Source organism: Vibrio sp. FF266, assembly GCF_041439695.1.
In the GTDB taxonomy this organism is placed as follows: domain Bacteria; phylum Pseudomonadota; class Gammaproteobacteria; order Enterobacterales; family Vibrionaceae; genus Vibrio; species Vibrio tasmaniensis_A.
Map to the genome: position 1 here is coordinate 1 of NZ_JBGOOO010000017.1, position 57671 is coordinate 57671.

Annotated in this window: 41 protein-coding genes, 1 tRNA gene and 1 riboswitch (1 of these 43 running past the window's edge); of the genes, 32 read left to right on the forward strand and 10 right to left on the reverse strand. The window is 43.9% G+C overall.

Annotated elements, in window-relative coordinates; translation table 11 throughout:
- Positions 1 to 83: 83 nt before the first annotated feature.
- Positions 84 to 160, forward strand: a tRNA-Trp gene (locus ACED59_RS13860).
- A gap of 768 nt (positions 161 to 928) precedes the next feature.
- Here ACED59_RS13860 and ACED59_RS13865 read toward each other — a convergent pair.
- On the reverse strand, positions 929 to 2209 hold the full coding sequence (locus tag ACED59_RS13865) for a sodium:proton antiporter (RefSeq protein WP_017098874.1): 1281 nt from the start codon (positions 2207 to 2209) through the stop codon (positions 929 to 931).
- Positions 2210 to 2378: 169 nt separating this feature from the next.
- Between ACED59_RS13865 and metH the strand changes: the two genes are divergently transcribed.
- The gene (metH, locus tag ACED59_RS13870) at positions 2379 to 6056 is read left to right on the forward strand and encodes a methionine synthase (RefSeq protein WP_017098875.1); all 3678 of its coding nucleotides are present in this window, start codon (positions 2379 to 2381) and stop codon (positions 6054 to 6056) included.
- 115 nt (positions 6057 to 6171) lie between these two features.
- Here metH and lysC read toward each other — a convergent pair whose 3' ends face one another.
- Positions 6172 to 7539, reverse strand: a complete 1368-nt coding sequence (lysC, locus tag ACED59_RS13875; protein WP_017098876.1) for a lysine-sensitive aspartokinase 3 — start codon at positions 7537 to 7539, stop codon at positions 6172 to 6174.
- Between the two features lie 109 nt (positions 7540 to 7648).
- A riboswitch (Lysine riboswitch) is annotated at positions 7649 to 7826 on the reverse strand.
- A 176-nt stretch (positions 7827 to 8002) separates the two neighbouring features.
- On the opposite strand from lysC, the gene ACED59_RS13880 reads away from it, so the two are divergent.
- Positions 8003 to 9142 carry an alanine--glyoxylate aminotransferase family protein gene (locus ACED59_RS13880; RefSeq protein WP_017098877.1) on the forward strand — a complete coding sequence of 380 codons (1140 nt, stop codon included), beginning with the start codon at positions 8003 to 8005 and terminating at the stop codon, positions 9140 to 9142.
- A gap of 104 nt (positions 9143 to 9246) precedes the next feature.
- Here the strand turns inward: ACED59_RS13880 and ACED59_RS13885 are convergent, their stop codons facing one another.
- From ACED59_RS13885 to ACED59_RS13900, 4 genes are all read right to left on the reverse strand, one after another.
- Positions 9247 to 11010 (reverse strand): PglL family O-oligosaccharyltransferase, encoded by a 1764-nt coding sequence (locus ACED59_RS13885; RefSeq protein WP_017098878.1) that lies wholly within the window; start codon positions 11008 to 11010, stop codon positions 9247 to 9249.
- 96 nt (positions 11011 to 11106) lie between these two features.
- The gene (uvrA, locus tag ACED59_RS13890) at positions 11107 to 13938 is read right to left on the reverse strand and encodes an excinuclease ABC subunit UvrA (RefSeq protein WP_017098879.1); all 2832 of its coding nucleotides are present in this window, start codon (positions 13936 to 13938) and stop codon (positions 11107 to 11109) included.
- A 180-nt stretch (positions 13939 to 14118) separates the two neighbouring features.
- The gene (gene galU / locus ACED59_RS13895; RefSeq protein ID WP_009847870.1) at positions 14119 to 14991 is read right to left on the reverse strand and encodes a UTP--glucose-1-phosphate uridylyltransferase GalU; all 873 of its coding nucleotides are present in this window, start codon (positions 14989 to 14991) and stop codon (positions 14119 to 14121) included.
- A gap of 154 nt (positions 14992 to 15145) precedes the next feature.
- On the reverse strand, positions 15146 to 15793 hold the full coding sequence (locus ACED59_RS13900; RefSeq protein WP_009847869.1) for a LuxR C-terminal-related transcriptional regulator: 648 nt from the start codon (positions 15791 to 15793) through the stop codon (positions 15146 to 15148).
- Between the two features lie 278 nt (positions 15794 to 16071).
- Between ACED59_RS13900 and ACED59_RS13905 the strand changes: the two genes are divergently transcribed.
- The 26 genes from ACED59_RS13905 to tldD all read left to right on the forward strand — a co-directional run bounded on the left by ACED59_RS13905 (position 16072) and on the right by tldD (position 47441).
- Positions 16072 to 16629 (forward strand): single-stranded DNA-binding protein, encoded by a 558-nt coding sequence (locus ACED59_RS13905; protein ID WP_009847868.1) that lies wholly within the window; start codon positions 16072 to 16074, stop codon positions 16627 to 16629.
- Positions 16630 to 16790: 161 nt separating this feature from the next.
- Positions 16791 to 18806, forward strand: a complete 2016-nt coding sequence (gene csrD / locus ACED59_RS13910; RefSeq protein ID WP_017098880.1) for an RNase E specificity factor CsrD — start codon at positions 16791 to 16793, stop codon at positions 18804 to 18806.
- 2 nt (positions 18807 to 18808) lie between these two features.
- Positions 18809 to 20251 carry an MSHA biogenesis protein MshI gene (locus ACED59_RS13915; RefSeq protein ID WP_017098881.1) on the forward strand — a complete coding sequence of 481 codons (1443 nt, stop codon included), beginning with the start codon at positions 18809 to 18811 and terminating at the stop codon, positions 20249 to 20251.
- Positions 20251 to 20898 carry a type 4a pilus biogenesis protein PilO gene (gene pilO / locus ACED59_RS13920; RefSeq protein WP_009847865.1) on the forward strand — a complete coding sequence of 216 codons (648 nt, stop codon included), beginning with the start codon at positions 20251 to 20253 and terminating at the stop codon, positions 20896 to 20898. Before ACED59_RS13915 ends, pilO begins: the two co-directional genes overlap by 1 nt.
- Positions 20891 to 21223, forward strand: coding sequence for a hypothetical protein (locus ACED59_RS13925; RefSeq protein ID WP_009847864.1), 333 nt, complete (start codon positions 20891 to 20893; stop codon positions 21221 to 21223). Before pilO ends, ACED59_RS13925 begins: the two co-directional genes overlap by 8 nt.
- Before the next feature lie 15 nt (positions 21224 to 21238).
- Positions 21239 to 22915, forward strand: a complete 1677-nt coding sequence (gene mshL, locus ACED59_RS13930; RefSeq protein WP_017098882.1) for a pilus (MSHA type) biogenesis protein MshL — start codon at positions 21239 to 21241, stop codon at positions 22913 to 22915.
- Between the two features lie 56 nt (positions 22916 to 22971).
- Positions 22972 to 23811: an ExeA family protein gene (locus ACED59_RS13935; RefSeq protein ID WP_017098883.1), complete on the forward strand. Its 840-nt coding sequence runs from the start codon at positions 22972 to 22974 to the stop codon at positions 23809 to 23811.
- Positions 23812 to 23813: 2 nt separating this feature from the next.
- Positions 23814 to 24989, forward strand: coding sequence for a lipopolysaccharide assembly protein LapB (locus tag ACED59_RS13940; protein ID WP_032499968.1), 1176 nt, complete (start codon positions 23814 to 23816; stop codon positions 24987 to 24989).
- A complete protein-coding gene (locus ACED59_RS13945) occupies positions 24979 to 26703 on the forward strand; it encodes a GspE/PulE family protein (protein WP_017098885.1) in 1725 nt (574 codons plus the stop codon). The genes ACED59_RS13940 and ACED59_RS13945 overlap by 11 nt, the downstream gene beginning before the upstream one ends.
- A 12-nt stretch (positions 26704 to 26715) precedes the next feature.
- Complete coding sequence (locus ACED59_RS13950) at positions 26716 to 27939, forward strand: type II secretion system F family protein (RefSeq protein ID WP_017098886.1); 1224 nt, start codon at positions 26716 to 26718, stop codon at positions 27937 to 27939.
- 3 nt (positions 27940 to 27942) lie between these two features.
- Positions 27943 to 28398, forward strand: coding sequence for a hypothetical protein (locus tag ACED59_RS13955; protein WP_017098887.1), 456 nt, complete (start codon positions 27943 to 27945; stop codon positions 28396 to 28398).
- 79 nt (positions 28399 to 28477) lie between these two features.
- The gene (locus ACED59_RS13960) at positions 28478 to 29053 is read left to right on the forward strand and encodes a prepilin-type N-terminal cleavage/methylation domain-containing protein (RefSeq protein WP_017098888.1); all 576 of its coding nucleotides are present in this window, start codon (positions 28478 to 28480) and stop codon (positions 29051 to 29053) included.
- A gap of 34 nt (positions 29054 to 29087) precedes the next feature.
- Positions 29088 to 29645, forward strand: coding sequence for a type II secretion system protein (locus tag ACED59_RS13965; RefSeq protein WP_017098889.1), 558 nt, complete (start codon positions 29088 to 29090; stop codon positions 29643 to 29645).
- A 139-nt stretch (positions 29646 to 29784) separates the two neighbouring features.
- The gene (locus tag ACED59_RS13970; protein ID WP_017098890.1) at positions 29785 to 30336 is read left to right on the forward strand and encodes a prepilin-type N-terminal cleavage/methylation domain-containing protein; all 552 of its coding nucleotides are present in this window, start codon (positions 29785 to 29787) and stop codon (positions 30334 to 30336) included.
- Positions 30327 to 30878 carry a prepilin-type N-terminal cleavage/methylation domain-containing protein gene (locus ACED59_RS13975; RefSeq protein ID WP_017098891.1) on the forward strand — a complete coding sequence of 184 codons (552 nt, stop codon included), beginning with the start codon at positions 30327 to 30329 and terminating at the stop codon, positions 30876 to 30878. The genes ACED59_RS13970 and ACED59_RS13975 overlap by 10 nt, the downstream gene beginning before the upstream one ends.
- A complete protein-coding gene (locus ACED59_RS13980) occupies positions 30878 to 31600 on the forward strand; it encodes a PilW family protein (protein WP_017098892.1) in 723 nt (240 codons plus the stop codon). Before ACED59_RS13975 ends, ACED59_RS13980 begins: the two co-directional genes overlap by 1 nt.
- Complete coding sequence (locus ACED59_RS13985; RefSeq protein WP_017098893.1) at positions 31590 to 32027, forward strand: hypothetical protein; 438 nt, start codon at positions 31590 to 31592, stop codon at positions 32025 to 32027. Before ACED59_RS13980 ends, ACED59_RS13985 begins: the two co-directional genes overlap by 11 nt.
- Positions 32028 to 36383: a DUF6701 domain-containing protein gene (locus ACED59_RS13990; RefSeq protein WP_241820700.1), complete on the forward strand. Its 4356-nt coding sequence runs from the start codon at positions 32028 to 32030 to the stop codon at positions 36381 to 36383.
- Positions 36384 to 36531: 148 nt separating this feature from the next.
- Positions 36532 to 37575, forward strand: coding sequence for a rod shape-determining protein (locus tag ACED59_RS13995; protein ID WP_009847850.1), 1044 nt, complete (start codon positions 36532 to 36534; stop codon positions 37573 to 37575).
- Positions 37576 to 37669: 94 nt separating this feature from the next.
- Positions 37670 to 38557 (forward strand): rod shape-determining protein MreC, encoded by an 888-nt coding sequence (mreC, locus tag ACED59_RS14000; RefSeq protein ID WP_012603147.1) that lies wholly within the window; start codon positions 37670 to 37672, stop codon positions 38555 to 38557.
- Positions 38547 to 39035: a rod shape-determining protein MreD gene (mreD, locus tag ACED59_RS14005; RefSeq protein ID WP_009847848.1), complete on the forward strand. Its 489-nt coding sequence runs from the start codon at positions 38547 to 38549 to the stop codon at positions 39033 to 39035. The genes mreC and mreD overlap by 11 nt, the downstream gene beginning before the upstream one ends.
- 7 nt (positions 39036 to 39042) lie before the next feature.
- Positions 39043 to 39675: a nucleoside triphosphate pyrophosphatase gene (locus ACED59_RS14010; protein WP_017098896.1), complete on the forward strand. Its 633-nt coding sequence runs from the start codon at positions 39043 to 39045 to the stop codon at positions 39673 to 39675.
- 20 nt (positions 39676 to 39695) lie between these two features.
- Positions 39696 to 41165 carry a ribonuclease G gene (gene rng / locus ACED59_RS14015; RefSeq protein WP_009847846.1) on the forward strand — a complete coding sequence of 490 codons (1470 nt, stop codon included), beginning with the start codon at positions 39696 to 39698 and terminating at the stop codon, positions 41163 to 41165.
- Between the two features lie 10 nt (positions 41166 to 41175).
- A complete protein-coding gene (locus tag ACED59_RS14020) occupies positions 41176 to 45048 on the forward strand; it encodes a YhdP family protein (protein ID WP_017098897.1) in 3873 nt (1290 codons plus the stop codon).
- Between the two features lie 115 nt (positions 45049 to 45163).
- The gene (locus tag ACED59_RS14025; protein ID WP_017098898.1) at positions 45164 to 45976 is read left to right on the forward strand and encodes a carbon-nitrogen hydrolase family protein; all 813 of its coding nucleotides are present in this window, start codon (positions 45164 to 45166) and stop codon (positions 45974 to 45976) included.
- Positions 45977 to 45995: 19 nt separating this feature from the next.
- Positions 45996 to 47441 (forward strand): metalloprotease TldD, encoded by a 1446-nt coding sequence (gene tldD, locus ACED59_RS14030; RefSeq protein WP_017098899.1) that lies wholly within the window; start codon positions 45996 to 45998, stop codon positions 47439 to 47441.
- Between the two features lie 116 nt (positions 47442 to 47557).
- Here the strand turns inward: tldD and ACED59_RS14035 are convergent, their stop codons facing one another.
- Positions 47558 to 48937: a PhoH family protein gene (locus ACED59_RS14035; RefSeq protein ID WP_371705009.1), complete on the reverse strand. Its 1380-nt coding sequence runs from the start codon at positions 48935 to 48937 to the stop codon at positions 47558 to 47560.
- 419 nt (positions 48938 to 49356) lie between these two features.
- Between ACED59_RS14035 and rapA the strand changes: the two genes are divergently transcribed.
- Positions 49357 to 52266: an RNA polymerase-associated protein RapA gene (gene rapA, locus ACED59_RS14040; protein WP_017098900.1), complete on the forward strand. Its 2910-nt coding sequence runs from the start codon at positions 49357 to 49359 to the stop codon at positions 52264 to 52266.
- A gap of 92 nt (positions 52267 to 52358) precedes the next feature.
- On the opposite strand, the gene ACED59_RS14045 is transcribed toward rapA, so the two are convergent.
- The gene (locus ACED59_RS14045; protein WP_017098901.1) at positions 52359 to 53630 is read right to left on the reverse strand and encodes an NRAMP family divalent metal transporter; all 1272 of its coding nucleotides are present in this window, start codon (positions 53628 to 53630) and stop codon (positions 52359 to 52361) included.
- Between the two features lie 158 nt (positions 53631 to 53788).
- Between ACED59_RS14045 and ACED59_RS14050 the strand changes: the two genes are divergently transcribed.
- Both ACED59_RS14050 and ACED59_RS14055 read left to right on the forward strand, forming a co-directional pair.
- Positions 53789 to 54523 (forward strand): pseudouridine synthase, encoded by a 735-nt coding sequence (locus ACED59_RS14050; RefSeq protein WP_017098902.1) that lies wholly within the window; start codon positions 53789 to 53791, stop codon positions 54521 to 54523.
- Between the two features lie 34 nt (positions 54524 to 54557).
- The gene (locus ACED59_RS14055) at positions 54558 to 55520 is read left to right on the forward strand and encodes a D-2-hydroxyacid dehydrogenase (protein WP_017098903.1); all 963 of its coding nucleotides are present in this window, start codon (positions 54558 to 54560) and stop codon (positions 55518 to 55520) included.
- Positions 55521 to 55605: 85 nt separating this feature from the next.
- On the opposite strand, the gene ACED59_RS14060 is transcribed toward ACED59_RS14055, so the two are convergent.
- Positions 55606 to 56043 carry a universal stress protein gene (locus ACED59_RS14060; RefSeq protein ID WP_029222921.1) on the reverse strand — a complete coding sequence of 146 codons (438 nt, stop codon included), beginning with the start codon at positions 56041 to 56043 and terminating at the stop codon, positions 55606 to 55608.
- A gap of 107 nt (positions 56044 to 56150) precedes the next feature.
- Positions 56151 to 57671, reverse strand: the 3' portion of a protein-coding gene (locus ACED59_RS14065; RefSeq protein ID WP_009847836.1) for a TRAP transporter permease. Its footprint extends 1059 nt past the window's final position; the window shows 1521 of its 2580 coding nt (coding positions 1060-2580); the start codon falls outside the window, past its right edge; the stop codon is at positions 56151 to 56153.

A 57671-nucleotide genomic window follows, 5' to 3' on the forward strand; every position in this document is an offset into this window, starting at 1 on the left:
CGGCCTGTCACGCCGGGGGTCGCGGGTTCGAGTCCCGTCCACTCCGCCACTTATTCAGAGGTTCAGCTCTTTAAAACTGAAATAGGGGTGTAGCTCCAATTGGCAGAGCAGCGGATTCCAAATCCGCGTGTTGGGAGTTCGAATCTCTCCACCCCTGCCATATTTAAGGCTCTAGCAGAAATGCTAGAGCCTTTTTGCTTTCTGAAGCTAATTATACGCCATTAGCAAAGCTGCGGATTCCCCAGCTTGCCAAAATAGCGCGTGTTGGGAGTCTAAACCTCTACTCCTGCCACATACAAAGCCTCAGCAGAAATGCTAGGGCTTTTTTACGTCTGTTGCTTCTTCGAAGCTATGTTTGGATAACTAGGCGCTTTTAGCTCACCAGTGTGGTCGAATCTCCGGAGTGCTGGCTCATTCGAGCCCTGCCATATATAAGGATCTAGACTGCGCGTTCCGGCAGAAGTGCTAGAGCCTTTATTATTCCTGTCATCTTTAGAAGCAACGCTAAAAGCCCCGAGTACTCCTTTAGCTATATCTATCTGCTCAACACTCATTTTGCTCTGTTGTTCTGCTAATAAATAAGGCTATAGCAACGAGATGTTAAGTCTCGTTATTTCAGCTTTCAGGTGAAAGGTTCAAGCCTTTCGATTTATGCTTATAAAACTTGAGGGTGGTTTATTAGGTAGACTAGCGAGTGCGCATAAGAATGAATTATCTGCGTGGCTTAACTTCCTGAAATAGTTCTGGCCAAATTAAATGTTCCCCCTACATTAAGTTTTTGAGTACTCCAATAATAGTACATCAACTACCCAAGGTAAGCTCTATGTTCCTTCAGCTAGCGTGCAGTAAAGAAATCGGTGGATCTGACTTTCATTAGGTATAAAAAAGGCCACCTACAGTAGGCGGCCTCGGTTGATCTATTTAGATGTTAATCTAGCTCTTTCTCAGCTTGCTTCGCTTTCTCTATCATAGGAGTAATTGTTGAACCTTGGACTAAGATTGAGAACACAACAACAGCGTATGTCATGACGAGGATAATCTCTTTTACATCGATTGCCTTGTCTTCAATCACCCAGATACCTGAAGGGATTGAAAGTGCCATGGCTAGAGCTAAGCCACCACGCAAACCACCCCAAGTTAGAATCTTAATCGACCATGGGTTGTAAGTTCTAAAACGTTTAAATCCAATATAAGACAAGAACACACTGAGGTAGCGTGCACTCAATACTAGAGGGACTGCGAACGCCATCAAAATCCAATCTTCTTGGTGGAACTTGAATAGCAGCATAGACATACCAATCAATAAGAATAGTACGCCATTTAAGAACTCATCTATTAATTCCCAGAAATGGTCTAGGTGATCCTCACTTTCCTTAGAAAATCCGATGAAGCGTGTCCAGTTGCCTATCATGATACCAGATACCACCATTGCTAATGGTCCAGATACATGCAGAACCTCTGCAAAAGCATAACCAGCTGTAGGAATACCGATGGTTAATAGCAACTCCATCGAGTGGTCATCTGTGTTGCTGATTAGATAGTGGAATATCAAACCTAGAACAAATCCGTAGACGATACCGCCAATAGCTTCTTGGACGAATAACAAGGTCACGCTACCTACAGTCGGTGCTTCTGTGCCGAACGCAATGGTAAATAGGGTTACGAAGATGACTAGGCCAAAACCATCGTTGAATAGAGATTCTCCCTCTATTTGAGTAGAGATTCGTCTGGGAGCATCGAGCTTCTTCACTATTGCTAATACAGCTATTGGATCGGTTGGAGAGATTAGAGAACCAAACAGTAAGCAATAAATTAGGTCAAATTGAATACCGATAAATTGACAGAATCCATAAAGTACAAAGCCAATAAAGAATGTCGAAAATAGTGTAGCACCAAGAGCGAGTACCGTTATTTCCCATTTCTGATCTTTTAGATTAGGTAACTTAATCCCCAAACCACCTGCAAAGAGTAAGAATCCCAGTATTCCTTTCAGGAGGAAGTCTTCAAAATTGATACTGGCAACGGTTTCTGAGGCGATGTCAGCCAATTGGAACCAATTGTTTTGTCCCGCAATGATAATCAATAGAGATAGCATCATTGAACCAGCTGTGATGGCGATGGTTGTCTGCATTTTACCAATTTTGGTATTAACGAAAGCAATAAGCATGGCAGCAGCGGACAAGAAGCATAAGGTGTAATAGACCGACATTGGGAACTCAATATGTAACAAAATATGAATATTAATTCTCGTTGTCTCATGCTCAAATAGCAAACATTTTTTTGTCATGACTTGGTCATTTACTTCATATTTTAGACGTCTAGACTCCTTTTGAATGTGTGGTAGGATGGAGAGATAATTAAAGGAATGAGGTTGTATCGTGGGAAGTAATGTAAGGCAAAAGATTGACGCTCTGTTGAAGCAACGAATTTTACTGATTGATGGTGGTATGGGTACCATGATTCAGGATTATAAATTGGAAGAGCAAGACTATCGCGGTGAGCGATTTGCTGATTGGCATAGTGACTTAAAAGGTAACAATGACCTTTTGGTACTTACGCAGCCTAAGCTTATCAAAGATATCCATATGGAGTATTTGGAAGCCGGTGCTGATATCCTCGAGACCAATACCTTTAACGCTACAACCATCGCTATGGCCGACTATGATATGGAAAGTCTTAGCGAAGAAATTAACTATGCTGCTGCTAAGTTGGCTCGTGAAGCGGCAGATGAATGGACAGTGAAGACTCCTGATAAACCCCGTTTCGTGGCGGGTGTGTTAGGTCCAACTAACCGAACTTGTTCTCTCTCTCCAGATGTTAATGATCCGGGCTATCGTAATGTTAGCTTTGATGAACTTGTTGAGGCTTACTCTGAATCGACTCGGGCGCTTATCAAGGGCGGTTCAGACTTAATTCTTATTGAAACTATCTTCGATACGTTAAACGCGAAAGCGTGTGCTTTTGCGGTTGAATCTGTCTTTGAAGAAGTAGGTATCATTTTACCGGTTATGATCTCCGGTACTATCACAGATGCATCTGGTCGGACGCTTTCCGGACAAACAACAGAAGCATTCTATAATGCCCTTCGTCATGTAAAACCTATCTCATTTGGATTGAACTGTGCATTAGGTCCAGATGAATTGCGCGAATATGTCGGTGAGATGTCTCGTATCTCCGAATGTCATGTTTCTGCACACCCTAATGCGGGTTTACCTAACGCATTTGGTGAGTATGACCTTTCTCCCGAAGATATGGCTGAACACGTCAAGGAATGGGCTGAAAGTGGTTTCTTGAACTTAATTGGTGGTTGTTGTGGTACGACGCCAGAACATATACGCCAAATGGCTGAAGCCGTTGAAGGTGTAACACCGCGCCAATTACCAGATTTACCCGTCTCTTGTCGTCTCTCTGGTTTAGAGCCATTGACGATATCCAAGGAATCTCTGTTTGTTAACGTGGGTGAGCGAACTAACGTTACGGGCTCTGCTCGCTTTAAGCGCCTTATCAAAGAAGAGCTATATGATGAAGCTTTGAGTGTGGCTCGAGAGCAAGTTGAGAATGGCGCTCAAATTATCGATATCAACATGGATGAAGGGATGCTAGACGCTGAGGCGTGTATGGTTAAATTCCTTAATCTATGTGCGTCTGAGCCTGAGATCTCGAAAGTGCCAGTCATGGTCGACTCTTCAAAATGGGAAGTTATTGAAGCGGGTCTGAAATGTATTCAGGGTAAAGGCATCGTTAACTCGATCTCATTGAAGGAAGGGAAAGAGAAGTTTGTCGAACAAGCGAAACTGGTTCGCCGATATGGTGCTGCCGTTATCGTGATGGCGTTCGATGAAGTTGGCCAAGCTGATACTCGAGAGCGTAAGGTTGAGATTTGCACTAATGCCTACAATATTCTGGTTGATGAAGTGGGCTTCCCACCTGAAGATATTATTTTTGACCCGAACATTTTTGCTGTGGCGACAGGTATTGATGAGCATAACAACTATGCGGTCGATTTCATTGAAGCTGTAGGGGACATCAAACGAGACTTACCTCATGCGATGATTTCTGGTGGTGTATCGAATGTTTCGTTCTCATTCCGAGGTAATAACTACGTTCGTGAGGCTATCCACGCAGTATTCCTATACCACTGCTTTAAAAACGGTATGGATATGGGCATCGTAAATGCTGGGCAATTAGAGATTTACGATAATGTCCCTGAGGATTTACGTGAAGCCGTTGAAGATGTGGTTCTAAACCGCCGAGATGATTCCACTGAGCGCTTGCTAGATATCGCAACTGAATATCTAGAGCGTGCAGTTGGAAAAGTTGAAGATAAATCTGCTTTAGAGTGGCGTACCTGGCCAGTAGAAAAACGCTTAGAGCATTCCTTAGTGAAAGGTATTACCGACTTTATTGTTGAAGATACCGAAGAAGCTCGTGTTAATGCCTCTCGCCCTATCGAGGTGATAGAAGGCCCATTAATGGATGGTATGAATGTGGTTGGTGACCTCTTTGGTGAAGGTAAGATGTTCCTTCCTCAAGTGGTGAAATCTGCACGTGTTATGAAGCAAGCGGTAGCCCATCTAGAGCCATTTATCAATGCAACCAAAGACGTAGGTGCAACTAACGGAAAAATCTTACTTGCGACCGTAAAAGGCGATGTTCACGATATTGGCAAAAATATTGTGGGCGTTGTCTTGCAGTGTAATAACTACGAAATTATCGATTTAGGCGTGATGGTTTCATGTGAAAAAATCCTTAAGGTCGCTAAGGAAGAAAACGTCGATATCATTGGCCTTTCGGGTTTGATCACTCCTTCACTGGATGAGATGGTACATGTGGCCAAAGAGATGGAAAGACAAGGCTTTAAGCTGCCTCTTCTGATCGGTGGAGCAACCACATCTAAAGCGCATACAGCCGTTAAGATTGAACAGAACTACTCCGAGCCCGTTGTGTACGTAAATAATGCCTCACGTGCTGTTGGTGTGTGTACCTCTCTACTATCTAACGAACTGAAACCTGCATTTGTCGAGAAGTTGGATATTGATTACGATCGCGTTCGAGATCAGCACAATCGTAAAAAACCACGTACTAAGCCTGTCACTCTTGAAAGAGCGCGTGCTAATAAAGTTGCTATCGATTGGGATGCTTATACGCCACCGGCACCCGCTAAGCCGGGAGTTCACATCTTTAATGATTTTGATGTGGCAACTTTGCGCCAGTACATAGACTGGACTCCATTCTTTATGACATGGTCATTGGTCGGTAAATACCCTGCAATTCTTAATCATGAAGAAGTGGGCGAGGAAGCGAAACGTTTATTCAAAGATGCCAATGATTTATTGGATCGAGTACAGAAAGAGAAGTTACTTGAAGCTCGTGGGATGTGTGCGATGTTCCCTGCCAACAGTGTTGGCGATGATATCGAGGTATATACCGATGAATCTCGTACTGAAGTGTTAAAGGTTTTGCACAACCTTCGTCAACAAACCGAAAAGCCAAAAGGCTTTAACTACTGTTTGTCTGATTACATTGCACCGAAAGATAGCGGTAAAGCGGATTGGATTGGTGGCTTTGCGGTGACCGGTGGTATCGGTGAACGAGAGCTTGCTGATGAATACAAAGCTAACGGTGATGACTACAACGCGATTATGATTCAGGCGGTTGCTGACCGATTGGCTGAAGCGTTCGCTGAATACCTGCATAAAGAAGTGAGAAAGGACATTTGGGGCTACTCGCCGGATGAGAATTTGTCTAACGACGATTTGATTCGTGAGAAGTACCAAGGTATTCGTCCCGCTCCAGGTTACCCTGCTTGCCCAGAACATACAGAAAAAGGTACGTTGTGGGAGTTGATGGAGGTTGAAAAAGCGATCGACATGTCACTAACGACGAGCTACGCGATGTGGCCTGGTGCTTCAGTGTCTGGTATGTATTTTTCACATCCTGATGCACGATACTTTGCGATTGCACAGATTCAACAGGATCAAGTGGATAGCTATGCCGACCGTAAAGGTTGGGATATGTTGGAAGCTGAGAAGTGGTTAGGCCCAAACATTAACTAGTTTGAATCTATAACGAGCTTTGATTCGTAACGTAAAAAAGAGAAAGGGTTGCTTAATAGCAACCCTTTTTGTATCTGTAATTTAGTTATTTATCTGTCGATGAGAAACGGACTATCTACTCAAATAACTCTTGATGAAGTTTTTGAATCGCCAACTTAGACACAGATTCATTTAGTAAGAAGCATAGGTTGTGTGGGCTTGCTCCGTAACAAATCATACGTAGGTTGAAATCTTCTAGAGTGCCGAATACCTGCTTTGCATAGCCTTTGCTTTCGCTCATGTTGTTACCAATAAGAGCAACAAGGCATAGGTCGTGCTCAATATCTACGGAACACAACTCTTCAAGCTCAAGGCGAGCGGCTTCAGGTAACTCAGGAGCACCACCAGAGGTATCGGTTTGATCGAGAGTAAGTGAGACACTGATCTCTGAGGTAGTGATAAGATCGACTGAGATCTTATGTTTAGCCAGGATCTCGAATACCTTTGCCAAAAAACCATAGGCATGGAACATGTTAGCGCTGCGTAGCGTAACCATGGTTTGGTTGCAGCGTAGGGCAAGCGCTCTGAACAGAGGAGAGCTTTCAACTTGTTGACGAATCCATGTTCCACCAAGCTCTGGTGCTTTTGATGAGCCGACAAAAACAGGGATTTGATGGCGTAGTGCAGGAACCAGAGTTGAAGGGTGTAATATTTTCGCGCCAAAGTTTGCCATCTCAGATGCCTCACTGAAGCTGATCTCTGGGATAGGAGATGCTTTCGATGCGATGCGCGGATCTGTGGTGTAGATGCCTGGAACATCAGTCCAAATTTCTAAGCCAATCGCTTGTACCGACTCCGCAATCAGTGCAGCTGAATAATCACTGCCGCCACGACCTAACGTTGTGGTGTTACCTTCGCTGTCGGCACCGATAAAACCTTGGGTAACGACAACTTGTTCTTCGCAAAGTGGAATCAGTTTCTGCTGTGCAAGGGCTGCAATATCTTCCAGTTGTGGTTCTGCTTTACCGAAATCATCATTGGTGCGCATCACTTCTCTGATATCAAAACGAGCCGCTGGTGTACCACGTTCGCGAATGATTTGAGCGAGGATATGTGTCGACATCAGTTCGCCACATGCCACTAGGTGATCGGTGAGTTTGGTACTGGCTTGGAATGATGCGGCTTCTGCAGCGCTCGCTATATCATCCAGAATACAGTGCACATCTTTTTCAATGCTAATTGGGTCAGCTAGCTGAGCAAGAATCGTATTATGAATGTCGGTTAACTGTGTCACTAGTTCTTGGCGACGAGTTTTATCTTGAACACCATTCGCGAGTTCAACAAGCAGGTTAGTCACGCCAGAGCATGCGCTACTCACGACCAGTTTCGTATTTGAGTTGTTTTCAATAATGGCAGCACAACGGCTCATTGCTTCAAAGTTGGCAACACTTGTTCCACCAAACTTAGCGACATTAAAAGAACCAGCTACATTAGATGCACTCACGATATATCTCCCACGATTTCCTAAAATAAAATTACTGTTGGGTAATCCAACGTCCGATGTTTTTCGAAGAGAGTTTTAGAGCAAAAAAGAGAGGAATTATTAGAATAGTAACCTCAGAAGCTCTTCACCATATAGAAATGGCGACAGTTAACGGGATTCAGCCCGCTCAACCGATAATAAAGGTCCTGCATCCTTTTATTATCTCGGCACTGCTCCCCATGAATGTTTTGTATTGGAAATGCGGTTCCACAAAACACCTGCCTGGGCAGTGCTCCTCTTCTGCTAGATAGCCATTTCATTGAACGTGTTTGCGCAAATAATGTCAATCCGTAACGTGAGATAATTGAAAAATAATTTTAACAATTATGTGACACTGGTTTGACCTCAATACTTATGGCTAATTGCTGAGGTAATCAATTTGCTTTAGGGTGGACTGTTCACAACATTAACGTAAGGGATATACATGTCTAATTTAACACTCACTGCTGCTATCGATAGCTTTTATCCGCCACACCGAACGTTAATGGGGCCGGGGCCTTCAGACATTTCTCCTCAAGTTTTACAGGCCTTAAGCCGTCCAACCATTGGTCACCTCGACCCGCTATTTATTGCGATGATGGATGAGCTTAAACAACTTCTTAAGTATGCATTCCAAACAGAGAATGAATTTACGATTGCTGTTTCTGCTCCAGGCAGTGCGGGCATGGAAACCTGTTTTGTTAATTTGATTGAGCCTGGTGAAAAGGTCATTGTTTGTCGTAACGGTGTTTTTGGTGAGCGTATGCGCGAGAATGTTGTTCGCTGCGGTGGTGAAGCCATCCTTGTTGATGACGAGTGGGGTAAGCCCGTTTCAGTTGAAAAGGTAGAAAAGGCATTGGCAGAAAACCCCGATGCTGTTGCTGTCGCATTTGTGCATGCCGAGACGTCTACTGGCGCGTTATCGGATGCTCAAGCTATTTCAGCAGTAGCTCGTCAGTTTGATGCATTGTCGATTGTGGATGCGGTGACATCATTAGGTGGTGTACCATTGTTGGTTGATGAATGGCAACTCGATGCGGTTTATTCAGGCAGTCAGAAGTGCCTGTCTTGTGTACCTGGTTTATCTCCCGTGACGTTCTCTCAACGTGCTGTCGATAAAATGAAAGCACGTCAAGCTCCCGTACAAAGCTGGTTCTTGGATCAGAGCTTGGTATTAGGTTATTGGAGTGGAGAAGGTAAGCGTAGCTATCACCACACTGCGCCTGTGAACAGCCTATATGCTCTGCACGAGTCGTTGGTTTTGTTGAAAAATGAAGGCCTAGACAATGCGTGGTCACGTCACCATGCGATGCACCAAGAGCTTAAAGAAGGCGTAGAAGCACTAGGATTAAAGTTTGTGGTTGATGAAGAGAGTCGTCTTCCGCAGCTCAATGCGCTTTATTTCCCTGAAGGAATCGATGAAGCCAAAATCAGAACACAACTTCTAGAAGAATATAACCTTGAAATTGGCGCAGGACTTGGTTCTTTGGCTGGCAAGGCTTGGCGTATTGGTTTAATGGGTTATGGCGCTCGAAAAGAGAATGTCGCTTTGTGCTTAAAAGCGTTGCAAGACGTTTTAAAATAGCGGTAATAAACTCAAGTTCAAAAGAAAAGCGCACGAGAGATCGTGCGCTTTTTTGTGTCTAGACTAAACGTCAATATGGTGAATTAACTCTAGATTCCTTGGCATCATTTAGCAGAAGAAATGTTGTTTTCAGCTTCCGATATTTTCTTATATTGAACCTTGGAAAAGTCTCGATTTGGGAACAAGAAGCTCGCTTCACTGCGAATTTGTTCTGCCTTGCTGTGATCTCCTAATCCTTGATATGCGAGAATCAGGTTGCTGTAGAAAGCTGGCCTTGGCTTACTCTTTATGATTTCTAATGACCAATCTATATAAGGTTGGATCAGGCTAGGATCAGCTTTGTAGAGGCCGATATTTAGATAGGTACTGTACACGTCCCAATCATAGCGATCTTTCCATACTACGGGGTTCGTTACCTGCTTAAGAATATCTGGGTTTTTCGGCTTAGACATTTCAAATTTAGTGAGCACATAATTGGTGTGTAAGGCACTCAGCATGTAAAAACTCACTAAGATAGGAACGACTAAGCTCGACACTCTGAATAGGATTTTACTGACGATACTAAACGGCTGCTGATAGTGGCGAGAAGTCCGTTGGTCGACCCAGTAAATCAAAATGATAAAGGTTATCCAGTGAATCGCCGAGTGGTAAAAAGGATACTCAAGCTGAGAATGTAAGAGTATAGGTATGAATAGCGCAAGTAGTGCTAGACGTGTTCCTTTCGCTGAGCTTGCTATGCGTGACATCACCAACACTGCAGCAATCAAGATCCCGATGATTGGTACTATTCCGCCTTCAACCCCCCAAAACAGGAACTCATTGTGTGGGTGATCCATTGAAGGAAGGCCGGGATGATAATTTGAGTTAAGTTGATGTTGGCGGGCTGTGTATAGCGTGTATTCGGATTCGAATTTTCCGTAGCCATAACCGGTAAATGGCTTTTCGATCATCATATCGAGCGCTTGTGGAAAGGTATAAGCTCGTGGACTTTCTAAGTTTGCTTTTTTACTGGCGAAACTATCAGTTGCGCTGAGGCTGATTACCGAAAAGGCGACGACGATACCGACTACCACTGATGCACACCACCCGTAGAAGCGTTTCTTGGTCGAGAACTTGTATAGATAAGGCAGAATGCATACAAACCCAATGACGGCAGCCAACCATCCGGTACGTGATGCGATGATGATCAGCAAAGGTACGGTTAAGGCTGGTGTTAAATAAAGTAGAAGCGACTCGCTAATTTGGTGATTATATTTAGTTGGTTGCCTTGCTAAAAGATAAGCTGACAGCACAAAACCAGTAGCAAGAAAGCTTGCCATTACATTAGGTTGTTGGAATATCCCATATGGTCGGTTTGCAGCAGTGTTGTAGCCAAATAGGTTGCCAGGTTCTAATAGGAAATATTGCACATAGCCAAATAGTGCCTGTATGACAACAGCAAGCACAATAAACCACAACATGCGCTGCTTGTGCTTATTGCTGAACTTAAATTGTTGCAGCACGACGAATAATGTAAAGCCCGCCCACAATCCAAGTAGCCGGCCTGATGAGGCTTGAGGAGAGGCGTTGCTGTAAATAATGGGCAACGTCAGTATCACGCAGCTTATTAGCAAGCCAACGGTTAACTTTGAATATTTGAGTGCTCGGTTAGTTGCAAGCTGGTAGAAGCCAATCGCCAACGTAAAGCTAAGAGCTAACCAAGTGGTTGGATTAAAGGATAAAGCAAGGCCTGAGCCTCCAGGATTAGGCATGAAAAAATGCATGGCTAATAAGAATACAACAGCTAGAGAGGCAAGGAATGCCTTGTTAAGTGGAAGCTGAGTTCTCTGATTTTCTAGCTGGGTACCGCTAGTATGTATTGTTGCCATAAATCCCTAACCTTATAAAAACAGAGCTTGTTCCTTCTGAAACAAGCTCTGTTACTTTAACATTTTTCTGTCTGATCGCAGGGCGCTATTTTACACCTACTTCAAATTTAACATAGGCTTAAGGAAGCGAGCAGTGTGCGAACCTTCGACTAACGCCACATCTTCAGGTGTACCTTCTGCAACAATTTCACCGCCTCCTTGACCACCTTCAGGGCCAAGATCTAGGATCCAGTCCGCTGTTTTGACGACGTCTAGGTTATGCTCAATCACGACAACCGTATTACCGTGATCACGTAATCTATGTAATACCGTTAACAGTTGCTGGATATCGTGGAAATGTAGGCCTGTTGTTGGCTCATCGAGAATGTATAAGGTTTTCCCCGTGTCTCTTTTAGACAATTCACGCGCTAATTTAACGCGTTGCGCTTCACCACCAGATAAGGTTGTCGCTGCTTGTCCGAGGCGAATGTAGGAAAGGCCAACATCCATTAAGGTTTGCAGCTTACGAGCGATAACGGGCACTGGGCTGAAGTATTCACGAGCATCTTCGACAGTCATATCTAGAACTTCGTCAATGGTTTTACCCTTGTATCGGACCTCTAGGGTCTCACGGTTATAACGCTTACCTTTACACACATCACACGGTACATACACATCTGGCAAGAAATGCATCTCTACTTTGATGACACCGTCTCCCTGACACGCTTCACAGCGACCACCACGAACGTTAAAACTGAATCGACCTGGCTTGTAGCCACGAGATCGTGATTCTTGTGTACCTGCAAATAACTCTCGAATTGGTGTAAAAATACCAGTGTAGGTTGCAGGATTCGATCTTGGTGTTCGACCGATAGGGCTTTGATCAATATCGATTACTTTGTCGAAATGCTCTAAGCCTTTTATCTTTTTGTGTTGCGCCGGAACTGCAGTTGTTGCACCGTTTAATTGAGTGTGGGCGACTTTAAAGAAGGTATCATTGATTAGCGTAGATTTACCTGACCCTGATACACCCGTAATGCAGCTGAACAAGCCAACAGGAATCGTCGCAGTGACATTCTTTAGGTTGTTCCCTGTCGCGCCAACGATCTCGACGACCTTTTTCTTGTTGATAGGCGTTCTTTGTTTTGGTATCGCAATTTCTTTGGCGCCGCTCAGGTATTGCCCAGTTAAAGAGTTCGGATTTTCGATGATGTCTCGCATGGTACCTTCTGCCACCACGTGGCCACCATGAACACCTGCGCCTGGGCCGATATCGATAACATGGTCAGCGCAACGAATCGCATCTTCGTCATGCTCAACAACAAGCACAGTATTTCCTAAATCTCTTAGGTGAACCAGAGTTTGTAGTAGACGTTCATTATCACGCTGGTGGAGGCCAATTGATGGCTCATCTAGCACATACATGACGCCAACTAAACCGGCACCAATTTGACTTGCGAGACGAATCCTTTGCGCTTCACCACCAGACAGTGTTTCTGCACTGCGTGATAGGTTCAGATAATTCAAGCCTACGTTAACCAAGAAGTGCAGTCGGTCATTGATCTCTTTCATCACTTTATCTGCGATTTGTCCACGTTGACCGTCTAGCTTTAATTCTTGGAAAAATTGCAGTGCATCGGCAATGCTGAGCTCAACGATTTCAGGCAGTGTGGTGTCACCAATAAAGACATTTCGAGCTTCTAATCTTAAACGCGTACCATCACAGCTAGAGCATGACTTCGTTGATATGTACTTGGCAAGATCTTCACGCACCGCGCTAGATTCAGTGTCGCGGTAACGGCGTTCCAGCGTATTTAAAATACCTTCAAAGGGGTGACGCTTGACTCGGATATCACCACGATCATTGATGTATTTGAATTCAACTTCAGTTCTACCAGAGCCCTTGAGGATGATCTCTTGAGTTTTCTTTGGTAAAGAGTTGAACGGAGCATAAAGGTCAAAACCATAATGGTCTGATAGCGATGTCAGCATTTGGAAATAGTAATAATTTTTCTGATCCCAGCCTTTTATCGCACCTTCTGCAATGCTTAGGTTCTCATCTAAAATTACTCGAGTTGGGTCAAAATATTGTTGAACACCAAGTCCATCACACGTACCACATGCACCAGCAGGATTGTTGAATGAGAATAGGCGAGGCTCAAGTTCTTGCATGCTGTAGCCACACTTTGGACAAGCAAAATTAGCCGAGAACACGATCTCTTCTTGTTCTTTATCATCCATCCAACCGACAACTGCGATACCACCAGATAGCTCTAATGTAGTCTCGAATGACTCGGCTAAACGTTGTTGAAGATCAGGGCGAACCTTAAAGCGATCAACGACAACTTCAATGGTGTGCTTCTTGTGCAGTTCCAATGTTGGTGGGTCGGACAAATCACAGGTCTCGCCATCAATACGGGCACGAATAAAGCCTTGAGCCGCTAGGTTCTCAAGCGTTTTAACGTGCTCACCTTTACGTTCTTTGACTATTGGAGCCAACAGCATCATCTTTGAACCAGCCGGTAGCTCTAAGACTTTATCGACCATTTGGCTGATGGTTTGTGCTGCAAGAGGGGTATTGTGATCAGGACAGCGCGGCTCACCAACTCGCGCGTACAGTAATCTAAGATAGTCATAGACTTCAGTGATAGTACCCACAGTTGAACGAGGATTGTGAGAAGTTGATTTCTGTTCGATGGAGATGGCTGGAGATAAACCTTCGATGTGGTCGACATCAGGCTTTTCCATGAGAGATAGAAATTGACGAGCATAGGCCGATAAAGACTCAACATAACGACGTTGACCTTCTGCGTAGAGGGTATCAAACGCAAGTGACGATTTTCCTGAACCTGATAATCCAGTGATAACCGTCAGCTTATCACGAGGTATGGTTAGGTTAATGTCTTTGAGGTTATGCGTACGAGCGCCTCTAATTTCTATTTTATCCATCTCAACAGACCATGTAATTTTAAGTGGCTAAAGTATTACATAGAGTGAGATTTGTGCAAAGTTTTACTGGATAAAAAAACAGTAATAAAAAAGGGCGACTCTTTTGAGTCACCCTTGGAATCATTTAATGTGCTGTTAAACAACTCAATAGCTAAACAGCGAGTAAGCCAAAATTAGCGATTAAGCTTCTTTTGTCGTTGAGTGCTTACCTAGCTCGATTTGTTGTTGATCTTTTTTATATAGGTTTTCAAAGCAGTAATTTGTTGCTTCGATGTAGCCTTCAACACTACCGCAGTCAAAACGTTGGCCTTTAAATTTGTAAGCCAATACACAGCCTGCTTTTGCTTGTTTCAGCAATGCATCAGTGATCTGGATCTCACCGCCTTTGCCTGGTTCAGTCTGCTCGATAAGCTCAAAGATATCTGGGGTCAGGATATAACGGCCAATGATCGCTAGGTTGCTTGGAGCAGTGCCTGGCTCTGGCTTTTCTACCATGTCATCGACACGGAACAGGTCATCTTTGATCATCTCGCCAGAGATAACACCGTATTTGTGAGTCTCTTCTTCAGGAACTTCTTGTACTGCCACAATTGAACAGCGGAATTGCTTGTATAATGCAACCATTTGAGTCAGTACACCTTGCTGTTCGTTCACACAAAGGTCATCAGCAAGCACAACCGCGAACGGTTCATCACCCACAAGCTCACGCCCCGTCAAGATAGCATGACCTAGACCTTTCATTTCGCGTTGACGAATGTAGGTGAAGTTTGCTGCTTCAATCGTCTCACGAATATTGATTAGCAAGTCTTCTTTATTGGTACCGCTAATTTGGTGCTCAAGCTCGTAGTTCTTATCAAAGTGATCCATCAATGAGTGCTTACCACGGCCTGTAACAATGCACATACCATCCATACCTGCTTCGATGGCTTCTTCAACGCCGTATTCAATCAGAGGTTTGTTCACAACAGGCATCATTTCTTTAGGCATTGATTTAGTTGCTGGTAGGAAGCGTGTACCGTAGCCAGCTGCCGGGAAAAGGCACTTTTTGATCATGATAAGACCCTTTATCTATAATAATTATTGATTCAACTGATTTGTTGATATTTCTGAGGGCAACTCTAGCATATGTTATGTCGAAAATTCAGCAACAATACCTATGATTACTCGAGCTTCCCTCATTATTATTGTCAGATTAGAGGCGAAGCGGTTATGCAAGCAAGTTTTGGTTTGCCCATGCAATAGCTTGGACTCTATTTTTCACCGCTAACTTACGGAATATTTGATAGAGGTGGGATTTGACCGTGAATTCGCTAATGAAAAGGTCATCGGCTATTTGAGTATTTGATGATCCTGATTGAAGGCAGCGAATGACTTGGATTTCACGAATAGTTAAATCAACATTGGTTGGGGTCGTATTGGTATTGACCATGTTACGATAATAAAACAGAAGTTGATTAGTCACCTTCCTTGGTAACCAATTATCACCATCGATCACTTCTTGAAGACCACGAGCAATCTTGTCCTTTTGATCTGTGTTGTAAAAGAGTCCTTTTAATACCCCATAGGTCAGCAGTTCTGAGGTAGGAAGTTGCAGAGGAACATTGAATAAAATTATCTCATGATTCTTCCACATCACGGGTAGGTTAGGACAAATAGCCAATAGCTGTGGTACCTCTTTGTAATCAACGAGTAAGATGCGATTGCTCTGCTTTCTATCAACTAGCATCAATTCACTTGGTGTCATTTTGTAGAGAATAATGGATAAGTGTTTTTCGATTTCTTTTACGTGTAGGTAAGTGTCACTCGGATCGATGCACAGAAAGTGTAAAGTGCGAGCGTATCGAGATTTTCTCATTGAAACGTCCTGTTTATATTTAATGAGATTTCACGTTGTCATGCACATTTTTACTTCTCTAGCACCTTTTATGTGACTTGCGTTGAATATCAACTCTCAAAGTAAATGAGTGGTTTGTAAGTGGAGGAAAAAGCAACATCGCTCTGAATATCATGATTTGTTACGTTTTTAATCTTTGTCGTGAGGAGAGAATAGGAATGCGATTTATCACTGCAGAAAAGCATGCTATTCTTGTGCGCTAAAATTTTCTGAGACTATGAATTTAGACGGAGCAAATCATGGCTAGCCGTGGAGTTAACAAAGTTATATTAGTGGGTAACCTAGGTAATGACCCTGAAATTCGTTACATGCCAAATGGCGGTGCAGTAGCGAACATTACCATTGCAACGTCAGAGTCATGGCGTGACAAAGCAACTGGCGAACAGCGCGAAAAAACAGAATGGCACCGTGTTGCTCTGTTTGGCAAGCTGGCGGAAGTTGCTGGTGAGTACCTACGTAAAGGTTCCCAAGTTTACATTGAAGGTCAACTTCAAACGCGTAAATGGCAAGATCAAAGCGGTCAAGATCGCTACACAACAGAAGTGGTTGTTCAAGGCTTCAACGGTGTAATGCAAATGCTTGGCGGTCGTGCTCAAGGCGGTGCTCCTGCCCAAGGTGGTATGGGTAACAACCAACAGCAAGGTAGTTGGGGGCAACCACAGCAGCCACAACAACAGCAGCAACAATACAGTGCGCCAGCTCAACAGCAGCCGAAAGCACCTCAACAAGCTCCTCAGCAGGCTCAACCTCAATATAATGAGCCGCCGATGGATTTTGATGATGACATCCCATTTTAAGCACTGTTTTTAATATATTATAAAAGCAGTATTAAATTGGAAGAAGCCGCGTTCATCGCGGCTTTTTGTTACCTACAATTCTTAACGCTTTATTTACAACGTCAATTTATAGTATAAGTAGCAATACGGTATAATGTGAGTTGAAAAGGATTTCGTTATTCATGAGATATACCCCGACACTAAAATTGAGCACTCGATTGGTCGCATTTGTCACCGTGATAGTGATCAGTGCGATGTTCATCCTTTTTATTGGTGGCACACTCTCCTTTAAGCGTATAGGACAGGAATATTTAGATCATTATTTGGTTGGCATTGTTGACGTCGTAGATAAAGAGATGGAAGATCCAGATGCTGCGTATTCAATGCAACGTTGGATGCCGAAGATGTTGCAGGCAAGCAATATCGTTGAGATGAAGCTTTCAAACAAAACCGGTATCGTTTACCGATTTAAAGATACCTCCCCACAAATTGATCCAAACCGTCTCTATGAAAGAAGCTTCATTTTAGATCGAAATGAAGGCTATCAAATCGAATTTAAAGCACTCCCCCCTTATATTGGTTACAACTACTCGATTGAAGCTATGTGGTCGATTACTTTGGCGGTGGCATTGATCCTTTTTTGTTTGGCCCGTGGTGTTCGTTGGTTAAAAGAACAGTTAATGGGCTCAGAGATTTTGGAAGAGCGAGGGAGAATGATCCTTGCTGGGCAGGTAGAGGCTCATTCAAAAGGGGACGAGCGAGAATGGCCATATACGGCAAGTGAAGCGCTTGATGTACTGATTGAAGAGTTGAAAGATGCACGCCAAGAGCGAAGTCGCTTTGATACTTTTATCCGCACCCATACTTTTCTAGATAAGCTCACTGGTACAGCCAACCGAGTACTATTTGATAACAAACTTGAATCTGTACTGCATGAAAGTGGCGCTCGTGGAGGCGTTTTACTGATACGTATCGACGAGTGGGAACAAGTTCGAGATGCCAATGACAAGCAGATCACCGACGGATTTATTATTGAAGTTGGTGAAGTATTGTCGAATATTGTTCAGCGTTATCCCGATGTCATTTTTTCTCGCTATTACGAAGCAGACTTTGCCGTGTTTATTCCGCATCAAGGAACAAAGGATATTGCGACGTTGGCTGCTCAATGTTTAAGGCAATTAGATAAATTGACTCCGCCGGAGCCTTTGGAGTCAGATAACTGGTGCCATATTGGCGTGACAATGTATGTCGAAGGTGAACGCCATAGCCAAATCATGGATGAAACGGAAACAGCGTTAAAGAGCGCTCAGTTAGAGCGCATTAATAACTGGAGCCGTTACCCAAAAGAAAATAAAAGTGAGATAGACAGAGGCAGTGTTCGCTGGAGAACATTACTTGATAAAGCCCTACTACCTGAAAATTTAGTAATCTTTGCTCAGCGGTGTTATCTTATGCCGGATTCCGGTCAAGTTAATGAATTGCATAAAGAAATATTTATTAGAATTCAAGATCCAGACAAAGGTCTATTGAAATCTTCTCGTTTTATGTCTGCGGTAGAACAAGTCGGTTATCAAGCTCAAATGGATCAATCGGTTTTGACGGTTTTGTTTAAGTCGCTGAAAGTATCAACACAGCCTGTCAATTATTCGGTGAACTTGAGTGTCACTCCGTTTGCAAATAAATCACATTTTAAATGGTTCAGAAGTGAGTTGTTACAGCTCTCTGCTCAGCATCGTTCTCAGCTTGCTTTTGAGTTTTCAGAAGGCCATCTAATTACTCACCTTGATTATATGCGACCAGTGGCGAAGATGTTACGAGGGTTAGGGTGTAAAGTGGTGGTTGGCCAAGCTGGGCGAACCATTGTTAGCACTCATTATATCAAGGATTTGAAGGTTGACTATATTAAGCTTCATCGAAGTTTGGTAAAGAAAATCGATCAAAGGCATGAAAACCAACTGTTTGTTCGAAGTCTGATTGGAGCATGCGGTGATTCTCCAACTGAAGTGATCGCGGTCGGAGTTGAGACAAAGCAAGAAAAGAATACCTTGATAGAGTTAGGCATTAACGGTTATCAAGGGAGATATTTCGACGAAGAACAACAAATAATTCCCTTGCCTACTCAAGGGGAAAAGACAGTGAAAGCTGAATCCGTTGTAAAAGTCGGTCGAAGAAATCGATGGCGTAAGAGTAATAGTTAAGCATGAATTTTAAAGCGATTTTAGACAAAATAAAGCCAACGAATAATAACGGTAGTTCTCAAGTTGTCCTTTTGGGCAATGATACTGTTTATATTTCATCGACTGAGTCAGAACCTCAAGTCACCAGCATTCCTGTGGTAAATGGTGACTGGGAAAGTGCGCTGAAAAAATTGCTGAGCAGTGAGTCGCTTACCAGTGATTGCCTTCAGCTAATTGTTTGTGCTAACTACTACCAAACTTATCAAATTGATAAACCGGACATTCCACAGAGTGAATGGTCGGTTGCATTGCCTTTTCTATTGAAAGATCTGATCTCTGAAAGGGTGACTGAGATTACAGCGAGTGCGGTAGCGCTACCGACCTCGAATAAGCTACAAGTGTATGTTTTGCCTAAAAAGCTATTGGACAAGCTTGTAAGCATTACTAATTCAGCACAAGTTGATCTTAAAGGTATTGCTCCCGAAGATGAAGTTTGGGGCTACAGTGCTGGTGAGCTCTCTAATTTCATTCTGTTACAACGCAGCCCCAACTCACATTTTAAGCTTGGTGCATTTGTTGAGAACACGGTTTGCTTCCAAAGAACAATCCGCAGTGTTGCTCCCCCCTTAACTGGTACCGCATCAAGTGCATTGCAGTTGGATGGTCTAGCTTTAGAACTCCAACGATCGATTGATTACCTGTCTTCTCAAATTAAAGGCACTCAACTTCATCAGTTAAAAATATGCTGTGATGATGAAGATGAAGCTGAATTACAGAGTGTGTTAAATAGCACATTGAGTTCGACCGTTTCTTTGCTTGTTGAAGGTGAACGCGAAAATTCAGAGAAATGGTTAGTTACGCTCGCGGCTGAAAAGAATATTTTTAACGTTAATCTCTACCCTGAGCACCTTAAGCCTAAAAAAGAGTATTTCACTCTAGTGAATGTGGTTATGGTTTGGGGGCTTGTGTGTACCTTGTTGCTTGGCAGTTATTGTGTAATGCAGTATCAAGCATCGAGTTTGGATGAAGAGCTAGCAGCTTTACAATATGATTTGAATCAGCTTAACCAAGAAGTTAACCAATTAAATAGTAAGTTGGTTCAACATAAACCGTCTCCAGTGAAAGTAGCTGCGGTAGCTCGTCTCACTAGTGAGACGCAAGCCAAAAAAGAGGCGTTGAAGGCGGTCGGTCAATTCGATGAATCTCAGCAAGTCGGGTATTCTGGCGTCATGAACTCCTTCGCTCAATTAGGCCGAAATGACATCTCGCTTTCGTATATATACATGACTCACGATACCTTAGAGCTTAATGGTTTTGCCCGTGATGCAAGTGTAGTTCCAAATTGGGTTGGTCAATTTAAGAATGAACTTAATTTAGTCGGACGTACCTTTGAAAAGATAAAGATAGGTCGTAATGAGCAAGATGTGGTGACGTTTGAGTTAAGTACTCATAGGGAGAGTGAATAATGCAACTGTGGAATCAGCTTAGCGATAAGTTTCTTGCATTAAGCCTGAGAGAGAAATGGCTACTTTTCGTGTGTGGTCTAGTGGGCTTATCCATGCTTGTATTTACCTTATTAATTGAACCTGCATACCTTGATTTACAGGAAAAGAATGTGAAGTCGATGAGCCTTACGCAGTCAAATCAGAAACAACAAGGTGAATTACTTGTTCTACAAGCCAAGTTGAACAAAGACCCAGATAAAGAAATTGATCTTGAATTAAAAAAACTATTGGTTGAGAGCCAAGAGCTATCATTTGAGCTCGCTGAAATCGTTGATAGGTTGGTTACGCCTTCTCAAATGGCGCAGTTATTAGAGAGTGTTCTTAATGCAGGTAATGGGCTGAAGCTTGAGTCTTTAGAATCGTTACAACCAGAAGCTATTTCGGACAATCAAGAGAACAGTGACAATTCAAAGTACTTTCTCCATCCTGTTAGAATGGAGTTGACGGGTAGCTACTTCGATATTTCAATTTATCTTCAAGCACTTGAGTCACTTCCTGTGAGCTATTATTGGCGCACGTTTGAGTATTCAGTAGAAGAATACCCCAAAGCTCGACTTGTGTTCGAGGTTTACACCCTAGGTACCAGACAGGAGTTTATCGGTGGTTAGAACTCTAGTGTTATCTTTGCTGTTTGGTAGTTCAGTGGTATGGGCAGAACAAGACCCAACTGCGCCATTAGGTTGGCTTTCGCCCCAACAGAAATCAGCATCAGCTAAAAAGGCGCCAGTTCAATATCGTTTACCGTCTCTAGAGAGCATTGTTTGTAAGGGAGATACACCTTGTTATGCGATTATGAATGGTCAGATTCTCGAACAAGGAGAAACGATCAGAGGGTACCGAGTTAAGAACATTGATCCAGAGTACGTCACTCTGCAGAGAAGCTCTAAGCAGTGGAAATTAGAGATGTTCTCTTTAGATGTTAAGAATAATTAAGGTTAGAGTGAAGACATGCGTAAATTTGTAGTAGCAATTCTAGTGTCATCTTTAGTCGGCTGTTCGATGGGGCATAGAGACCCTGTTGAGATAAAAGAGTCTTTAAACGAATCTATTAATGAAGCGAATAGCAAAGCACTTCATGACTTACCTTCGTCGGTACAAGATGACCTTATGCCTCAGCTAAGTTCGGACTCTATGTCTCCGAGTGTGGAAACCGTCAAGCGCTTTCGTATTCAAGCAAAAGGCGTTGAAGCGAGAACCTTTTTTGCAAGCCTAGTGAAAGGTACAGAGTACAGTGCCGCGATTCATCCAAGCGTTACTGGAAAACTTACTCTAAATCTAACAGACGTGACCTTAGATGAAGTTCTGGCTGTTGCTCAGGATATGTATGGTTACGATATTGAAAAACGTGGCAAAGTGATTCAAATTTATCCGGCTGGTTTGCGCACAGTCACGATTCCAGTGGATTACTTGCAAGTAAAGCGTTCTGGTCGTTCTTTAACGACGATTACTACTGGAACAATTTCCACTTCAGACTCTAACTCGAACTCATCTAACTCGAATTCTAATTCGTCTAACTCGAATTCAAACTCATCAAACTCGAACTCCAATTCGTCTAGCTCCACATCTAACGGTGGTACGGAGATTGAAACGATATCTGAAAGTGATTTTTGGCCGCAGCTTGAAGCGGCAGTCGCTCACTTAATTGGTTCTGGTGATGGGCAAAGCGTTGTGGTTACGCCACAAGCGAGTGTGATTACGGTACGTGCTTACCCCGATGAAATCCGAGAGGTTCGTGAGTTCCTTGGTATTTCTCAGAAACGTCTGCAGCGCCAAGTTATCTTGGAAGCCAAAATCATGGAAGTGACACTTAGTGACGGCTATCAACAAGGCATTAACTGGACCAAGATGTTTTCGTCGAACGGTACTAACTACACGCTAGGTATGGGTTCTATCGTTAAAAATGCAGCTGGTACGATCATCCCAGGCAAACTACCAGGCATGGACCCAATCGGTACCGCTTTAGGTGGTCAATCTAACCTCGTTGTTTCTGGTGGTAGCTTTGAAGCTGTATTGAGTTTTATGGATACACAGGGTGACTTGAATGTGTTATCTAGCCCAAGAGTGACAGCAGCTAATAACCAGAAAGCGGTTATAAAAGTGGGTATAGATAAATATTTCGTGACGAATTTATCAAGTTCGGTCGGTAGTGGTGATAACGCGAATGTTGCCCCTGAAGTTGAGCTAACCCCGTTCTTCTCCGGTATTTCTTTGGATGTGACGCCGCAGATCGATGATAAAGGAAATGTGTTCCTGCATGTTCACCCCGCAGTGATTGAGGTGGAAGAGGAAGTGAAAGAGCTTAATCTTGGCTCAACAACTGGTGTTGTGACGCTGCCGTTGGCTAAAAGCTCTATTCGTGAATCTGACTCCGTGATTCGAGCGCAAGATGGTGATGTGGTTGTTATTGGCGGATTGATGAAATCAAACACCAGTGACATGACTTCAAAAGTTCCATTTCTTGGTGATATCCCGGCACTCGGTCATTTGTTCCGTAATACCAGTCAACTTACTCAAAAAACTGAACTCGTTATTCTATTAAAGCCAACGGTTGTAGGTGTAAATACTTGGCAATCAGAAATGGAGCGTTCTCGAGATCTTTTACAAGAATGGTTCCCTGATGAATAGCAACCACTCACTTTATCAATGCAGATTGGTAGTGAATTACTAAGCTAGGTCGTCTTATGTATCAAGCTCATTTTGATTTTGAACAGTTACCATTTACGTTAACGCCGAATACCGATTTTTTTTATGGCTTAGCACCTCATTTTGAGGCAATTCAAACGGTCATTTCGGCGTTAGAAATGGGCGAGGGGTTAGTTAAGGTTACAGGGGAGGTCGGCACAGGCAAAACCATGGTGTGCCGAATGTTGGTCAATCATCTCAATGATTGTACTGCTTTAATCTACCTGCCTAACCCAGTGCTATCTGGGGCTGACTTACGACAAGCCGTGGCTAAAGAGCTTGGTTTGATTACCGATAATGAAGCCACCTTAGTGGATAACATTCAACATAAACTTATTGAATTGCACAACTCAGGCTTACGAGTGGTTGCGATTCTTGATGAGGCTCAGGCTTTGTCAGATGAAGCTCTAGAGACCTTAAGGTTGTTTGGTAACTTAGAAACTGAAGATAAAAAGCTGCTGCAAATTGTTCTATTAGGGCAGCCGGAATTGGATGCTCGATTAGAGGCTTATCATCTAAGGCAATTTCGTCAAAGAATCACATTTAGTTCGACACTGAGGCCACTGACTCTCGATGAAACAGTGGCTTACATTGATAACCGGATCGCTAAATCTGGTGGCAAATATGCTCCCTTTAGCCTGAGCCATAAAAAAGCGATCTGGCGCTCTTCTTTGGGGATCCCAAGGTTGATTAACCAGTTGTGTCATAAAGCTTTGTTGCTTGCTTTTAGTGAAGATAAGAAAAATATAGAAAACCAACATCTCTTTGCTGCAATGCATGAAACATACGATGTGTGTAAACCTAAATTTAAAACGCCAATGCTGTGGGGTTGGAACTAATTATGAGCGTCATTAATAACGCCTTGTCTGAATTGGCAAAAAAAGAGTCAACAGCATCGATTGAAGCTGCGGTGGTACCTAAAGTAAAAACACGCTCTCCATTGGTTTGGGTGGTCGCAGGTTTTACCCTTAGCTTGGCCATGGGGGGCTGGGCTATATCACAAGGCCCTGCTGTCGATAACTCAATATCAACTCGAGATATACAAGTTTCCGTTATTGATACTTCAGAAGGCAATTCAGAGGGTAGTCCTGAAGCGGCCATTACTCAACCTGTGTCCTCGCCGACTAAGAAGTTAGTGACGCTAGATTCAGCGAACATTTCGGCTCACAACACGGTAATACTAAAAAGTACTCAATCTAAATCGGATTCAGTCATTGCTGCATCAACTCAGTCAGTTACAAAGCCTAAAGTAAACCCTGAATCTCAAGCTATACCTAAATCTCAAAGCACACCTAAAGCAAAAGTAGCAAAGCCAATGCTTGTTGCTAGCGTGGCTAAAAAAGATCCCACACCAGTATCAAATCAACCTGAAACGTCTGGCGATTTAGAAAGTAATGGAATGTTGATTGAGCAGGTAGAATTAACGCCTGAACAACTTTCTATTAATGCTCAAGGCCGAGCTCAGAAAGCTCTTGATGCCAATGACCTTTCTGGTGCGTTGAAAGGTTATAACGAAGCGCTTCGTTATGATCCAAGAAATGAAGATGTCCGTCAGAAACTAGCAATTCTCTATTTTGGTAAAGGTGATACTCGCAAAGCGTATGAGTTATTTCAGTCGGGTATCAAACTCAATATCAACAGTGAAAAACTGCGCCTAGGTTTATCGAAGCTACTTGTGAAAGCCAATCAAGCGGAAGCTGCTTTGAGCCCATTAATACACTTACCACCTAGTCCAACTCAAGACTACTTAGCAATGCGTGCTGCATTAAGTCAAAAGTCTCAACAAGAAGATATTGCGCTAGAGAGCTACCAAAAATTGACTGAGGTCGATTCAGATAATGCTCGCTGGTGGTTAGGCTTAGCGATTCAGCAAGAACGTCAGCTTGATTTCATGGCTGCAAAGCAATCATACCAAGGAGCATTGGTTAGAGTTGGGATCTCATCTCAGTCGCAAGGCTTTGTTCGTGATCGCTTAAAGATAATCAATGCTTTAGAGGAGAGTAGCGATGCAAATTAGATTAAGAAAAAGGCTCGGTGATTTGCTCGTAGAAGAGGGTATCATTACTGAAGATCAAGTTGAACAAGCTCTGGCCGCTCAAAAGAGGACAGGCCGTAAGCTTGGTGATGCACTGATCGAGCTTGGCTTTTTATCAGAGCAGCAAATGCTCAGTTTTTTGTCGCAACAGCTTGCTATTCCTCTTATTGATATTAGCCGAGCTAACGTTGACGTCGAAGCTGTGCAGCTTTTACCTGAGGTTCATGCTCGCCGCCTTCGTGCTTTGGTCATTGGGCGTCAAGGTGACACATTACGTGTTGCAATGAGTGATCCTGCTGATCTGTTTGCCCAAGAATCTTTGCTGAGTCAACTAGGCGACTACGCACTCGAATTTGTCGTCGCACAAGAGAGACAATTAGTTGATGGTTTCGACCGTTATTACCGAAGAACCAAAGAGATTGCCTCATTTGCTGAGCAGCTTCATGCTGAGCATAAAGTTAATGAAGCCTTTGACTTTGATATCGCTGAAGAAGACAGCGACGAAGTTACGGTCGTTAAGCTAGTAAACTCGCTGTTTGAAGATGCTATTCAAGTTGGTGCGTCTGATATTCATATTGAACCAGATTCAAACGTATTACGTTTACGTCAGCGTATTGATGGTGTCCTGCATGAAACGTTGTTGAATGAAGTGAATATTGCTTCTGCACTGGTTTTGCGTTTGAAGCTGATGGCTAACCTCGACATTTCAGAGAAACGACTGCCTCAAGATGGTCGCTTTAATATTCGCGTTAAAGGTCAATCGGTCGATATTCGTATGTCGACTATGCCAGTACAGCACGGTGAGTCAGTGGTTATGCGTTTGCTTAATCAATCGGCTGGCCTACGTAAATTGGAGTTGTCAGGCATTCCGAGTGATTTGCTCGTTCGTCTTCGTCATCAATTACGCCGCCCACATGGCATGATTCTCGTAACCGGGCCTACGGGCTCAGGTAAAACAACGACTCTATACGGTGCGTTAAGTGAATTAAACGAACCGGGTAAAAAGATCATTACCGCTGAAGACCCTGTAGAATACCGTCTTCCTCGTGTGAATCAGGTTCAGGTAAACCCTAAGATTAACCTCAATTTCTCAACGATTTTGAGAACATTCCTACGTCAGGACCCGGATATCATTCTGATTGGTGAGATGCGAGATCATGAAACCGTTGAAATTGGTTTGAGAGCGGCACTTACTGGTCACTTAGTGTTAAGTACTCTGCATACCAACGATGCAGTAGACAGTGCACTGCGTATGATGGACATGGGGGCTCCGGGTTATCTGGTAGCAAGTGCTGTTCGAGCCGTGGTCGCACAGCGGTTAGTTCGTAAGGTATGTACTGATTGCAAGGTTGATGATGAGCTGGATGAAGCGCGTAAGCAATGGTTGAGTGTTCGTTTCCCAAACCAGCGAGGTACGCCATTTATGAAAGGGCGTGGTTGTCAAAATTGTAATTTGACAGGCTACAGTGGTCGTATTGGTGTGTTTGAAATGTTGGAGCTCGATCAGCCTATGATGGATGCGCTTAGAGCCAATGATGCCGTTGGTTTTGCTCAAACGGCAAGGCAGTCTGAAAATTACAAACCGCTGTTAGCTTCTGCGATGGAATTGGCCATACAGGGGGTTGTGAGCTTTGATGAGGTAATGAACCTTGGCGAAGGCGATGCTTCTGGTGCCACTGATCCAATTTATCTGTAGGGGTAGAGTGATATGCCAACTTATCGTTATGTAGGTCGCAGTTCTGATGGCACTCAAGTGACAGGCCAGTTGGATGCGAATAACGAAGATCTTGCTGCTGACAGTTTGATGAGTAAAGGGATCATTCCAACTTCGATTAAACTTGGAAAAAGTGGCGGTTCAATCCTGGATATGGATGTATCCAGCCTGTTTTCTCCGAATGTGCCTTTAGAGGTGTTGGTTCTGTTTTGCCGACAGTTGTATAGTTTAACTAAGGCGGGCGTCCCGCTATTAAGATCGATGAAAGGGTTAACTCAGCACTGCGAAAATAAGCAATTGAAAGTAGCGCTTGAAGAAGTGGTCGCTGAACTCACAAACGGTCGTGGGTTAGCGGCGTCGATGCAAATGCACCCTAAGGTATTTAGTTCATTGTTTGTATCGATGATCAGTGTTGGTGAAAATACCGGTCGTTTAGACCAGGCATTGTTACAACTGGCTGGATACTACGAACAAGAGGTTGAAACTCGAAAGCGAATCAAAACGGCAATGCGTTACCCAACGTTCGTGATTACTTTTATTACAATCGCTATGTTTGTCTTGAATATATTCGTGATTCCTCAGTTTTCGAGTATGTTCGCGCGTTTTGGGGTCGATTTACCACTTCCAACTCGTATTTTAATGGGGATGTCTGAGTTCTTTGTTAATTACTGGGGGTTAATGCTTGGATTAATCTTTGGTCTTGTTTTTGCTTTTAAAGCATGGGTTAAGACAGATAAAGGGTGGGAAAAGTGGGATCGGCTGCGCTTAAAAATGCCAGTGATTGGTGGGGTGGTCAATCGAGCTCTATTGTCGCGCTTCTCACGTACTTTTGCTTTGATGCTAAAAGCAGGTGTACCGCTTAACCAATCGTTATCGCTATCGGCTGAAGCTTTGGACAATCGTTTTTTAGAACTTCGTGTTCAAGGTATGAAATCGGCAATAGAAGCGGGAAGTACCGTTTCTTCTACCGCGATTAACAGCGAGATTTTCACACCACTCGTGATACAAATGATTTCTGTGGGTGAAGAAACGGGTCGTATTGATGAGTTGCTGCTTGAAGTTGCGGATTTTTACGACCGAGAGGTTGATTACGATCTAAAAACGTTAACCGCTAGAATTGAACCTATTCTGTTGACCATCGTTGCGGGAATGGTGCTGGTTTTAGCTCTGGGTATTTTCTTGCCAATGTGGGGAATGCTGGATGCAATCAAAGGTTAGGGGATGCTGAATAACCTACAGCGCTCACGTTTTGTTATTTGGGTTGCGGTTATTCTTTTTCTCGTTATGGGATTGCTTTCTGTATGGAAAACAGTAGAAGAAGAAGCAACGAACACGGCATTAATCGTTGCGAGCAAGCGAATTCTTGAGCAAGCGAATTTGTTCAAACAGCAGTATTTGTTATCTGGTGTGGAGCAAAAGAATGATGCGAAACCGCCAAAGACTTACAGCAGAACGGGGTGGGTTATGCCAATTCAAGACTCGGCTCGAAATTGCGGTTATTGGTTGGAGCAATTATATCCTAAGGGGCGTATTTTAGGTCTCAGCTCTCCAAACATTGAAGACAAAAGTGATAACATTCATTTTCATTGCCGTTATCATTATAGTGATAAGTATCAGATAGATATATTACTCAAAAAAGAAAGATTTAGTGTCAAAGTCAATATATTGCCCTTGTGAACGTATTGGCGCTGTTTTTATGGTTTTATGCATGGTCAAATGTATAATGCGCATTAGCAATTAGATGAGTAGGTAGAAAGTGCTTAAAAATCAAAAGGGTTTCTCCCTAGTCGAGTTAGTCATAGTGATTGTTGTTGTGGGTTTATTAGCTGTTGCAGCTTTACCCCGTTTCTTGGATGTGACAGACGAAGCCAAGAAAGCCAGTATTGAAGGTGTCGCGGGTGGTTTTGCGACAGGCGTACTTTCAGCAAGAGCGCAATGGGAAGCAGAAGCTCGTCCATCAGAAAGAATTGGTGTTGAAATATACAATACTGTAAATTACGATGGTGTTGATTTTTGGCTAACCAGATCAACAAGTAGCAATGGAAGCACTAATTTTAGAGACGGCTACCCATGGTCTATAAACACAAATTCAGCTTCAGCTCCGTCTAATGATGTGACTGATGCTTCGTGTGTCGATTTGATGGAAAACCTTCTTCAGAACCCACCAAAAGTTGGAACATTAACCGATGTGGCTAATGGTTCGAATTACAAATATTCAGCGCAAGCGGATAATAGCAATGACTACTGCACTTACATTCAATTGGAAGGCGGTACTCAGCATCAATTCGTTTACGAGATTAGAACTGGTCGTGTGACCGTAACACTGCAGTAAACCTGCGTTTAAATATACATAGAGAGAAAAGACTATGAAAAAACAAAGCGGTTTCACCCTAATAGAACTAGTGGTGGTAATTGTTATTCTAGGTATTCTTGCAGTTACTGCAGCACCTCGTTTCTTAAACTTACAAGGCGATGCTCGTACATCGTCGATGCAAGGTTTGCGTGGGGCAATGGCGGGTGCGACGGGTATCGTTTACGGCCGTGCAGCAGTAGATGGCCGTGAAGCTCAAATTAAAACAGGTGATGCGGGAACAACGCCGCAAACTACAGATAACATTGCGATCAATTTTGGTTATCCGACAGCTACGGCAATCGGCGTATTACCTCGTGGCATTGAAACTGCTGTAGTTGGTTTACCTGGTACCGATTGGGTTGTAGTGAATGTGACCGAAACTGGTGTTGTTCCAGACGCTGTCGCTTATTCATTTGCGGGGACTGACCCACTACAAGCGAACAATGGTTTTGTATACGATGCAACTACACCTGCTAATAACAATGGCTGTTTTGTCATTTATGTTGAAGCTGCCAATGCCACAACACCTGCATTTGTTGATGTTGTCACTACTGGTGCGAATGGCTGTTAATAGTATTGTCATGGAATATCAAGGCCAGCATTGCTGGCCTTTTTTCTATCTGAAATTTAGGTAAGCGACAAAGACAACTTCCTTTCCCTGAGTTACACTTAATCTTCAAACTATCAAATATTTAGCGGATTGGATTTCGGTGAATCAATTCAATAGAACATACAGAAACATCGGGTTTCAGCAACAAGGTTTTACTTTAGTCGAGTTAATCATTGTGATCTTGTTGATCGCGATTGTCTCTGCCTACGCTGCTAGCCGTCTTTCTGGAAGGGATAGCTTTTCTGCCTTTGCAGCTCAAGAGCAAGTAACTTCTGTTGTCCGCCAAGTTCAAGTGAATCGTATGCAGTCCAATGTGGACCTTGGGGCCGTCGTTGGAGAGAGCAATTTTATTCTCGCTATCGTTGGGAATTGTATCGGTTCCGAAGTGAGCTGTACCGTGCAAAACCAAGCTCGCAGTGATTGGGTTATGCTCAACGGAGTTAACTTAACGGCTGCATCTGATACCACTCCCGCTATTCCTCTATCTCTAGTTAACTTTGATTTATTAGGTAACCCTACAACAGGTGAAACACCTGCAGGCGTTGTCGTTAACGTTGCAGCTGGTGTGGTGATTACGATTACTTCAAATGTGAATACCTGCCGTGTGGAAATTAACGCGCAAGGTTATGTCGAAAATGGGGTGTGCTCATGAATAGTATTCATAAATCACCTGTAAAAGAACGTGGTTTTACATTAATTGAAAGTGTGATTGTGATTGTGGTTATGGGGCTCGCGATGATGACCATCATAAACTTTTTAGCGCCTCAGGTTAGTCGATCTGGTGATCCTCATTATCAGACTCGTTCAGCCGCGCTAGGGCAAAGCGTGATGTCGATGATTCTTGCTCGAGGGTTCGACGAGAATAGTGATTTTGATGGTGGGGAATTTAGATGCGGTGAGGGGGCGTCTGGTGTGAATTGCACTGCTGAGGCTAACTTTGGCCCAGAAGAGGCTGACATTGCTCTATACAATGATGTCGATGACTATGATGGGTGTTGGGAACCCGGTGCAACTAACGGGTGTCGAGACCTTAATCTATTACTGGATGAAAATGGCGCAACAACCTACAGAAACTACCGCCTAGATGTTGATGTGACGTACCAAATGGTCGATCAACTGAAAAGAATCAGCCTAACGATCTCGGCCTCAAATTATCCTCCTATCGTGCTGGATGCCTATCGAGGGAATTACTAATGAGAAGGCAAGGTTTCACTCTTATTGAAATGATTATCACCATGATTGTTGGTAGTATTTTAGTTGTAGGCATTGCTGGGTTTGTTGAATTGGGTGCGCGTGGCTATGCGGACACCGTAGATAGGCAGCGTTTACAAACTCAAGCCAAGTTTGTCTTGGAAAAAATCACTCGTGAAGTGCGTCATGCTGTACCGAATATGTTCAATCAGAATGCTGTCGTCCCGGGAGCTCGCTGTGTTTCATTTTTCCCTATCGTTACCTCTGGGATTTATGCGGTGTCGGGCGATGATATTCAATTTGTTACGGCTGATAATACACTGACGACAGCTGCGCTAACCCCATTATCTTTAGTGATAAACCCTACAGAGGCGGCGCCGACCAATAATATTTTCCCCTTAGCTACTGTAACTGCAACCAATAATACTTTCTTGCTTGCTAATGAGTCTGTAAACCTTGTGGGTAATTCGGTTTCAAATCGACATTATATTTACAATCCTAATGGCCGCGTCACCTATTGCATTGTGAATGGCCGAGTATGGAGAAGTGAAGGTAATGGCGCGCTAATCCCAATTTCGGATACGGGAGTGACTGGGACTTTAGACTATCAACCCGCAAATGTTCAGCGTAATGGTATCGTCCATCTTGAGTTTGAATTTAGAAACCAAGTCGGGGATGAACTGACCAATTTCCAGCAAGACATACAGGTGATCAATGTTCCTTAAAAAAAGACAAGTCGGAAGCCTGTATATTGTCGTCATCTTTGTCTTGGTGGTGATGGGGTTTCTTGCTACAACCTTAAGCCGCATAGAGTGGTCCAATAATGACGCACATACAAAAGATGTGATTGGTACTCAAGCCCATCTTTTAGCTCATTCGGCAATAGAGCGAGCCTTAATGCAGATATATCCACCTAGAGCCAACACAACGGTTTCATTTGATGTGGCTGCAGAGTGTACAAACTTGAATGGAACAGCAATGAACTTCGCAACGACAATTACATGTGCAGATGTTCAAATAACGTGCTCACCAACAGGTGGTCAACTTGTCGATAGTTCTCAGTTATACACAGTAAGAGCGGTCGCAATGTGCGGAACGGGTGTGAATTTAATGCAACGTAGTCAAGATGTGTGGGTGAGGGGAGTAATATAAATGCGCCTACTTAGTAGAGTTAGCCTCGTATTTTTTATTCTTTTTAGTGTGTTGTTTCAAACTAATGCATTGGCTAATCAGTGTTTATCTAAAGGGGCATGGGTAGATGCTCGAAATGGTTTTTGTTTCACTTTTCAAATTGATTCTGATGGAAAAAATCGTGCTCGTTTGGAAGGAACTTACTATTTCCCAATTTGGACCGATGATACTGTTTATCAAGGTTATAGCTCTAATGTTTATGAAAGAGACTATGTATCAGAAAGAAAACAAAGAACTTTCCAAGTTAAATTTACACGAACTTCAAATTATAATGCTAGGCATATTAAAGGCATAATTACCTACTCTGTTGATGGAGTAGTAAAAGGTTCTCCTTTTGCGATCAATTTGTCTCAAAAAACAGGTGTTGATAAATTTTACCCATATTTGAGATTGAACTTAAAAGGAACACAATTTTACGATAGCGATAAATATTGTATTAGTAGTGGTAGCTGTGGAGCATTACCTCCTCCACCCGTAACAAAATTTGATGATGCTCGCTTTGAGTTCGGTCGTTTGGACTCAGCCAACTGTAAAGCTAGCGATTGCACGATCACCTTCAATAAAACCTATAGAACGACTCCATTGGTATTTCTTATGCCAACGATTGATCCTGTTAATCCTGATAGTGATGCGCCTGCAACACTTTCTATAAAAAACATCAGTTCAACGCAAGCGACATTCCACCAAGAAGTTGCTCCTCAACACTGGAATTACAATCTTGCTTCAAAACCAATGTCTTCGATTAGTTACCTTGTGGTTGAACCCGGCACTATAACATTCAGTGATGGACATAAGGCAATTGCAGGTTACCTCGATACCAAAGCGTATCAAGCGCATGGAAAAAAAAGCGATCCTAAGTGGGAGTCAGTCCCTTATTCAAGGTTTAGCTCACATCGAATAGGGGATGATGATCCCGTTGTATTTGCTCAGATTAATAGCTCGACGAACCGATGGTTAACTGCCGGCATTGATGACGTAAATCAAACGAGTGCCAAATTCTATTTAGAGCTGACTCGTGTGGATACAAATAACCCGCCTTCTCAGCCAGAAAAAATAGCGTTTTTAATTTCAGATGAACATGATGGCACGTCAAACGGAATTAATTATGAGTTTGGCCGCATTTCTCTTGATGATGACAGCGGATCCTCAAAACCTATCCTTAAATCTTGTAATGATATGCATGATCTTGAAAACGAATATCAGTCCCTACCTGGAATTGTCGCAAGTAAAGTCACCCGTAAAGGAGGTCAAGGTGGTTGGTTGAGACTTTGTAGCGTGAAGCATAACGGCAGTGACGATAATGACTATCAAGTAGGACTTGTTGTTGATGAAGATCTGTCTCTGAGTGGTTCAAAAGGATGGAGGTCTCATACTGACGAAAAGATCGGGTACTTTGCTTTTCAAGTCAATAAGCTCCCTAAGTTTACGAAAAACTACTGTTCGGCTTTTCCTTCTGCAGTTCAAGGTTGGAGAAACTCGTCAGGTAGCAGTATTGAGATGTGGAACCAATCTAAAATTACCAATGCGTTATTGGAGGCTGGCCAAAGAAAGGTCGGGTTTGGAAGTGCTCAATTTGGGAATGCAGTGAAATGTGATGGGATATCGTGTACTAACGATCCCACAAAGCAAATTGTACAATCTAAACTGGATGATTTCCTGATAACAAATTCAGGTAGTGATATCTGGAATACAACAAAAACGTTAACACCTTTATCTCAAAAGAGCTTATCAATTGGTCAGTCAACCGTGACACTGACTGCTGGCGACTACTATTTTAATTCTTTGAATATCAATACCCACTCTTCCTTGAATATTCAAGGGAAGGTGATTATTCATACTCGATACTTAAATTTATCGAATAATTCAAGGATTAATAATTCAGGTAATGCAGATAACCTTGTAATAGTTGGGTATGACCCTACTAAAGGTTCATCTGGACAAACGTGCCCTGCATATGGTTGTGAAATGGATTTATCCAGTCAATCACAAATCAAAGCATTGATTTACAGCGAGGGGGAGGTTCGGTTATCTAATGGATCACATGTGTACGGTGCGGTTACCGTTCGTGACCTTCATATGAGTGGAGCATCTCAGATTACCGGGGAAAGCCAATGTTTTTCTGAGCCAGAGTTGGTTATTACTCCAGGCTCTAGCTCTGGGTTAGCTTGTACCGGTATTCCTATAAACTTTAAGTTGGTCGATAAAATAACCAAGCAACCTGTCAATAATTACACTGGGACGCTTGATGTTACTATTCCAAATAACAGCTCGGGTGATGCGTGTTGGTTAAATTCTGATAACTCCTGCTCTACGTCATTGACTCATGATTTCGTCGCAGGGCAGATGGCTACTTACACCAAATCCCTGTCAAGTATTGGTCTATCTCCGGTTTCAATTTCTGCTTCGATTCGAGGGCAAAGTAACATAAGTGCAACAGGTGGACCTTATCAATTTGTACCTTATGGATTTAAAATTGAAGATAAACAAAGGGTTGATGGAGGTAAGGGGCAGGTTGCTTTCCGAACATTTGAGACCGAAGTTACCGCAGTGGCATCAGGAGCGGCTAACCCAAGGGCGTGTCAGAAAATATCGGATTATGATGGAGCTAAATCGCTTTATGCTTCCTATGAGCAGATAACTCAAGGCAATAGTGGTTGGAATAATGAGCTATTTCTCAATTCGTATAGCATCAAGGTCGGTAGTTCACCTTTAAATGGAACCAAAGTGAACAATATTGCCTTTAAAAATGGTGTTGCAAAACTGACTTCTCAATACTGGTCGGCTGGTCATATAAAACTTCATTTGGCAGATGCTGACTGGCAGCCCTCGAATCAATCTATACCCAATTGGAAAGGCTTACAGAGTTCTATTGATGTGTATGTTAGGCCATTTGCTTTGGTGAGTTGCCAAGATAACTCCGGTGTACCAAATGCCCCATTCCCTTCCGGTAGCTCAACAGGAGGAGCTTCATTTATCGCCGCAGGTAATACTGCTTACTTAGCGGTTAGTGCGATAGCTTGGGAGCCTAGTGCTGATCGTAATAATGACGGTCTCATTGACAGTTCATTTTCGGGGGATTTATGTAGGGCTCTTTCAGTATCTGGCTTTGATGATGAAGTTGTGTATGTCAATTATGCTCTTGAAAGCCCGAGTAATGGCCATAATGGCGTATTAAGCGTTGGTAATAAAAACAGTGGTGATGAATTGTCACCGCAACCTATCCCTGCTGATATGTGGTTGAATGGCTACGCGTATAAGAGCTTAGCTTGGTCTGAAGTAGGTAGCATTAAACTATGGGCAGACAAACCGGACTACCTGAATGGGATGACGGTGCCAGGTTATAAAACAACCGCTGGTCGTTTTTATCCTAAATATTTTCAAGTGGTGAACAATGCGGTGTGGGATTACCCGGGAAATCAATCATATGCATACATGAATCAGCCTTTTGACGGCGTTACATTTGATGTGGAAGCACTGAGTCTACAACTCACTGCGGTGAAGAACTATGGATATTTTAATCCAACAATTACCGCTAACTTTGCTTTGTATGAGGCTAACCCTGTTTTTGTCAGTCGTTTTCATTCTGGGACTCCGAGTAAGTCGTGGGCTTCCGCCTCGGATAAGAGTATTGGCACATTTACGCTACATGAGAATTCGCCTTCTACTAACTGTGCTAGCGAGTTGTGTTGGGCTAAAGCATCATCGGTTGATGGCTATGAGGATGGACCATTCAATACCGCGGTAAGTGCAACCTCGACGATTTCAATTGATGCTGTGGGGAACAACGTCGATCCTATTAGCTATCACTATAATGGTACTCCTCGATTACTAACGGTTCAGCCTACTATTCGCTTTGGTCGTGCGGTCATGGATAGTGTTGGTAGTGTCGCTGGAGGTGGTATGAATATTCCGCTTCGTATTGAGCATTGGGATGGAACAAGTTTTGTCACTCATGAAGGTGATAACTCGACTAATTTAGCCGGTATAAATACGGAAGGTGACAACCGAGATATTTGGGTTGAAACGGGAGCTACGGCCGCTGATGTAAATTTTTCAGGGGGTGGTGGTGTTGTGAATGGTATATCTAATTCAATACAGGTGGCTCAGTCAAATCCGATCCGACAGCAAACTCAACTTTGGTTAGAGCTGAATCGTGGTGGAAATGTTGCTCCTTGGCTTCGTTATCGTTGGCAAGATGCGAATCGAGTTGAAGTTGACGGTGAAGAAGATCCATCAACAGTAGTCACCTTTGGTATCCATCGCGGGAACGATCGTGTGATCTACCGAGGTGAAAGTGGCTTAATAGGTCAGCAATAATATGATTTTTTGGCTGTTAAGTTAGGAATCTGTAAGAAATTGTGGGTTTCAGTCCATGTTTATACTTCAATGCCTTGCCGTGACAGCAAGGCATTGGTACATTTAGTGCAATTTTTGTCTTCTAATTCTTGCAGGATGAGCGAAGAATATGTTTAAAAAGCTTCGTGGCATGTTTTCAAACGACCTATCGATTGATTTAGGTACTGCCAATACCCTTATATATGTAAAAGGCCAAGGCATTGTTCTTGATGAGCCTTCAGTTGTAGCTATCCGCCAAGATCGTGCGGGTTCTGCAAAGAGTGTCGCTGCGGTTGGTCACGCTGCTAAGCAAATGCTTGGCCGTACGCCTGGTAATATCTCAGCAATCCGTCCAATGAAAGACGGCGTAATTGCTGACTTTTACGTAACGGAAAAAATGCTTCAGCACTTCATTAAGCAAGTGCATGATAACAGTGTTCTTAAACCAAGCCCTCGCGTATTGGTTTGTGTTCCTTGTGGTTCAACGCAAGTTGAGCGCCGTGCAATCCGTGAATCAGCACTGGGTGCTGGTGCTCGTGAGGTTTACCTAATCGATGAGCCTATGGCTGCTGCGATTGGTGCAGGCCTACGTGTATCTGAGCCAACAGGTTCAATGGTGGTTGATATCGGTGGTGGTACGACGGAAGTTGCCGTTATCTCACTAAACGGCGTGGTTTACTCGTCTTCTGTACGTATCGGTGGTGACCGTTTTGATGAAGCTATCATCAACTACGTTCGTCGTAACTACGGCAGCTTGATCGGTGAAGCAACAGCCGAAAAGATCAAACACGAAATCGGTTCTGCTTACCCAGGCGATGAAGTCGATGAGATTGAAGTACGTGGTCGTAACCTTGCTGAAGGTGTTCCTCGTAGCTTTAGCCTGAACTCAAATGAAATCCTTGAAGCGCTTCAAGAACCTTTATCTGGCATCGTATCTGCAGTCATGGTTGCACTTGAACAGTGTCCACCAGAGCTTGCTTCTGATATCTCAGAAAACGGTATGGTACTGACAGGTGGTGGTGCACTGCTTAAAGACCTTGATCGCCTGCTAACTGAAGAAACGGGTATCCCTGTTGTTGTGGCGGAAGAGCCATTAACGTGTGTTGCTCTAGGCGGTGGTAAAGCTCTAGAGATGATCGACATGCACGGCGGTGATCTTTTCAGCGAAGAATAGTATCTAGTGTTAGGCTCTTTTCTTATCTAGTTTTATGTAAAGAGCCTAACACCTTGTCTATAGGATCAAATGTCGCTCTAGGACCAAATATAGAATGAAGCCAATTTTTGGTAGAGGTCCCTCTCTACAATTGCGCCTGTTTTTTGCTGTAACATTATCAGCCAGCCTTATGCTGGCTGATAGTCGTTTAGATGCATTCTCAAATGTCCGCTATCTATTAAACAGCATGGTTGCGCCAATTCAGTATGCCGCTAATTTGCCTCGCACCATGTTTGATGGCGTATACGACCGTTTTAGTACTCGTAAAGGGCTCATTGAATCCAACCATAATATTAAACGAGAAGTCTTGCGACTGAAGAGCGAGTTGATTCTGCTTGAGCAATATCAAGAAGAAAACAAGCGCCTTCGCAAGCTATTAGGCTCTCCGTTTATTCGTGATGAGAAGAAGGTCGTCACAGAGGTTATGGCGGTGGATACTTCACCATACCGACATCAAGTCGTGATCGACAAAGGTCAGATTGATGGAGTGTACGAAGGTCAGCCTGTGATCAATGAAAAAGGCATTGTTGGTCAAGTCACTTTTGTTGCTGCTCATAATAGTCGTGTTTTGCTACTGACTGATGCAAATAACGCAATTCCTGTTCAGGTTATTCGTAACGATATACGTGTTATTGCTTCTGGTAATGGCATGATTGATGAGATCCAGTTAGAGCACATTCCAACCAGTACTGACATACAAGAAGAAGATCTGCTGGTGACATCTGGACTTGGTGGTGTATATCCAGAGGGTTACCCAGTCGCTTATGTGACTGCCGTTGATTATGATCCGAAGCGTGAGTTCGCCGTTATTAAAGCAGAACCTGTAGTTGAGTTTGATAAGCTCAGATACTTGTTGCTTGTGTGGCCTGATGAAAATAAACAGATGCAAGCAGAACAATCCAGTATCGAACAAGCATTGTTAGAAGGTGAAAATGGCCAATAGCGTTTTAAGAAGCAAAGTCGTAATTGGCTGCTCATTTTTGATAGCACTTATTCTACAAACGATCCCTTGGCCGGGTAGTTTAGACCTATTCAGGCCATCTTGGTTATTACTGGTTACCTGCTATTGGGTTTTAGCGTTACCTTACAGAGTTAACGTTGGTAGTGCTCTAGTACTGGGCTTATTGTGGGACCTTTTGATCGGTTCGACTCTCGGTATTAGAGGCATGATGATGGCAATAGTAATGTACATTATTGCAATGAACTTCCTCGTGATTCGAAATATGGCGCTATGGCAGCAAGCGATAATCATTGCAGCCTTAACAGTGTTGTTTGAAGTGCTGATATTCTTTGGTGAATATTTGATCCAAGATGTCGTTTTCAATCCGTTATCGCTATGGAGCGCATTGATAAACTGTATACTTTGGCCTTGGATGTTTTTATTAATGAGACGTGTACGTCGCCATTGGCATGTAAGGTAGAGTGACGATGGAAAAGAAACATTTAGTTTTGGCATCCGGCTCTCCACGCCGCAAAGAATTGTTATCTCAACTCGGTTATGAGTTTTCTGTCCTTGTAACTGATGTCGAAGAGTGTAAACACGCTCAAGAAACCGCCGAAGAGTACGTTAAGCGACTATCTTTAGATAAAGCCTTAGCTGCGTTGTCTTTATTGAAAGGTAACCCTTCTGAAAAACAGCATGTTGCTTCTGGTTCTGATACTGTAGTTGCTAGTTCTCTTGATTCTGAAACAGTGGTTCTGGGCTCTGACACAGTCGTCGTAAGCCAAGGGCAAGTGCTCGAGAAGCCAATAGACCTTGCTGACTCTAAGCGTATGCTTACTCAGTTAGCGAATGATCGTCACCAAGTGATGACGGCAGTTTCTGTTGTATCGGAAGAAAAACAAAAGACAGAAATCATTATTACCGACGTATGGTTTAAACCCCTCAGTGAAAAAGAAATAGAACAATACTGGCAAACAGGGGAGCCATGCGATAAAGCTGGTAGCTATGGGATCCAAGGTTTGGGCGGACGCTTTGTTACCCGAATCGAAGGTAGTTATTACGCCGTTGTCGGCTTACCTTTATTTGAAACGGACCAGCTACTGCAAGAATTCTTATAATTACTAATCTGAGGTGCACCATGAGTGCTGAATTGTTGCTGAACGTGACCCCGAGTGAGACTCGTGTGGCCATGATTGAAGGGGGAGCTCTTCAAGAGATCCATGTCGAACGAGATGCTCGACGCGGGATCGTAGGAAATATCTACAAAGGACGTGTAAGCCGTGTTTTGCCTGGAATGCAGGCGGCATTTGTGGATATTGGCCTTGATAAAGCAGCTTTTTTGCACGCCTCTGATATTGTCCCCCACACTGAATGTGTTGCTGAGAATGAAAAGAAGCAATTTCAGGTTCGTGATATTTCAGAGCTTGTTCGCCAAGGGCAAGATATTGTCGTTCAAGTGGTCAAAGATCCTCTTGGTACCAAAGGTGCCCGTCTAACCACAGACATTACTTTGCCATCTCGTTATCTGGTATTCATGCCGGGCGCAAGCCACGTTGGTGTTTCTCAGAGAATTGATAGTGAGTCAGAACGCAACCGCCTAAAAAAAGTCGTGTCTCGTTACTGTGACGAGCACGGTGGCTTTATCATCCGCACGGCAGCAGAAGGCGCAGATTCAAATGAGTTGGCGCAAGATGCCGCATTCTTGAAGCGATTATGGCTAAAGGTGTTAGAACGTCGTGGTAAGCACAAAGCTCGTACTCGCTTGTATGGTGAGTTGTGCTTAAGCCAACGTATCTTACGTGATTTTGTCGGTACTGAGCTGAGCAAGATTCAGGTCGATTCTCGTCTAGAATATGAAAATCTAAAAGAGTTTACTTCTGAATACGTGCCTGAGCTAACAGACAAGCTTGAGTTGTATGAAGGTGATAAGCCTATCTTTGATATGTACGATACCGAGAACGAAATTCAACGTTCATTGGATCGCAAAGTCGAATTGAAGTCTGGTGGGTATCTGATTATCGACCAAACAGAAGCGATGACAACCGTCGACATCAATACTGGTGCCTTTGTTGGTCGTCGTAATCTAGAAGAGACGATTTTCAATACTAACGTCGAAGCGACACAAGCTATTGCTCGTCAACTTCGCCTTCGTAACTTAGGCGGCATCATCATTATCGATTTTATTGATATGCTGTCTGAAGAACACCGTAAGCGAGTACTAACTTCTTTAGAAGCTGCATTAGACAAAGACCGTGTGAAAACCAACATTAATGGCTTCACACAGCTTGGTTTGGTTGAGATGACTCGTAAACGTACTCGTGAAAGTATTGAGCATATTCTGTGTTCTAGCTGCCCTGCTTGTGAAGGTCGCGGTAGCGTGAAGACAGTTGAAACCGTTTGTTATGAAATTCTTCGAGAGATCACACGAGTGAATCGCGCGTATGACGCCGATAAGTTTGTTGTTTATGCGGCGGCTGCCGTTGCCGAGGCGTTAGAAGGCGAGGAATCTCACGCGCTTGCTGAGCTTGAAGTGTTTATTGGTAAGCAAGTTAAAATCCAGGCTGAGCCTCTGTACATACAAGAGCAGTTTGATGTTGTTATGATGTAATGGATATTTTGTGAGTTCAAGCGTTACTCTGATTCTTCGTACATGTTTATGGTTAGTGGTTACTCTCTTAGTAACACTAGCCATTGCTGTCACTACACTGCGTGTAGCCTTACCCAATTTAAATAAGTATCAATCTGAAATTGAGCTTTGGGTAAACCAACATTCCGGTTTTGAGTTTTCTATTCAAGATGTGGGTGGTTTTTGGCGTAACACTCATCCCTCTATTGCTCTGCAAGGTGTTAAGGCTAGCCTTCCCAACGCAGAAGATGTAGCTTTCTCTGTTGAGCGTGTTGAAGTTGAGTTTGACTTGATTCAATCGGTCGTGCAGATGCGTCCTGTCGTGGCCGATTTGGTCATGAATCAAATGTACCTCGACATCCGCTCAATTGATCTATTTGCCGGGCAAAACGGTAAAGATGTACCTAAAGACCCCGGCTCTTCCAAGCGAGTGATGCAGGAGCTGGACAATTTACTTTTAAAAACTTTGGTGGATGTGACCGCTAAAGATTCCTCTCTTCTATATCGAACTATCTCTGGTGAAGAACGTCAGCTTGATATCGAAACTTTAAAATGGCAAAACTCAGGTAAACATCACCTTGCGGAGGGTGTAGTAAGTATTAAAGACGCTAATCTCAACTCTTTGTCAGTAAGTGCTAACTTTGTTGATGGTGGCTCTTTAACTGATATGACGGGCGAGTTTTATGTCAGCGCGGATAGTATCTCAGTAATGCCTTGGTTAACTCGTTATATGCAGGCAGAATCCGGCATTGAGACGGGCACGGTGAGCTTGAATAGCTGGCTAACGCTACGAAATAGCAAGCCAGTTAGCGCTTATGTTGAGGTATTACCTTCAGAACTGACTTGGAATGAAGATGGTCAACATGACTTGATGCTTGAGTCGGGTGTTTTTAAATTATCCCCCATTGATGGTGGATGGCAGGTTAATGGTCACTCACTAAATCTAAGAACGGATGACAGGCCTTGGCCTGAACTTGATGTCGCTTTCAAGTGGAATAAAGGCCCGTGGGAACTTAATGTTTCTGAACTTGATGTTGAAACCATTACTCCGTTGATCAAGTTGATGCCAGATTCTTCGCAATCTACCCAAATGATCAATGCATTGGCACCGGGCGGTATCGTTTCAGACATTCGCGTTGCGATGGACTCTGGAATTGAAAGCTTGCGTTACTCTGCGAACTTTTCCGATTTGGCGATCGAACAATGGGAGTTAGTCCCTGGCTTTAGCCAAGTATCAGGGCATGTGTTTGGCTCGGCTTCGGAAGCGAAAGCCAGCTTATATGTTATTGATGATGTGTTTCCTTATGGTGATGTTTTCCAAGCGCCTCTGAATATCAAACAAGGTCAGGTTGATATTGTTTGGCAGCAAGATGAAAACGGCTGGAAACTGTGGTCGGACAAAATCACTGCAGCCACGCCAGATTTACAAGTACTAGGCGCATTTCGCTTGGACTTTCCAAATAACGCTAGCCCTTACCTTTCTTTTTATGGTGAAGCGGACGCTTACAACGTCGGTGAAACATGGCGCTATTTACCGACATTGGCACTTGGCCAAGACTTAACCGATTACCTTTCAACGGCGATTCAAGCGGGTAAGGCCGACACCGTTAAATTACTCTGGCATGGTGAATTAGCCCAATATCCGTACACCAATCATGATGGCATTTTCCAAGTTTGGGTTGGCTTAGAAGACGCTAAGTTCAGCTTCGATACCGCGTGGCCATTGATAACCGACCTTCAACTTGATCTGTTATTTGAAAATGATGCGATGTATTTAGACTCTCGCTCCGCTCAATTGATGGATGTGGCGGCAGATCGAATCACTGGTCGTATTCCTTATTTAGGGGAAGGCGGTCATATCGAAATTGAAGCTAAAGCAACGGCGTCTGGTAATGCAGTTCGAAATTACATGACTGCTTCGCCACTCGTAGATTCTGTGGGTGCTGCGTTAACTGCGCTTAAAGTGAGTGGTGATGTCTCTTCTGAGTTCCAGCTTAATATTCCGTTTGATTCTGAACAAGAACCTAGAGCGTGGGGATATGCAGATCTGAGTGGTAATCATGTTGAGATTGAAGCTCCACCAATGGTGCTAGAGAACACCACTGGTCGTATTGAATTTGATAATGATGTCGTGACAGCAAGTGGTCTTGCAGCTGATTTGCTTAATCAAGGTATCTCGGTTGACTTTAAAGGTCTTAATGATGGACCTGGCTATGCAGTGGATCTTGATGTGTTAGGTGATTGGGACGTCAATCCTCTAAAGCCGTATGTCGGAGAGCAGTGGTTAAGCCGTTTGTCGGGTCATGCACAATGGCAAAGCCAGATCGATATTCAACTTAATGATATTGGTTTTACTTACCAACTCGACTTACAGTCAGACCTCAAATACTTAGCGAGTGATTACCCATACCCATTAGCTAAAAAGTCATTAGAAAGTGGCTCGGCAAGGCTACAAGCCTCGGGCAATCAAGAATCGATTACCGCGCGTCTGCAATTGCCGAGCACTAAATACCAAGCTGAGATTGATATTTCCGGCGATGTTCCTGAATTAACGGCGACCAATTTAGTCCTTGGTCGTGGTGGCTATAAAATTAGCCCCGTGGTAGGGCACCATGCCTTGATTCGTACCGATAAGTTCAATGCCGATGACTGGCTGTCAGTAGTCATGGAGCCAGTGCAACCATCGGATGCTGTCCTTAGCCAGATGAACACGCCAACCATTCCAGCGCCACGTCGCATCACCTTCGAGAGCAAAGAGCTGATCTTAGGTGGTATTTCTTGGAATGATGTTGATTTTAGCGCTCGAAAAAATAAGCAAGCATGGCAAATGGAAGTGTCTAGCCAAGAGCTAGAAGGGGATATTAACTACCTGCCACCTTATGATTTGACGGTTTCATTGGATCGCCTGCATCTGTTTGTTCCTGGGTGGAGTGACAAGAAAAACCAAGATCAACTGCTACAGCGTAAGGCGCAAGAAGCACCATTGATCTCTGAGTTGGATAGAAAGCTCCATGATGCGATGCCGAATTTGACGCTGACCTTGAACGACTTCTGGCTTCAAGGCTATAAAGTTGGCAAGGTTGATGTTGAAATGGCGAGAAAGGAAGACCGCATTGAGTGGAATAAGATTCAGGTGAGAAGCGGCGGAAATAAAGCGGATATCAGTGGCTGGTGGGAACTGCAAGGCGATAAGAGTCATTCATCGTTAACTCTTGATGTTGAAGGTGAAAACAACAGTGAGTTAATGGAGCGTTTCGGTATTACTTCCGGGATTCAAAAAGCGCCCTTTGAGTTAGAAGGTCAATTGACTTGGGATGGTTCGCCTTGGGGGATCAAAATGGATACCCTTGATGGCAACGTTAAAACCCAATTTGGTAAAGGTATTATCTCGGATGTGAGTGGCGCAGCTCGATTACTGGGGCTGTTTAGCCTAGATTCGATTATCCGTAAGATGCAGCTCGACTTCTCGGACGTATTTGATAATGGCATGGCATTCAACAGCATCACAGGAACTGGCGAGATTCAAAATGGTATCTTTCTGACTAATGATCTGAATATGGATGCGGTCGCCGGTGAGATGAAAATAAAAGGGATCGCCAACCTCAATACACGCGAGGTCGATGCTGAAGTGAACTTCACCCCAGATATCACCTCCGGGATTCCAGTATTAACGGCTTTTGCGGTAACGCCTCAAACAGCGCTATACGTGTTAGCGGTGACTACGGTTATTTCTCCGGTTGTTGAAGTCTTTACCCAAGTTAATTATTCGGTGAAAGGGCCGTTGGATTCACCAACAGTGAGCGAGCTTTCTCGCAGTTCTGGAGAATTTCAGCTACCAGAAAAACTCAGAAAATTAGCCGAATAAGCCTTAAATTAGCCAAATAAACCTTAAATTAGCCGAAAAGACCTTAGTATCCTAATCAGCTAATATACGGTGAAATGCTGATTTCTGAATCATAATGAATGGAGGAGCGATACACATGGATTGTGTTGGGTTGATTCAAATGACATCAGGCCCTCGCCCTGACTTGAACTTTGATTATCTTGCTCAAGAAGTAGCAAAGTGCAAAGAGTTGGGGGCTAAGTGGGTTGTGTGCCCTGAAAACGCGTTAGTCTTTGGCAGTAAAGCCGACTATCACCAGTATGCTGAGCCTCTAAATGATGGCCCACTGCAAAAGAAAGTCTCTGAGCTAGCAAAGCTTTACCGAATTTGGATTGTTATTGGCAGTATGCCGATAAGCACAGCTAAAGGCGTGACTACCACAACCTTGGTGATTGATGATTTTGGTTGTCTAGTGGCCCATTACGATAAGTTACACATGTTTGATGTGGATGTTGCTGATGCACATAAGTGCTATCGAGAATCGGATATTTTCACGCCCGGTGACCGAGTGGTAACAACGGAAACGCCTTTTGGTCGCTTAGGTTTGAGTATTTGTTATGATGTGCGCTTTCCGCACTTGTATTCAGAGTTACGCAAGCAAGGTGCACAAATCATAGTGGTACCGGCAGCTTTTACCGCAGTAACAGGGCAAGCTCACTGGGAAGCATTATTAAGATGCCGCGCGATCGAAACGCAATCGTGGATTATCGCGGTAGGGCAAGGCGGAAATCACCCTTGCCAAAGAGAAACATGGGGACACTCAATGGTGGTTGATCCATGGGGGCGAGTGGTTGCACAGCTAGACCAAGATCCTAAAAGTATGGTGGTTGAGATAGACACATCCAGTTGCGAATCAATCAGGCAAAATATGCCAATCGCGCAGCATTCTCGATTTACCAATCAATTTTAATTACAAATAAGAGCCATTTATGAGCATCAATCAAATTGAAGAAGCGCTACTGAACCCAACAGGGCTGACGGAGCAAATTATCGCAGATACATTGGCGAGCATTGCTACCCGCCAAATTGATTATGCTGATATCTACTTTCAGTCAAGCTGGCATGAATCTTTAGTGCTAGAAGACAGCATTATTAAAGACGGCTCTTTCAATATCGATTGTGGTCTTGGTGTACGAGCGGTATCTGGTGAAAAAACCGGTTTTGCTTACTCTGACCAAATCCAATTGGATGGCCTTAAACAGAGTGCAATCGCGGCTCGCGGTATCGCTAAGCAAGGGCAAAACGGTAAGGTACAAGCTTTCAAACGTAACTCTAACCAAGCTTACTATGATGCAGTTAACCCGCTAGCAAGCTGGGAAAAGCAGCAAAAGACAGAATTACTTAAAGCGCTTGATGCTTACATTCGCACTAAAGAACCGATGGTAACTGAAGTATCGGTGAGCCTAAGTGGTGTACATGAACAGATGCTCGTTGCGGCAACTGATGGTACTTTCGCTGGTGATATTCGCCCGTTGGTTCGTCTATCAATTAGCGTACTTGCACAGAAAGGCGATCGTCGTGAACGTGGCAGTGCCGGTGGCGGTGGTCGTTTTGGTTACGATTTCTTCTTAAGTGATGCTAACGGTTCTCAAGTTGCTTACCAATTCGCTGATGAAGCCATTCGCCAAGCATTAGTTAACCTTGAAGCGGTTGCTGCGCCTGCTGGTGCAATGCCTGTGGTTCTTGGTTCTGGTTGGCCGGGTGTTCTACTGCATGAAGCGGTAGGCCACGGTTTAGAAGGTGATTTCAACCGTAAAGAGTCTTCAGTATTTTCTGGCAAAATCGGCGAGCAAGTTACATCAAGCCTATGTACGATTGTTGATGACGGCACATTAACAGATCTACGCGGTTCATTGAACGTTGATGATGAGGGTGTTAATGGTCAGTACAATACGCTAATCGAAAACGGCATCCTAAAAGGTTACATGCAAGATAAGCTAAACGCTCGTCTAATGGGTGTAGCGCCGACAGGTAATGGTCGTCGTGAGTCTTACGCGCATCTTCCAATGCCACGTATGACTAATACATACATGCTGCCAGGCGAACACACACCGGAAGAGATCATTGCAACGGTTGAGAAAGGCATCTACGCACCGAACTTCGGTGGCGGTCAGGTTGATATCACATCAGGTAAGTTTGTGTTCTCAGCTTCTGAAGCGTACATGATTGAAAACGGTAAGATCACTCACCCAGTGAAGGGCGCGACGCTGATCGGTTCTGGTATCGAAGCAATGCAGCAGGTGTCTATGGTCGGTAATGACCTAAGCATTGACCGTGGTGTTGGTGTTTGTGGTAAGGCTGGTCAAAGTGTACCAGTGGGTGTTGGTCAACCAACATTGAAACTAGACTCGCTAACGGTTGGTGGTACTGAGTAATTCAGGTCAGCAGCACGAGTTAATTTCAAAATCTCTCGTCATAAAATAGATTGAAAGCGCCTCTATTGTGAGGCGCTTTTTGTTTATAGGTTACTGGTTCTGTGAGCGCGCAGAGTCTACATGTTCTCTTCCGCGAACTCAGCCAGTCGGCTACGCACCACACCATTGAGGTGGATGTTGGCACTGCCTTCGAAGTTTTTAAAACGCTCAACCATGTAGGTGAGCCCCGAGGTCACAGGAGTTAGGTAGGAAGAATCTATCTGCGCTAGGTTTCCTGAGCAGACGATCTTGGTCCCTTCACCACAACGGGTGATGATGGTTTTGATTTGTGAAGCGGTCAGGTTCTGACACTCATCCAAAAGCACAAATGCATTCTGAATTGAACGGCCACGCATAAAGTTAATCGATTTGAACTGGATGTTGGCTTTATCACAGATGTACTTCATCGAGCCTTCTGTGCAGTGATCGTTCTTGTGCAGCGCTTCCAGTGTATCAGTCACTGCAGCTAACCAAGGCAACATCTTCTCTTCCTCTGTACCCGGAAGAAACCCTATCGACTCACCTATATCAGGTGTGTTTCGGGTTACGATGATCTTATCGAACTGTTTACGTTCAATAGTTTGTTCAAGTGCAGCTGCCATGGCTAACAGTGTCTTACCACTCCCCGCAGTGCCAGTGAGAATCACCAGATCAATATCAGGGTCGAGCAGGGCATCGATCGCCATACCTTGGTATACGTTTTTGGGTGTGATGTCCCATGCTCTGCGATTCATTAGTCTTTCGCGACTGAGGTCTCTTAGTGTAATGCTTTCAGTTTCAATCTCTTCGACTCGAGCGGCAAAGTCACTTTCTTCGTCAATCACATACTGGTTGAGAAAGGTTGGCTCGAACGGCGCTCTTGCTAAGGTGTGCAGCGTCTTTCCGCCTAAACTTCTGCTCTCGACATTATCGATACCATCCCAAAATGAGCCTTCCAGTTGTTGGAAGCCTTTGGTGAGGTATTGGATATCATCAATCAATTGGTCGGTTTGATAGTCTTCAACAAAACGGACACCGGCGCCTTTGGCTCGTAAACGCATGTTGATGTCTTTGGTGATAAGAACCACTTCGCGTGGCGCGCGTTTATTTTGAAGATAGAGGACTGCGTTGAGGATTCGGTTATCGCCAGCTTTGTCATCGGCGAAGGCTTTGATACTTTCTTGAAGTTCGTAGTCAGCGAGTATTGAAATACTGCCAGATGCGTTTATGTCTTTAGAAAAAGGGATGCCTTCCGATATTTGGTCTGGTGTGGCTTCCCTGAATAAGTCTTCGAGCGTTCGAATCGCAATTCTCGCATCTCGAGCAACATCTCTTTTACTGTCTTTGATTCTGTCGAGTTCTTCTAGCACTGTCATTGGGATAACGACATCGTGCTCTTGGAAAGAAAATATAGCGAAGGGTTCGTGAAGTAGGATATTGGTGTCTAAAACAAATAGCTTCCGGTTGGTCTCGCCCATAGCATCTCCTTGCCGACGTGCGGCTTGCCTTGCATTCATTGAACGTAGATTAAGCTCATATAAAGGTTAGTATCTGATTCTAGTGATAGTCAACAACTCACCTAAACTTCATTTGAGAGCTGAATTCTGCTCTCCATAGAATAACCATGATTTTTTGACAGTTTGATTGCACTTATGAAAACAGAAAAAAAGTATGAAATCGTCTCCTTTAGGCGTGACCTAAATCACAGCATCGAGTAAGATTAGCGACCTTTTTCTGCACCATTTTCTCAAGATATTTATTATTAAGAGCGCACTTAAAAAGTGGCTGCAAACTAGGCATTTTTGGCTATATTTTTAGTTCAAGAGCAATAACGTTCTTGTTTGAAATTGCAGTTAGAAAGACCAAATTCCAACTATAAGATTGAGGTAGTCGATTCATGACATTTGCTTTGGGGCAACGCTGGATAAGCGATACGGAGAGCGATTTAGGTTTAGGTACCGTTGTAGCAATGGATGCTCGCACAGTAACAATAATGTTTGCTGCGTCAGAAGAAAACCGCGTCTATGCACGCACAGATGCTCCCGTAACCCGAGTGGCGTTCAATGTAGGCGATGTCATCGAATGCCAAGAAGGTTGGTCTTTATCTGTTGAAGAAGTTATCGAAGATAAAGGGCTACTGACTTATTTGGGTACTCGTGAAGATACTCAAGAGACAGAGGTGACTCTGCGTGAAATCTTTTTAAGTAACCAGATCCGCTTTAACAAGCCACAAGATAAGCTGTACGCAGGTCAAATCGACCGTATGGATAACTTTGTGTTGCGCTACCGTGCTTTAAGCAACCAATACCAACAACATAAGAGCCCAATGCGCGGCTTGTGTGGTATGCGTGCAGGTCTTATCCCTCATCAGCTTTACATTGCTCATGAAGTGGGTCGTCGTCACGCTCCGCGCGTTTTACTGGCTGATGAAGTTGGCCTAGGTAAAACCATAGAAGCGGGCATGATCATCCACCAACAGGTGTTGTCTGGCCGTGCTGAACGTATTCTGATTGTGGTTCCTGAAACTCTACAACACCAGTGGTTAGTAGAGATGATGCGCCGTTTCAACCTGCACTTCTCGATCTTTGATGAAGAGCGTTGCATAGAATCTTTCGCAGAATCAGATAATCCATTCGATACACAGCAATACGTTCTGTGTTCTTTGGATTTCCTACGCAAGAGCCGTAAGCGCTACGAGCAAGCACTTGAAGGTGAATGGGATTTGTTGGTTGTCGATGAAGCGCACCACCTTGAGTGGAGCCAAGACAAACCGAGCCGCGAATACCAAGTGGTTGAAGGATTAGCTGAAAACACGTCTGGTGTATTGCTACTGACAGCGACCCCTGAACAGCTGGGTCGTGAGAGTCACTTTGCGCGTCTGCGTCTGCTTGATCCTGATCGCTTCTACGATTACGAAGCATTCGTTGAAGAAGAAGACCAATATGCGCCAGTTGCTGATGCAGTAACGGCATTGTTCTCTGGCGTGAAGCTTGAAAACAGCGCGAAGAACCAAATTACAGAACTTCTGTCTGAGCAAGATGTTGAGCCACTGTTCCGTGTTATCGAAGGTAACAGCAGTGAAGAAGAACAAGCACTCGCACGCCAAGAGTTGATTGATAATCTTATGGATCGCCATGGTACCGGCCGTGTTCTATTCAGAAACACACGTGCAGCTATCAAAGGCTTCCCTAAGCGTAACGTAAACCTATTGCCGATGGACATTCCAACGCAGTACACCACCTCTATACGTGTATCAGGTATGATTGGTGGCAAGATGGCACCAGAAGCTCGCGCGATGAAAATGTTATACCCAGAAGAGATCTTCCAAGAGTTTGAAGGTGAAGATTCAAGCTGGTGGCAGTTTGATTCGCGTGTTAATTGGTTGCTTGAAAAAATTCAAGACAAGCGCAGCGAAAAGATCTTAGTGATCGCATCGCGTGCAAGTACCGCGCTTCAATTAGAGCAAGCACTGCGTGAGCGTGAAGGTGTGCGTGCAACCGTATTCCACGAGGGCATGTCGATTCTAGAGCGTGATAAAGCGGCGGCTTACTTTGCTCAAGAAGAGGGCGGAGCTCAGGTTCTTATCTGTAGTGAAATTGGCTCTGAAGGTCGTAATTTCCAGTTCGCTAACCAGTTGGTGATGTTCGATCTTCCATTCAACCCAGATTTGCTCGAGCAACGTATTGGTCGTTTGGACCGTATCGGACAGCTTCGTGATATCGACATTCATGTCCCTTACCTAAAAGGCACGTCACAAGCGATTCTAGCGCGTTGGTTCGATGAAGGATTGAATGCGTTCGCAGAGACTTGTCCTACTGGTCGTACAGTTTACGATAAGTATTCTGATGTACTGATCGAAATGTTGGCTTCTGGTAACACCGAGCAGCTTGATGAAGTGATTGAAGAGTCAGCGAAGCTCAATCAAAGCCTGAAATCGGATCTAGAAAAAGGCCGAGATCGACTATTAGAAATGCATTCAAATGGTGGCGATAAAGCCCATGAGATTGCTGAAAAGATCGCGTGTACTGATGGTGATACTAACCTAGTTTCTTTTGCACTGAGCCTGTTTGATACCATTGGTCTGAACCAAGATGACAAGGGTGAAAATGCGTTAGTCGTGACACCTTCTGAACATATGATGGTGCCAAGCTACCCAGGCTTACCTTATGAAGGTGCAACGATTACGTTTGACCGTGAAACCGCGCTTTCTCGTGAAGACATGAATTTTATTAGCTGGGAACACCCAATGATTCAGGGCGGTATTGATCTGCTATTGAGTGAAGGTGTGGGTGCGTCTGCGGTATCTCTACTGAAGAACAAAGCGCTGCCAGTGGGTACGATTCTACTTGAGTTGGTTTACCTTGTTGATGCACAAGCGCCAAAGCGCAGCGGTATCAGCCAGTTTCTGCCTAAGACGCCGATTCGCTTGATGATGGATGGTCGTGGTAACGATTTATCTGCTCAGGTTGAATTCGATAGCTTTAACCGTCAACTAAGCCCGGTAAACCGTCATTTAGCTAGCAAGCTAGTGAACTCGGTACAAGGTGAGATTCACAAGCTAATCGAAGCAGGTGAGACGCATGTACTGCCGAAGGTTGAAGAAGTTCGTCAACAAGCTCAGAAAGATATGCAAACTAACTTGAACGGTGAGTTAGAACGTCTACAAGCGCTTAAAGCGGTTAATCCTAACATTCGTGATGAAGAGTTAGAGGTTATCGAAGCTCAAATCAATGAACTGACGGGTTACATCAGCAAAGCTCAAGTTCAGCTGGATTCGTTACGCTTGATTGTGGTTTCTCACAACTAGTTTTGAATTAGCTAAATGCTTTAACGAAATAAGGCCTTCATTACGAAGGCCTTATTTGTATCTGTAGTTTGGTTAAGAGCTTGGAGAGCAGATTACATCAACCATTTCCACCAAACGAACAGAGCTAAGAAGCCAAATAGGTAAATAAGGCCTGCCACAGACAACCATTTTAGCTTAGTGCCAATCGCCAGTGCTTCAGGAAGCTTAGTTTTGCTTACTAAGATGAAGTTAAGCAATGCGAAGAATGGCGTAGTCGCAAAGGCAAGCACCATCGCAAAATCAAGCATTGGCATCAGTGCTGCGCTGAAGAACATCACAATTGCGAGTGCCGCGAGAGAGACAATGATGATCCAGCCTTGCAGCATTTTTGGGCTCGATTCTTTTTTCAATAACAGGCGCTGTGATTCGGCAAGCACGCGTGAGTAACCATCGATAACGGTAATGGTACTGCCAAAGATACAGAAGAAGGCGATAAGAGCGATCAGTGGGCGAGACCATTCACCAATCGTGGAAGCGTAGATGCCGACCAATTGATGGGTGAAGCCAACACCAGAGCGAGACAGTTCAACGCCTGTTCCATGAAGTACTAGTGCACCTAAAGCAACGAATACCAAAGCAAGCAGTGCCGTACCAATGTAGCCTACGTTGAAATCGAACAGTGCAGATTGAGCGGTCACTTCTTGTTTCTCTTTTTGGCTTTTTAGCCACATAGAGGTGATGCTTGATATCTCGATAGGCGCGGGCATCCAACCCATAGTTACAACGATAAAGCCAATAGCTGCCAATGACCAAGGTGATGGTGGAACAAAAGCCGCATCAGGTTCAACTGGAGAGCCGATAGCAATGGCGACTGCAGCCAAGGTTGTGATAGTCAGGATCGCCATGATCGCTTTAGACAGTGTATCGAGCGCGCGATAATGGCCAGCGAATAGAATAATCAAGCACGTAGCTAAAACGATCATGCACAATGTGCTGGTGGCCAAATCAAAAGGAATAAAGTAACTAAGTAGGCTTGCACTGAATAGCAGTAAGGCTGCGGTATTTACCACTGCGGAAATGGCACTTAGTATCGAAAAGATAACAAGGTAAGGTCGACCGAGGTTAGAATATCCTTCCACCAAGCTTTGCCCAGTACCAAGGGTATATTGGATGCCGGCTCTAAAGAATGGGTATTTAAATACGTTAACTAAAAGAATCAGTGTGGCTAGTTGCCAACCATAAATAGCGCCAGCTTTCGTTGAAGCGACTAAGTGAGATCCACCGACCGCAGCAGCGGCCATCATGATTCCTGGGCCAAGAGATTTAATCAGGCTTGAAAGTGGTGCGGAGGTTGGTGTTGAGGTGGTTTTAGCCGTACTTTCCATCGTTTTTCCTTTGAGGCTTAGTTCTTATTTTCCGTTACCTTATCAATACCATGTTTCGTAATTTCGTCAACTTTTATGTACAAAAGTGTTTAAAATTGTATTTTTTAATAAACGATTCGACCATGAATTATTTATTAACCAGTAATTAAGAGGCTCTAATGGCGTTAGAACAGTACACGCCCCCACGTGAACCGTGGACTGATATTGTCTATCAAGATGATGATATTCTTGTGGTGAACAAGCCAGCAGGCCTACTTTCGGTGCCGGGGAGACTGCCAGAACACTACGACAGTATGTGGAGTCGGTTAGTTGTCGAATTTCCAGAGATTCAAGTCGTACATCGATTAGACATGTCGACATCGGGCTTGATGCTGCTCGCTAAACACAAACAAGCTGAGCGTCATTTGAAGAAGCAATTTCAATATCGACTGACACACAAACTTTATTACGCACGAGTGTGGGGTTCAATGGAAGACAAGGAAGGTTTGATTGATCTTCCTCTTATTTGCGACTGGCCGAATCGTCCTAGACAGAAAGTGTGTTTCGACGAGGGTAAACCATCTCAGACTCGCTATGTGGTTGAGCAACAAGAGGCTCAAACGACCTTATTGAAGCTACTGCCTATCACCGGCCGCTCTCATCAGTTGCGTGTGCATTGTATGGAAATAGGGAATCCAATTGTGGGCGACGAGTTTTACGCAACGCCTGAAGCTTTTGAGTATAGCGATCGGCTAGCTTTACATGCGTGTGAACTGAGCTTCTATCATCCAGCGAACAACCAACTGTTCAAAGCCTTCGTGCTTTGTGATTTTTACCCTCAAGCATCGCCACAAATCGAGCAGCACTTTGAAATTGCGCCAGAGCTTCCAGACTACAGTAAGCTAAAAGCTTAGAATGGTGCCATCAATACCAATGCAAGGACGTACAATGCCGAAGTTGAAAGTGGTCTTTCTCGACAGAGCTACCATCCCATCTCAAATACATTTAAAACCCCTTAGCTTTGAACATCAATGGGTTGAGTATGACTTCACTTCGCCAGAACAAGTGTCTGAACGAATAGAAGGCGCTGATGTGGTTATTACCAACAAGGTCGTGCTTAACGAATCGAATTTGGCTCAAGCACAACAACTTAAGCTAATAGCTGTTTCAGCAACGGGTGTGAACAATGTCGATGTTGGCTACTGCAAGAGTAACAACATAGCGGTGACAAACGTGCAAGGCTACGCGACTCAATCGGTACCTGAACATGTTATCGCGATGCTATTTACGCTAAAGCGAAACCTCGTTGGTTATCATCAGGACATCAAGGCGGGCGAGTGGCAAAAGGACAAACAATTCTGTTTCTTTACTCATCCGATTCAAGATGTTGCAGGCAGTACATTGGGCTTAATAGGGAGTGGTAGCTTAGGGCAAGCGACCGCGATATTAGCAAAAGCGATTGGTATGAACGTCATCTTTACTGAGCGTAAAGGGGCAGATTCTTGTCGAGAAGGGTATCTACCTTTTGATACGGTGTTACAGCAAGCGGATGCGATTAGCTTACATTGTCCATTAACTGAAGCGACTCGAAATCTGATTTCAGAGCGAGAGCTAACCATTATGAAATCAAGTGCGGTATTAATTAATGCTGGCCGTGGTGGACTTGTCGATGAGCAGGCCTTAGTTGAAGCTTTGAAAAGTAATGAGATTGCAGGTGCGGGCATGGATGTGTTTACACAAGAACCTGCAGACAATTCGAATCCACTATTGGCTAACAGCCACTTACCTAATTTACTGCTGACACCACATGTGGCGTGGGGCAGCGACAGTTCAATTCAAAAGCTGTCTGATATCTTAATCGATAATATTGATGGGTTTGTTGCAGGTAATCCGCAGAACTTAGTGAGTTGATTGAAGAATTGAATGGTGCAAGCACAAAATAAAAAAGGTTGGCTTTTAGGCCAACCTTTTTAGATCGTTGTGTCGATTAAGTGATTTAGCCTTGCGGCTTAACTACCAGTACATTGATTGGTGAGTTCTGTACTACTTTGCTTGCAACAGAACCAAGTACAACCTTGTCGATTTTTGAACGCTTATGACTAGGCATCACGATAAGGTCTGCCCCTAGTTTCTCTGCGCAATCAAGAATCGTTGTGTAGGTCTTGCCTTCGGCAACGTGAACTTTATAGATCACATCATCGTCGATATGCTTATCAGCAAATTCTTTCAGCTGATTTTTAACATCAAGCTTCATTTGGTTTGCTGCATCTTTCGGGAAGTAAGACGCTACCATCGACATGTGGATGCCCGGTAATACGTTCAGAATGTGGATCTCAGCATTACTGTGTTTCGCGTGCCATACCGCTAGCTCGACCGCTTTATCAGAAAAGCCTTTGTCGTTCAGATCAACGGGAACAAGGATTTGTCTATACATGTATTCGTCTCTTTTTGAGCAGCGCCGAGTACATACCAAGCGCTGTAATTATCTTTTCCATGTAGTAAAAAAGCCAAATAGAGTAGAGCGCTATTTGGCTCTATCCATTACGCGCTAATCTCATCCTTACGAGCACGCCTTCTTTGGTTCATCGCTAAACCAATCAAAATTAATAGGGCAGGTAAGAATACCCACTCTTTCATTGGTCGTTCTGCATCTTGGATAACGGATTTAATTTCCCAATCAAAGTCAATGCCAGCAGCTTCAGCAGGGCTACCAAACTCAACCATATCAACAATCATCTTATCGTCAGCTTGGGTCAGCATTAGGCCCATTGAAGCAATGCGGTCTTCACTTGTTGTCGCAGAATCTTCAAACGGAAGGCGAACTGTTTTCTCAGAATAGTTACCTTCTAAGTTTTCGCCACCGACTCTCAATTCAAGTGATTGTCCCACAGATAGATTTTCTGTGATTTGAGCGATCTCAACTCCAGGTGAAAGAACTTTCTCTGGATAAATCATGTCCCACCAGAAGCCAGGGCGGAAGAAAGAGAAGGTCAGAACGATAAGCAGTATAGTTTCCCACCACTTGTTCTTAGTGAACCACCAACCTTGTGTCGCTGCTGCAAAGATAAGTACCGCAGTAACTGAAGAGAAAATCGTCAGTGCTAAGTGCCACCAAGAATCAATGCCCATCAACAGTAGTTGGGTGTTGAAGATGAACATGAACGGCAATATCGCGGTCCGGATATCGTAGGTAAAACCTTGAATACCGGTACGAATCGGGTCTGATTTAGCAATCGCAGCGGCCGCAAATGCAGCCAAACCTACCGGAGGTGTATCGTCCGCAAGAATACCGAAGTAGAACACGAATAAGTGAACCGCAATCAGTGGAATGATCAAGCCGTGCGCTGCACCTAAGGTAACAATTACTGGTGCCATCAATGTTGATACAACGATGTAGTTCGCCGTTGTTGGCAAGCCCATACCTAAGATCAAGCTGATTACCGCAGTGAATAACAACATTAGAATGATGCTACCGCCTGAGATGAACTCAACAAAATCGGTCATTACAAGGCCGATACCTGTCAGCGTTACCACGCCTACAACCGTACCTGCTGCAGCTGTCGCTACACCGATACCGATCATGTTACGTGCGCCTGAAACTAAGCTCTCTGCTAGATCAACGAAGCCTGCTTTTGTTTGTTCTGCGAGATCGTCTGATTTGTTCATCAGAGTCATTAAAGGACGCTGCGTGATCAAAATGAAGATCATGAACACGGTCGCCCAGAATGCCGATAGACCTGGAGAGAAACGTTCAACCGTTAAACACCAAACTAGAACTACGATAGGCAGTAGGAAGTGAAGGCCAGACTTAATCGTTGGGCCTGGATCAGGTACTTCTGTTAGGTTCTCGTCGATTTCCATTCCACCTTCAGCTGCGTATTTAGCAGAAACACGAACCAGAGCGACATAAGAGACTAATAGAGCAACAGTCACAATTGGTGTGGCTGCAGCGCCAAAGACATCTTTTGTCCAGCCGACACCGTAGTAAACCGCAGCACTGATGACGCATAGGCCTAAGATAGTACCAGTGAAAGAGAGTAGGCTTTGCACGATAGTTGGTGT

Excerpts from the sequence above, each read along its gene's own strand:
- ACED59_RS13865 (WP_017098874.1), bottom strand. The coding sequence starts at position 2,209 with ATGTCGGTCTATTACACCTTATGCTTCTTGTCCGCTGCTGCCATGCTT.
- ACED59_RS13880 (WP_017098877.1), top strand. The coding sequence starts at position 8,003 with ATGTCTAATTTAACACTCACTGCTGCTATCGATAGCTTTTATCCGCCA.
- ACED59_RS13885 (WP_017098878.1), bottom strand. The coding sequence starts at position 11,010 with ATGGCAACAATACATACTAGCGGTACCCAGCTAGAAAATCAGAGAACT.
- uvrA (WP_017098879.1), bottom strand. The coding sequence starts at position 13,938 with ATGGATAAAATAGAAATTAGAGGCGCTCGTACGCATAACCTCAAAGAC.
- galU (WP_009847870.1), bottom strand. The coding sequence starts at position 14,991 with ATGATCAAAAAGTGCCTTTTCCCGGCAGCTGGCTACGGTACACGCTTC.
- ACED59_RS13900 (WP_009847869.1), bottom strand. The coding sequence starts at position 15,793 with ATGAGAAAATCTCGATACGCTCGCACTTTACACTTTCTGTGCATCGAT.
- ACED59_RS13905 (WP_009847868.1), top strand. The coding sequence starts at position 16,072 with ATGGCTAGCCGTGGAGTTAACAAAGTTATATTAGTGGGTAACCTAGGT.
- csrD (WP_017098880.1), top strand. The coding sequence starts at position 16,791 with ATGAGATATACCCCGACACTAAAATTGAGCACTCGATTGGTCGCATTT.
- ACED59_RS13915 (WP_017098881.1), top strand. The coding sequence starts at position 18,809 with ATGAATTTTAAAGCGATTTTAGACAAAATAAAGCCAACGAATAATAAC.
- pilO (WP_009847865.1), top strand. The coding sequence starts at position 20,251 with ATGCAACTGTGGAATCAGCTTAGCGATAAGTTTCTTGCATTAAGCCTG.
- mshL (WP_017098882.1), top strand. The coding sequence starts at position 21,239 with ATGCGTAAATTTGTAGTAGCAATTCTAGTGTCATCTTTAGTCGGCTGT.
- ACED59_RS13935 (WP_017098883.1), top strand. The coding sequence starts at position 22,972 with ATGTATCAAGCTCATTTTGATTTTGAACAGTTACCATTTACGTTAACG.
- ACED59_RS13940 (WP_032499968.1), top strand. The coding sequence starts at position 23,814 with ATGAGCGTCATTAATAACGCCTTGTCTGAATTGGCAAAAAAAGAGTCA.
- ACED59_RS13945 (WP_017098885.1), top strand. The coding sequence starts at position 24,979 with ATGCAAATTAGATTAAGAAAAAGGCTCGGTGATTTGCTCGTAGAAGAG.
- ACED59_RS13950 (WP_017098886.1), top strand. The coding sequence starts at position 26,716 with ATGCCAACTTATCGTTATGTAGGTCGCAGTTCTGATGGCACTCAAGTG.
- ACED59_RS13955 (WP_017098887.1), top strand. The coding sequence starts at position 27,943 with ATGCTGAATAACCTACAGCGCTCACGTTTTGTTATTTGGGTTGCGGTT.
- ACED59_RS13965 (WP_017098889.1), top strand. The coding sequence starts at position 29,088 with ATGAAAAAACAAAGCGGTTTCACCCTAATAGAACTAGTGGTGGTAATT.
- ACED59_RS13980 (WP_017098892.1), top strand. The coding sequence starts at position 30,878 with ATGAGAAGGCAAGGTTTCACTCTTATTGAAATGATTATCACCATGATT.
- ACED59_RS13985 (WP_017098893.1), top strand. The coding sequence starts at position 31,590 with ATGTTCCTTAAAAAAAGACAAGTCGGAAGCCTGTATATTGTCGTCATC.
- ACED59_RS13990 (WP_241820700.1), top strand. The coding sequence starts at position 32,028 with ATGCGCCTACTTAGTAGAGTTAGCCTCGTATTTTTTATTCTTTTTAGT.
- ACED59_RS13995 (WP_009847850.1), top strand. The coding sequence starts at position 36,532 with ATGTTTAAAAAGCTTCGTGGCATGTTTTCAAACGACCTATCGATTGAT.
- mreC (WP_012603147.1), top strand. The coding sequence starts at position 37,670 with ATGAAGCCAATTTTTGGTAGAGGTCCCTCTCTACAATTGCGCCTGTTT.
- mreD (WP_009847848.1), top strand. The coding sequence starts at position 38,547 with ATGGCCAATAGCGTTTTAAGAAGCAAAGTCGTAATTGGCTGCTCATTT.
- ACED59_RS14010 (WP_017098896.1), top strand. The coding sequence starts at position 39,043 with ATGGAAAAGAAACATTTAGTTTTGGCATCCGGCTCTCCACGCCGCAAA.
- rng (WP_009847846.1), top strand. The coding sequence starts at position 39,696 with ATGAGTGCTGAATTGTTGCTGAACGTGACCCCGAGTGAGACTCGTGTG.
- ACED59_RS14025 (WP_017098898.1), top strand. The coding sequence starts at position 45,164 with ATGGATTGTGTTGGGTTGATTCAAATGACATCAGGCCCTCGCCCTGAC.
- tldD (WP_017098899.1), top strand. The coding sequence starts at position 45,996 with ATGAGCATCAATCAAATTGAAGAAGCGCTACTGAACCCAACAGGGCTG.
- ACED59_RS14035 (WP_371705009.1), bottom strand. The coding sequence starts at position 48,937 with ATGGGCGAGACCAACCGGAAGCTATTTGTTTTAGACACCAATATCCTA.
- rapA (WP_017098900.1), top strand. The coding sequence starts at position 49,357 with ATGACATTTGCTTTGGGGCAACGCTGGATAAGCGATACGGAGAGCGAT.
- ACED59_RS14045 (WP_017098901.1), bottom strand. The coding sequence starts at position 53,630 with ATGGAAAGTACGGCTAAAACCACCTCAACACCAACCTCCGCACCACTT.
- ACED59_RS14050 (WP_017098902.1), top strand. The coding sequence starts at position 53,789 with ATGGCGTTAGAACAGTACACGCCCCCACGTGAACCGTGGACTGATATT.
- ACED59_RS14055 (WP_017098903.1), top strand. The coding sequence starts at position 54,558 with ATGCCGAAGTTGAAAGTGGTCTTTCTCGACAGAGCTACCATCCCATCT.
- ACED59_RS14060 (WP_029222921.1), bottom strand. The coding sequence starts at position 56,043 with ATGTATAGACAAATCCTTGTTCCCGTTGATCTGAACGACAAAGGCTTT.